This window comes from Pseudomonas sp. NPDC087690 (genome assembly GCF_044743175.1).
In the GTDB taxonomy this organism is placed as follows: domain Bacteria; phylum Pseudomonadota; class Gammaproteobacteria; order Pseudomonadales; family Pseudomonadaceae; genus Aquipseudomonas.
In genome coordinates, this window is the sequence record NZ_JBIUVX010000002.1 from 229,183 (window position 1) to 286,694 (window position 57,512).

Annotated in this window: 47 protein-coding genes (2 of these 47 only partly in view); 23 read left to right on the forward strand and 24 right to left on the reverse strand. The window is 60.2% G+C overall.

Annotation, left to right across the window (positions count from 1 at the left end):
• Positions 1-117, forward strand: partial view of a YebC/PmpR family DNA-binding transcriptional regulator gene (locus ACIPIZ_RS05135; protein ID WP_064389246.1) — the end only. It extends 588 nt beyond the left edge of the window; the window shows 117 of its 705 coding nt (coding positions 589-705); the start codon falls outside the window, past its left edge; it ends in the stop codon at positions 115-117.
• 126 nt (positions 118-243) lie between these two features.
• On the opposite strand, the gene ACIPIZ_RS05140 is transcribed toward ACIPIZ_RS05135, so the two are convergent.
• Both ACIPIZ_RS05140 and zapE read right to left on the reverse strand, forming a co-directional pair.
• Positions 244-1,557 carry a leucine-rich repeat-containing protein kinase family protein gene (locus ACIPIZ_RS05140; RefSeq protein ID WP_401164390.1) on the reverse strand — a complete coding sequence of 438 codons (1,314 nt, stop codon included), beginning with the start codon at positions 1,555-1,557 and terminating at the stop codon, positions 244-246.
• 215 nt (positions 1,558-1,772) lie between these two features.
• Entirely contained in the window at positions 1,773-2,903 is a 1,131-nt protein-coding gene (zapE, locus tag ACIPIZ_RS05145) for a cell division protein ZapE (RefSeq protein ID WP_401164393.1), read from the reverse strand.
• A 305-nt stretch (positions 2,904-3,208) separates the two neighbouring features.
• Between zapE and ACIPIZ_RS05150 the strand changes: the two genes are divergently transcribed.
• The 8 genes from ACIPIZ_RS05150 to ACIPIZ_RS05185 all read left to right on the forward strand — a co-directional run bounded on the left by ACIPIZ_RS05150 (position 3,209) and on the right by ACIPIZ_RS05185 (position 9,634).
• A complete protein-coding gene (locus ACIPIZ_RS05150) occupies positions 3,209-3,712 on the forward strand; it encodes a spore coat U domain-containing protein (RefSeq protein ID WP_064389249.1) in 504 nt (167 codons plus the stop codon).
• 99 nt (positions 3,713-3,811) lie between these two features.
• Positions 3,812-4,345: a spore coat U domain-containing protein gene (locus ACIPIZ_RS05155; protein WP_253484720.1), complete on the forward strand. Its 534-nt coding sequence runs from the start codon at positions 3,812-3,814 to the stop codon at positions 4,343-4,345.
• A gap of 20 nt (positions 4,346-4,365) precedes the next feature.
• Positions 4,366-4,902: a spore coat U domain-containing protein gene (locus tag ACIPIZ_RS05160; protein ID WP_064389251.1), complete on the forward strand. Its 537-nt coding sequence runs from the start codon at positions 4,366-4,368 to the stop codon at positions 4,900-4,902.
• A gap of 4 nt (positions 4,903-4,906) precedes the next feature.
• On the forward strand, positions 4,907-5,407 hold the full coding sequence (locus ACIPIZ_RS05165; RefSeq protein ID WP_016983916.1) for a spore coat U domain-containing protein: 501 nt from the start codon (positions 4,907-4,909) through the stop codon (positions 5,405-5,407).
• 11 nt (positions 5,408-5,418) lie between these two features.
• Positions 5,419-5,553, forward strand: coding sequence for a hypothetical protein (locus tag ACIPIZ_RS05170; protein ID WP_256585369.1), 135 nt, complete (start codon positions 5,419-5,421; stop codon positions 5,551-5,553).
• Positions 5,498-6,229 carry a molecular chaperone gene (locus ACIPIZ_RS05175; RefSeq protein ID WP_236708301.1) on the forward strand — a complete coding sequence of 244 codons (732 nt, stop codon included), beginning with the start codon at positions 5,498-5,500 and terminating at the stop codon, positions 6,227-6,229. Before ACIPIZ_RS05170 ends, ACIPIZ_RS05175 begins: the two co-directional genes overlap by 56 nt.
• A gap of 79 nt (positions 6,230-6,308) precedes the next feature.
• Entirely contained in the window at positions 6,309-8,666 is a 2,358-nt protein-coding gene (locus tag ACIPIZ_RS05180) for a fimbria/pilus outer membrane usher protein (RefSeq protein WP_122854295.1), read from the forward strand.
• Positions 8,663-9,634, forward strand: coding sequence for a spore coat U domain-containing protein (locus tag ACIPIZ_RS05185; protein ID WP_122662070.1), 972 nt, complete (start codon positions 8,663-8,665; stop codon positions 9,632-9,634). The genes ACIPIZ_RS05180 and ACIPIZ_RS05185 overlap by 4 nt, the downstream gene beginning before the upstream one ends.
• Before the next feature lie 136 nt (positions 9,635-9,770).
• On the opposite strand, the gene ACIPIZ_RS05190 is transcribed toward ACIPIZ_RS05185, so the two are convergent.
• Both ACIPIZ_RS05190 and ACIPIZ_RS05195 read right to left on the reverse strand, forming a co-directional pair.
• A complete protein-coding gene (locus tag ACIPIZ_RS05190) occupies positions 9,771-10,526 on the reverse strand; it encodes an anti-sigma factor family protein (protein ID WP_401164400.1) in 756 nt (251 codons plus the stop codon).
• Entirely contained in the window at positions 10,523-11,029 is a 507-nt protein-coding gene (locus tag ACIPIZ_RS05195; protein WP_105704865.1) for a sigma-70 family RNA polymerase sigma factor, read from the reverse strand. The genes ACIPIZ_RS05190 and ACIPIZ_RS05195 overlap by 4 nt, the downstream gene beginning before the upstream one ends.
• A 282-nt stretch (positions 11,030-11,311) precedes the next feature.
• Here ACIPIZ_RS05195 and ACIPIZ_RS05200 point away from each other — a divergent pair, with 282 nt between their 5' ends.
• The 5 genes from ACIPIZ_RS05200 (at position 11,312) to ACIPIZ_RS05220 (ending at position 16,821) form a co-directional block, all read left to right on the forward strand.
• Entirely contained in the window at positions 11,312-12,904 is a 1,593-nt protein-coding gene (locus ACIPIZ_RS05200) for an amino acid adenylation domain-containing protein (RefSeq protein WP_105704866.1), read from the forward strand.
• Positions 12,901-14,235, forward strand: a complete 1,335-nt coding sequence (locus ACIPIZ_RS05205) for a hypothetical protein (RefSeq protein WP_401164403.1) — start codon at positions 12,901-12,903, stop codon at positions 14,233-14,235. The genes ACIPIZ_RS05200 and ACIPIZ_RS05205 overlap by 4 nt, the downstream gene beginning before the upstream one ends.
• Positions 14,236-14,287: 52 nt before the next feature.
• Positions 14,288-15,052, forward strand: a complete 765-nt coding sequence (locus tag ACIPIZ_RS05210; RefSeq protein ID WP_105704868.1) for an enoyl-CoA hydratase-related protein — start codon at positions 14,288-14,290, stop codon at positions 15,050-15,052.
• A 120-nt stretch (positions 15,053-15,172) separates the two neighbouring features.
• Positions 15,173-16,279 (forward strand): catalase family peroxidase, encoded by a 1,107-nt coding sequence (locus ACIPIZ_RS05215; RefSeq protein WP_105704869.1) that lies wholly within the window; start codon positions 15,173-15,175, stop codon positions 16,277-16,279.
• Entirely contained in the window at positions 16,276-16,821 is a 546-nt protein-coding gene (locus tag ACIPIZ_RS05220; protein WP_064389261.1) for a cytochrome b, read from the forward strand. The genes ACIPIZ_RS05215 and ACIPIZ_RS05220 overlap by 4 nt, the downstream gene beginning before the upstream one ends.
• Here the strand turns inward: ACIPIZ_RS05220 and ACIPIZ_RS05225 are convergent.
• Positions 16,818-18,017 (reverse strand): MFS transporter, encoded by a 1,200-nt coding sequence (locus tag ACIPIZ_RS05225; protein WP_105704870.1) that lies wholly within the window; start codon positions 18,015-18,017, stop codon positions 16,818-16,820. The two genes, ACIPIZ_RS05220 and ACIPIZ_RS05225, sit on opposite strands and share 4 nt — an antisense overlap.
• Before the next feature lie 150 nt (positions 18,018-18,167).
• Positions 18,168-19,319 (reverse strand): M14-type cytosolic carboxypeptidase, encoded by a 1,152-nt coding sequence (locus ACIPIZ_RS05230; RefSeq protein WP_064389263.1) that lies wholly within the window; start codon positions 19,317-19,319, stop codon positions 18,168-18,170.
• 98 nt (positions 19,320-19,417) lie between these two features.
• Here ACIPIZ_RS05230 and ACIPIZ_RS05235 point away from each other — a divergent pair, with 98 nt between their 5' ends.
• Positions 19,418-19,636, forward strand: a complete 219-nt coding sequence (locus ACIPIZ_RS05235) for a hypothetical protein (protein WP_162531852.1) — start codon at positions 19,418-19,420, stop codon at positions 19,634-19,636.
• Between the two features lie 161 nt (positions 19,637-19,797).
• On the opposite strand, the gene ACIPIZ_RS05240 is transcribed toward ACIPIZ_RS05235, so the two are convergent.
• Positions 19,798-20,136: a DUF6124 family protein gene (locus ACIPIZ_RS05240; RefSeq protein WP_105704871.1), complete on the reverse strand. Its 339-nt coding sequence runs from the start codon at positions 20,134-20,136 to the stop codon at positions 19,798-19,800.
• A gap of 130 nt (positions 20,137-20,266) precedes the next feature.
• On the opposite strand from ACIPIZ_RS05240, the gene ACIPIZ_RS05245 reads away from it, so the two are divergent.
• Positions 20,267-20,926, forward strand: coding sequence for a LexA family transcriptional regulator (locus tag ACIPIZ_RS05245; RefSeq protein WP_105704872.1), 660 nt, complete (start codon positions 20,267-20,269; stop codon positions 20,924-20,926).
• A 39-nt stretch (positions 20,927-20,965) separates the two neighbouring features.
• Here the strand turns inward: ACIPIZ_RS05245 and ACIPIZ_RS05250 are convergent, their stop codons facing one another.
• From ACIPIZ_RS05250 to ACIPIZ_RS05265, 4 genes are all read right to left on the reverse strand, one after another.
• Positions 20,966-22,915: an acetyl/propionyl/methylcrotonyl-CoA carboxylase subunit alpha gene (locus tag ACIPIZ_RS05250; protein WP_105704873.1), complete on the reverse strand. Its 1,950-nt coding sequence runs from the start codon at positions 22,913-22,915 to the stop codon at positions 20,966-20,968.
• Positions 22,915-23,730: a gamma-carboxygeranoyl-CoA hydratase gene (locus ACIPIZ_RS05255; RefSeq protein ID WP_401164408.1), complete on the reverse strand. Its 816-nt coding sequence runs from the start codon at positions 23,728-23,730 to the stop codon at positions 22,915-22,917. The genes ACIPIZ_RS05250 and ACIPIZ_RS05255 overlap by 1 nt, the downstream gene beginning before the upstream one ends.
• Positions 23,731-23,847: 117 nt before the next feature.
• Complete coding sequence (locus ACIPIZ_RS05260) at positions 23,848-25,455, reverse strand: carboxyl transferase domain-containing protein (RefSeq protein ID WP_401164410.1); 1,608 nt, start codon at positions 25,453-25,455, stop codon at positions 23,848-23,850.
• 12 nt (positions 25,456-25,467) lie between these two features.
• The gene (locus ACIPIZ_RS05265) at positions 25,468-26,631 is read right to left on the reverse strand and encodes an isovaleryl-CoA dehydrogenase (protein ID WP_401164412.1); all 1,164 of its coding nucleotides are present in this window, start codon (positions 26,629-26,631) and stop codon (positions 25,468-25,470) included.
• 293 nt (positions 26,632-26,924) lie between these two features.
• On the opposite strand from ACIPIZ_RS05265, the gene ACIPIZ_RS05270 reads away from it, so the two are divergent.
• Complete coding sequence (locus ACIPIZ_RS05270; RefSeq protein ID WP_401164413.1) at positions 26,925-28,622, forward strand: AMP-binding protein; 1,698 nt, start codon at positions 26,925-26,927, stop codon at positions 28,620-28,622.
• A gap of 671 nt (positions 28,623-29,293) precedes the next feature.
• On the opposite strand, the gene ACIPIZ_RS05275 is transcribed toward ACIPIZ_RS05270, so the two are convergent.
• The 3 genes from ACIPIZ_RS05275 to ACIPIZ_RS05285 all read right to left on the reverse strand — a co-directional run bounded on the left by ACIPIZ_RS05275 (position 29,294) and on the right by ACIPIZ_RS05285 (position 31,844).
• Entirely contained in the window at positions 29,294-30,193 is a 900-nt protein-coding gene (locus tag ACIPIZ_RS05275; RefSeq protein WP_122854285.1) for a hydroxymethylglutaryl-CoA lyase, read from the reverse strand.
• 145 nt (positions 30,194-30,338) lie between these two features.
• Positions 30,339-30,737, reverse strand: coding sequence for a MerR family DNA-binding transcriptional regulator (locus ACIPIZ_RS05280; RefSeq protein ID WP_042559912.1), 399 nt, complete (start codon positions 30,735-30,737; stop codon positions 30,339-30,341).
• 177 nt (positions 30,738-30,914) lie between these two features.
• The gene (locus ACIPIZ_RS05285; RefSeq protein ID WP_016986544.1) at positions 30,915-31,844 is read right to left on the reverse strand and encodes a LysR family transcriptional regulator; all 930 of its coding nucleotides are present in this window, start codon (positions 31,842-31,844) and stop codon (positions 30,915-30,917) included.
• A gap of 185 nt (positions 31,845-32,029) precedes the next feature.
• On the opposite strand from ACIPIZ_RS05285, the gene ACIPIZ_RS05290 reads away from it, so the two are divergent.
• A complete protein-coding gene (locus tag ACIPIZ_RS05290; RefSeq protein WP_064389271.1) occupies positions 32,030-33,259 on the forward strand; it encodes an acyl-CoA dehydrogenase in 1,230 nt (409 codons plus the stop codon).
• A 119-nt stretch (positions 33,260-33,378) separates the two neighbouring features.
• Here ACIPIZ_RS05290 and ACIPIZ_RS05295 read toward each other — a convergent pair whose 3' ends face one another.
• Entirely contained in the window at positions 33,379-34,713 is a 1,335-nt protein-coding gene (locus ACIPIZ_RS05295) for a substrate-binding domain-containing protein (protein ID WP_105704879.1), read from the reverse strand.
• Between the two features lie 188 nt (positions 34,714-34,901).
• Entirely contained in the window at positions 34,902-35,714 is an 813-nt protein-coding gene (xthA, locus tag ACIPIZ_RS05300; RefSeq protein WP_064389273.1) for an exodeoxyribonuclease III, read from the reverse strand.
• Positions 35,715-36,010: 296 nt separating this feature from the next.
• On the opposite strand from xthA, the gene ACIPIZ_RS05305 reads away from it, so the two are divergent.
• The 3 genes from ACIPIZ_RS05305 (at position 36,011) to ACIPIZ_RS05315 (ending at position 42,126) form a co-directional block, all read left to right on the forward strand.
• Positions 36,011-36,661 (forward strand): N-acetyltransferase, encoded by a 651-nt coding sequence (locus ACIPIZ_RS05305; RefSeq protein ID WP_064389274.1) that lies wholly within the window; start codon positions 36,011-36,013, stop codon positions 36,659-36,661.
• Positions 36,662-36,727: 66 nt separating this feature from the next.
• Positions 36,728-38,455, forward strand: a complete 1,728-nt coding sequence (locus ACIPIZ_RS05310; protein ID WP_401164419.1) for an autotransporter assembly complex family protein — start codon at positions 36,728-36,730, stop codon at positions 38,453-38,455.
• Positions 38,452-42,126, forward strand: coding sequence for a translocation/assembly module TamB domain-containing protein (locus ACIPIZ_RS05315; protein WP_401164420.1), 3,675 nt, complete (start codon positions 38,452-38,454; stop codon positions 42,124-42,126). Before ACIPIZ_RS05310 ends, ACIPIZ_RS05315 begins: the two co-directional genes overlap by 4 nt.
• A gap of 193 nt (positions 42,127-42,319) precedes the next feature.
• On the opposite strand, the gene ACIPIZ_RS05320 is transcribed toward ACIPIZ_RS05315, so the two are convergent.
• The 8 genes from ACIPIZ_RS05320 to ACIPIZ_RS05355 all read right to left on the reverse strand — a co-directional run bounded on the left by ACIPIZ_RS05320 (position 42,320) and on the right by ACIPIZ_RS05355 (position 55,329).
• Complete coding sequence (locus ACIPIZ_RS05320; RefSeq protein ID WP_401164423.1) at positions 42,320-44,797, reverse strand: fimbria/pilus outer membrane usher protein; 2,478 nt, start codon at positions 44,795-44,797, stop codon at positions 42,320-42,322.
• An 84-nt stretch (positions 44,798-44,881) separates the two neighbouring features.
• Positions 44,882-45,631, reverse strand: coding sequence for a molecular chaperone (locus ACIPIZ_RS05325; protein ID WP_401164425.1), 750 nt, complete (start codon positions 45,629-45,631; stop codon positions 44,882-44,884).
• A gap of 72 nt (positions 45,632-45,703) precedes the next feature.
• Complete coding sequence (locus ACIPIZ_RS05330; protein ID WP_064389279.1) at positions 45,704-46,297, reverse strand: fimbrial protein; 594 nt, start codon at positions 46,295-46,297, stop codon at positions 45,704-45,706.
• A gap of 109 nt (positions 46,298-46,406) precedes the next feature.
• On the reverse strand, positions 46,407-47,054 hold the full coding sequence (locus ACIPIZ_RS05335) for a response regulator (protein WP_064389280.1): 648 nt from the start codon (positions 47,052-47,054) through the stop codon (positions 46,407-46,409).
• Positions 47,055-47,076: 22 nt separating this feature from the next.
• Positions 47,077-50,244, reverse strand: a complete 3,168-nt coding sequence (locus ACIPIZ_RS05340) for an ATP-binding protein (RefSeq protein ID WP_401164428.1) — start codon at positions 50,242-50,244, stop codon at positions 47,077-47,079.
• Between the two features lie 86 nt (positions 50,245-50,330).
• The gene (locus ACIPIZ_RS05345) at positions 50,331-51,518 is read right to left on the reverse strand and encodes an EAL domain-containing response regulator (RefSeq protein WP_122661505.1); all 1,188 of its coding nucleotides are present in this window, start codon (positions 51,516-51,518) and stop codon (positions 50,331-50,333) included.
• Entirely contained in the window at positions 51,505-54,306 is a 2,802-nt protein-coding gene (locus tag ACIPIZ_RS05350) for an ATP-binding protein (RefSeq protein ID WP_401164431.1), read from the reverse strand. The genes ACIPIZ_RS05345 and ACIPIZ_RS05350 overlap by 14 nt, the downstream gene beginning before the upstream one ends.
• 54 nt (positions 54,307-54,360) lie before the next feature.
• Complete coding sequence (locus tag ACIPIZ_RS05355; protein WP_122661503.1) at positions 54,361-55,329, reverse strand: fimbrial protein; 969 nt, start codon at positions 55,327-55,329, stop codon at positions 54,361-54,363.
• Positions 55,330-55,508: 179 nt separating this feature from the next.
• Here ACIPIZ_RS05355 and ACIPIZ_RS05360 point away from each other — a divergent pair, with 179 nt between their 5' ends.
• Entirely contained in the window at positions 55,509-56,828 is a 1,320-nt protein-coding gene (locus ACIPIZ_RS05360) for a hypothetical protein (protein ID WP_401164433.1), read from the forward strand.
• Positions 56,829-57,057: 229 nt separating this feature from the next.
• Positions 57,058-57,512, forward strand: partial view of a MarR family winged helix-turn-helix transcriptional regulator gene (locus ACIPIZ_RS05365; protein WP_064389286.1) — the 5' portion only. The gene runs 28 nt beyond the window's last position; only the first 455 of its 483 coding nucleotides appear in the window; its start codon is at positions 57,058-57,060; its stop codon lies beyond the right edge, outside the window.

The following is a 57,512-nucleotide window of genomic DNA, read 5'->3' on the forward strand; positions in this document are numbered from 1 at the left end:
CCGAAGAACCCGGTCAGCGGCCTGAGCGACGAGCAGATGGCTGAGGTTGAAGCGTTCCTCGAAGGCCTCGACAACCATGATGACGTGCAGGACATGTTTGTTGGCCTGGCGGGCTGATCGACTGCGTCAGTGATGGCCACATCGCGAGCAGGCGAAGGCCTACAGGCCAGAGGTGAACACATCATTCGTGATCACCACCGTCCACTGTAGGCGTGAGCCTGCTCGCGATTGACCGCGCAGCGGTCACAGATTCTCAAGCTGCCGTATGACCTCAGCAAACCCCGGCCGCGCCAGCACATCCGCCTGACAGCAACGTCGCTCCAGCTCTTCAAGCACCGTACGCAGTTGATCACTCAACCCCGAGTCGATGCGCGCCAGCAACTCACCCAACAGAATCCCGAACGCACGTACTTCGATACGTTGCAGCGCGCGCGTTTGCGCCGTGTCGGCAATGGCATGGAACGACGCCCCGCCAAAATCCCCGAGCAGGCAATCGCCGCGCTCGTTCAACAAAATGTTGTGCCCGTAGAGATCGCCGTGGGTGATGCCTTGCTGATGCAGATGCTCCGCTGCCGAGGCGATGCCTCTGGCAATGTTCAGCGCCACCTCGACACTGAACCGGCAATCCTCGGCGTAAACATCCCGCGAGCAGGATGCCAGGCTTGGCAGGTCGGCGAGGTTACGGAAGGACGGATCGATCAGTTGCATCACCAATCCCTGCTGGCCGTCGGGATGGCAACTGATGCGCCCCTCGATGCGGATCAGATTGGGATGCAGGCCGGCGGTGATACAGGCGTTCATTTCGTGCAGCGGCGAACCGTCGCTGGTCATTTCACCTTTGTACAATTTCACCGCCACCGACGTCACTGAGCCGTCGTCGCGTTGCCAGCTCGCCCGGGAAATCACTCCCGAGGCACCTTCACCCAACCGTTGCTCCAGACGCAGCGCCGACCAGGTAATCTGCGGCGTCGCTTCCAGCGCGGCGGCGTCTGCCTCGGTTTCCAGCGGGTTACCGGCGTACGCTAGCCAGGTCAGGCTCGGCAGCGCGAGCAGCCACTGCGGCAGTTCGGTCAGGTGGTTGGCGGAGATGCGCAGCAACTCAAGCCGATGGCAGTTGCTCAACGAAGGCGGCAGCGCTTGCAGGCGGTTGCCGGACAGCATGAGCTTTTGCAGGGCCGGGCGCTCACCGAGTTCCCTCGGCAGGCTTTCGATGCAGTTGTCGGTCAGGATCAGCCAGCGCAAGTGCGGCGGCAGAGCTTCGCCGGGTACGTTGACGATGCGATTGGCTCTGAAGCCGACCATCGTCAGCGCCGCGCATTGGCCGAGACAGGCCGGCAGTTCGGTGAACGGGTTGTCGGAACAGAACAGCACCCGCAGTCGCGTCAGACGATGCAGGTCATCCGGCAGACTGCTCAGTGCGTTGCCGCTGAGGTTGAGGATTTCCAGAGTGTCGGCCAGTTCGAAAATCTCGACCGGGAACTCGGTCAGTCCGCAGGACAGGTCCAGCCGCGTGATGCCCGACAACTCGCCGGCGCGTAATTGAGCAAGGGTGTGCATGTGGGGTGTTCGCTAATGATCAGTGGAGCAACGCGGGGGCGCTGAGGATGGGCGACATGATAACGGCAAAGCGGGTTCCGGGCTTGAGCGCAATGCTGCAAGCGTCATGGAACCATGTGGGAGCGAGCTTGCTCGCGAAGGCGGAGTGTCAGCCCCTTATATGTGACTGACAGGGCGCTTTCGCGAGCAAGCTCGCTCCCACAGGGTCGGTGTGGTCAGTCGTCGTTGTGCATCTCTTGCAACTGCCCCAACCGGCTGCGCGTGCGCGCCAGGTCAATGGCGTGGCCGTCGAGGCTTTCGTGCAAGGGCAGGCGACCCAGCAACGTCAGATGCTTGTCCTGGTCGTACAACACGTCGATCAGGTTGATGAAGCGTTGTTGCGCGGCGATCGGGCATTCTCCCAGCTCCGGTAGATCATCAATGATCCAGCGGTCGAAACGTCGACACAGCTCCAGATAATCCATGACCGCCGTCGGTTGTTCACACAGATCGTTGAAGGTAAAACCGACACTTCGCTCTTTACACCAGCGAGCCCGAATCTGCCGGGTGCCGACGGTTAGCGCAACGCCCGGCGCATCCGCAGGCGGCAGCTCCAGAGCGGCGCGTTGCGCTGGCGTGGCTGGCCACACGTAATGCCCCTGAGTGAATATCTGCTGCGCAGAGTGGCGCGTGTGACTGCGGTAATCGTGCGGCCCGCCGACTTCCATCACCTGCATGTGCGTATTGATCAGCTCGATCACCGGTTTGAAGCGGGCGTGATAGAGCGGATTGGGCAGCAGGCCGTCAGGCGCATAGTTGGAGGTCACCAGCAGCAGAATCCGCCGCTTGAACAATGCCTTGAACAGCCGGGTGATGAGCATGGCGTCGCCGATGTCATGCACATGAAACTCGTCAAAACACAGCACCCGACAATCCTCCAGCAATTCGTCGAGGGTCACTTCGAGGGCATTGTCCTGCTCGCGATGGCTGAACATGCCCTGATGCAATTGCGCGAAAAACTGATGGAAATGCAGACGCCGTTTCTGGGTGATCGGCAAGGCCTGAAAGAAACCATCGAGCAACCAGCTCTTGCCGCGTCCGACGGCGCCGAACAGATAAAGACTTGGTGCGGTTCGGCCGCTTGCGCCAAACAACAGGCTGGCTTGCTGCGCCATGCACTCGATGACGCGCTGCTGGCTATGACTGAGGGTGTAACCCTGACCGCTGGCCTTGTGCCGGAAGTAGTCGCGGATCGACTGGGCACTGGCGTCATGCCCGGCACTGGCCGGCAAACCCTTGCCCAACCAACGGCGCAATGCCGGCCAGCGCTGGATCAGTCGCGATCGTTTCGGCAGGTGGGCAGGCACTGGGGGCGTCTCCGTGTTCGTCAAGACCGGCTTCCGGGAGCGTGGCGACGTAGTGTAACCAGACGCCGACCTGGCCAGCCACCGCGACGATTCCAGAGTGGGCGGTTATTGGACAGAATCCTACGGCACGTACAGCTATTTTTAGCGACTTGGCCTGACCGATTGCCAACCTTTCGAAACATATCCCGGATGATCACTGGATCCAATCGACTGGCGGAATCGTCGACCGTTGCTAACCTCAATCACAGAAACGACGTCGCAAGCGATCACTGACAAGGAACGGCGCAGTGAATGTACATGTGGTCATGGGGCTGCTGGGGGCACTCGTTGCACCTGTTCATGCGGCAGATCTTCAGGTCGAAGTGCGCGTCGATGTGCAGCGCGGCTGCCAGTTGATCGGCCAACAGCGTGGCGCCGGCATTGAGCAACTGGGTGTGCTCGACTTCGGCAGCACCGCACGCCTCGATGACCCCGCCGGGCCGTTGGCTGCCGCGTTGACCAATCAGCGCCTGCCACGGCTGGAGTGCAACCCCGACACGCCTTACCAGATGCGCGTCGATGGCGGCTTGCATGGCGGTGTCGGTGAGGTCCGCTACATGGCCGGTTCGACCGGCAGCAAACCTATTCCGTATCGCTTGTATCAGGACGCGGCGCGCCGGGTACCGCTGGTGGTGGATGTGCCAGTCAGCGGGCGGGTGCCGGATAGTGGCACGGTAGAACTGCCGCTGTATGCGCGCATCGAGCGCTTGGCTGAGGTGCCGCGAGTCAGCCGTTATTCGGATCTGGTCAAGGTGACGGTCACCTGGTGATCACGGTTTCAAGGCACCCGGCGGACGCGGGTGTGCAAGGAAGGCGTTCCATGATGAACGCGGTGAATGAGTCAGCGTAAAGGAGCAGGGACGGGCGCAATGACAGGCAAACACTGGATGGTGGTAGCGGCAGGTATGCTGGCTATGCTCGCAGGCAACGCGCAAGCGGCAGTCAGCGGGCAGATCAATGCGCGGCTGATCCTGATTGCCGGCTGTGAAGTCACCAACACCAGCACACCCGCCAGCCCGGTCAGCGATTTCGGCACGCTCGATTTCGGCCTTCAGGGCCCGACCTGGAACGCACCGATCAAGGCCAGTCTCGGCAGTGACAGCAGCGGCAAACTCAACGTCGCCTGCAATCCTTCGGTCACTGGTTTCACCGTCACCATTGACGGCGGCGCCCACGGTGACGGCAACACCCGGCGCCTGAGCAACGGCCGCCAGACTCTTCCCTATCAGCTGTTCGTCGATCCCTCCGGCGCCCGGAGCTACAGCATCGGCCAGCAACACAATTTCGCTGTCACCAGCGCTGCGCAGATACCCATTCCGGTATTCGGCTCGGTGGTGGCGAATACCCGCGCGGTATCGGCAGGTGTCTATACCGACACGCTGACGGTGACGCTCGACTGGTAACCCCGTAGAGGACGGACACCATGCGTATGTTTGCATCAAGGATAGGTTTGTCGTTGCTTGGCCTGGCGCTGGTTTCCAGTGCCAACGCCGCCACCACGGTCACCGGCCAGATCACCTCCAGCCTGATTCTGATCAGCAGTTGTCAGGTCAACGGTGCTGGCGGTTCCACCGGGCTGAACTTCGGTGCGTTGAACTTCGGCACCGCCAACAGCCTGTTCACCACGGCCACCGGGCAAGTGTTGGGTGGCGGTGGCGGGGCACTGTCGATTCTCTGTTCCAGCGGCACCACGCCGACGGTCAAGGTGCGCGCCGGTTCCCATGACGGCATGTCACCGGGCGGCACACGAGCGTTGTACGACGGGGTGGCCAATTACGTGCCGTACGACTTGTACACCGATGCCGGGCACTCGCAACTGCTGGCGATCGACGGGACGATCAATCTCGCCGCCAGCACCGGTGTTGCGCAGACGGTGAACATCTACGGTCAGGCGGTGGGCAAGGCCGGTTTGCCGGCGGGGACTTACACCGACACTGTCGCTGTTGAACTGACGTTCTGATGCCATGCGCCGCCATGGCTGTGCCGCGCTGCTCCTGCTCTGTGCCGGCAGTGCGCCGCTGCCGCTGACCGCAGCGACGAGCCAGAGCTTTCAGGTCAGTGCCACGGTTACTGCCGGGTGTCTGGTGGTGGGCGGGGTGTCGAACTATGGCGGGCTGAATTTCGGTTCGCGTTCGGCACTGGCTACCGGCACCGTGCAGGTCGCGCTGACCGGCGGGGTGCAATTGCAATGCACGCCGGGCGTAACGCTGAACATGAGCGTTGATGGCGGCCAGTACAACAGCAGCGGACGGCACATGCAGGTCAACAGCGGCAGCGCGCGGGTGGCGTATGCACTGTTTCGCGATGCGGCGTACAGCCAGAGCCTGGGCATTGGCCAGAGTGTGGCGGTGGCTTACAGCGATGCGAACAACATCAGCCTGCCGATTTACGGTCAGGTGCAATTGCCGGGCAATCAGCCTGGGGGGACGTACAGCGACGTGTTGCAGGTGCAACTGTCGTGGTAAGGCGAAGTTGAATGGCCGACAAGGAGCAGGTTTATGGGGTCAGTTACGTCACGGCATTCGCTCGTGTGTTGCGCGATGTGCGCGGTGGTCATGTTCGGGGCAAGCACCGCACACGCTGCCAGTTCGGTGCTGATCTGGCCGATTGATCCGGTGCTGGAGGCTGATCAACAGGCCAGTGCGCTGTGGCTGGAAAACCGCGGCAGCGAAACCGCCAATCTGCAGATCCGCGTATTCGGCTGGAGCCAGAGTGGTTTCGCCGAGCAATACCAGAACCAGCGCGACGTGATCGGCAGCCCACCGGTGGCGAAAATCGAACCGGGGCAGAAACAACTGGTGCGCCTGACCCGCACCAAGGAAGTGCCGCCGGGGCAGGAACTGGCCTACCGGATCATCATCGACGAAATTCCTTCCGCACAACCCGCGACCGCTGACGGAGGCAAAACCGCCGCAGCGATCCGCTTCCAGATGCGTTATTCGGTGCCGCTGTTTGCCTATGGCGCCGGGTTGTGGAGCAAAGAGGACAGCACCCGTGCGCGTGATCCCAAAGGGGTCGGCCTGCCGCAGTTGAGCTGGCGCACGGTAGCCGTGGACGGCAAGCCTTATGTGGAAGTGCGCAATCAGGGCGCGGTGCATGCGCGGTTGACCGACGTGGCTATAAAGCAGGCCGGGCAGAGCAAACCGTTGGCCGAAGGGCTGCTCGGTTACGTGCTGCCGGGTGCGGTGATGCGCTGGCCGGCACCGACACCGCTGACCAATGATTCGGCGTTGCAGGTACGAGTAAATGGCGCGGCACAGGTGCAGAGCATCACGCCCGCCAAGTGAGTGAGTCGTAGCGCGGGCATCTGGCGTCGACGAAAGCGGTATCAGGAGGATTCAGTCCATTGACGGACGTAAAACGCGTATGAACCCAGGACGGGTTCGCCGTATTCAGCGTCCGTTGTGGCTCATCACCGGCGCGTGTTGCCTGATGTTCATTCAACCATCCGGGGCCGGCGATCTGCCGCCGCCACCGAGCGGCATGGAGGCCGTGAGTGATGCTCAGTTGTTTCTGGAACTGGTGGTCAACCAGATGAATACCGGACGCGTGGTAGCGGTGCAGCAGCGCGACGGGCGCTTGTTTTTGCCGGCGACGGCGTTACGCGAAACCGGCATGAAGTTGCCCGACAGCCTCGGCGCCGAGGTCGATCTCGACAGTCTGGCGGGGCTGCACAGTGACTACGACAGCGTCGGTCAGCGCCTGCTCCTGGACGTGCCGCCGGACTGGCTGCCAGAACAGTTCATCGGCAATCGGCAGAGCTATCCGCGGACGCCGGCGCTGAGCAGTTTCGGCGCGCTGTTCAACTATGACCTGTACCTCAATGACACCGACGATGCCGGCACTTATCTGGCAGCGTGGAACGAAGTGCGGCTGTTCGACAGCTGGGGCACGCTGTCCAACACCGGGCAATACCGGCGAACCTTGTCCGGTGATTCGCTCAACACGCTGGACAACGGCTATCTGCGCTACGACACCACTTGGCGATACTCCGATGACGAGCGAATGCTCACCTACGAGGCGGGTGACGTGATCAGCGGTGCATTGCCGTGGAGCAGTTCGGTGCGGTTGGGTGGCGTGCAGTTTTCTCGGGACTTTGCGGTACGCCCGGATCTGGTGACCTATCCGTTGCCGCAATTTGCCGGTGAAGCGGCGGTGCCATCCTCGGTGGATCTGTTCATCAATGGCTACAAGTCCAGCAGCGCAGATTTGCAGCCAGGACCTTACACGCTGACCAATATTCCGTTCATCAACGGTGCGGGCGAAGCTGTCGTAGTGACCACTGATGCGCTCGGTCGACAGGTCTCGACCACGGTGCCGTTCTATGTCACCAGCACCTTGCTGCAAAAAGGTTTGAGCGATTTTTCCGTGGCTGCCGGTACGTTGCGTCGCGACTATGGTTTGAAGGATTTCAATTACGGCCCGGGTGTCACCTCCGGCAGCCTGCGCTATGGCGTCAGCGACAGTTTCACCCTGGAAAGCCATGCCGAAGCGGCCGATTCGCTGACACTGGGCGGCCTCGGCGGCAATTGGCAGCTCGGTAACTTCGGTGTGCTCAACAGTGCACTGAGCCAAAGTCGTTTCGACGGCGAGGGCGGCCACCAGGTCAGCCTGGGCTATCAGTACAGCAACCAGCGTTTCAGCTTTTCCTATCAGCGGTTGCAACGCCATGATCAATACGCCGATCTGAGCGTGGTCGACAGCCCGTACATCAGTCTTAGCCGGCGCAGCGAACAGGCGACCCTGAGCCTCAATCTCGAGCGCTGGGGCAGCCTCGGCGCGGGTTATTTCGATGTGCGCGCGGCGGACGATTCGCGCACGCGGCTGCTCAACCTCAGCTGGAGCAAACCGTTGTGGCGCAACAGCAGTTTCTACCTGTCGGCCAACCGTGAAATCGGCGACAGCAACTGGGCCGTGCAGGCGCAACTGGTGATTCCGTTCGACTTGCGCGGCAGTCTGGCGATCAGCACCGAACGCAGTAAAACCGGGCAGAGCCAGCAGCGGGTCAACTACAGTCGCGCGGTGCCGACCGAGGGCGGCGTAGGTTTCAATCTGGGTTATGCCAAGGGTGACGGCGCCGACTATCGTCAGGCTGACGTCACCTGGCGCCTGCAATCGGTGCAATTGCAGGCCGGTGTCTACGGTACTTCCGACGCCGAAACCCGTTGGGCCGACGCCAGTGGTTCACTGGTGTGGATGGACCGTCAGGTGTTCGCCGCCAACCGTATCGACGACGCTTTTGTGGTGGTCAGTACTGAGGGTTTTGCCGACATTCCGGTGCGCTACGAAAACCAGCAGGTCGGCCAGACCGACAAGAACGGTCATCTGCTGGTGCCGTGGAGCAGCGCTTATTACCGGGGCAAGTATGAAATCGATCCACTGAATCTGCCGGCCAACGTACGCAGTCCCAACGTCGAACAGCGCATCGCGGTGAGGCGTGGCAGCGGTTATCTGCTGGAATTTCCGCTGACCCGAGTGATTGCCGCGAGCATCGTTCTGGTTGACGCGCAGCAGCGCGAGCTGCCGCTGGGCGCGGGTGTTTTGCACGAGCAGAGCGGCACGCGGACGGTGGTCGGCTGGGATGGGTTGGTCTATCTGGAAAACCTGCAGGCGCAGAACTCGCTGCAAGTAACACTGGCCGACGGCAAGACCTGTCAGGCGCAGTTCAGTGTCGATCTGAATCAGGATCAGGTGCCGTTGATTGGCCCGTTGGTGTGTCAATGATGTTCCGGCGATGGCTGTTATGTCTGGCACTGCTTATACCCGGGGCGGTGCAGGCCGCGTGTTCGGTGGTCAGCACCACGCCGGCGGCGTTCGGCATGCTCAGTTCGATCGCCGTACGCACGACTTCGCAGCCCAGTTCCACACTGAATGCCGGTTTGAGTTGCACCGGCTCTCTGTTGTCCCTGCTGACCAGCAACGACCACTTCTGGGGCACCGTTTCTTCGACTAAAAGTGGTCTGGTCGGGCCGACCGGCGATGTCATCAATTACACGATCTACGCCAACAACAGCACCAGCTACCCGCTGACGCGCGGCACCGCCTACGACTTCGCGCGCAACGGCATCATCGATGCCTTGGGCCTGCTCAACGGTACGACGCCGAAAACCGTGCCGCTCTATCTCGGCACAACCATTGGCAGCAACGTCGCCGCCGGGGTGTACACCGAAACCCTGAGCATTTTCTGGAACTGGAATTACTGTTCCGGGATCGGCATCGGTGCCATTTGCATTGGGCGCGATATCGCCAACGGCACGACTTCTTTGACGGTGAACCTGACGGTGTCCAACGACTGCACGATTACCGCGCCGAACATTGCCTTCGGCAGCGCGCCGGTGGTTAGCGCGTTCACCCCGGTGACCGGACAGACGATCAATCTGGCCTGCACCAAAGGCAGTGCTTACACCGTGGGCTTGAGCGACGGGCAGAACGCGGTGAGTGTCGGCGGGCGGCGGCGGATGATTTCCGGGAGCAATTTTCTCGCCTATGACATTTTCAAAAGCGCCGGTACCACGCGCTGGGGCAGTGTCGGCGCGGCGCGGCGCGCCAGTACCGATGCCGAGGTGAATCCGGGTAACGGGTTGGGCACCGGTAGCCAGATCTTCAACTACAACGCGAAGATCTACACCGACCAGACCACACCACCGGCGGGCACTTATCTGGACAATGTGGTGCTCGACGTCGGTTTCTGACCTGACTCGCCCCCTTGCTGACCCGACTCAATCCCTGTAGGAGCTGTCGAGTGCAACGAGGCTGCGATCTTTTGACCCTGTTTTTTAAGATCAAGATCAAAGGATCGCAGCGTGCCGCAGCTCCTACAGGAGCGATTCAGAATTGCAGCGATTGCCTGAGCTGTTGCGCCGCCGGGGAGTCAGTCGGGCTGACCATGGCGTAGTTGTACCCGCCACCCGACCAGTACTCGGCCTGCAAGTCGCCATCACTGCGGCTGCCACGCGGCAAAAAGGTGTTCTTCGGTCCCGGTGGGCGAACGTAAAAGCTCACCTTGTGCCCGCTGCCATCCTCATACATGACCATCGCCGCCGGGCCTTCGTCAGTGCTGAGCAGGCGTCCGCTGACCGGTTCAAACCCGGCCGCTTTCAGATCGGGCAAGCGACCGGCTTTGGTGAAGTAGCGGTCGAGCCAGCGTTGCATGTCACCGTCGCTGTCGACCTTGTAATCGGCCGGCAACATCCCTTGCTGGGCGATCAGCCGATACGCCTGCAACGCGTCGGTCATCGGTAACAGGGAAGGGCGCACCAGGGTCATCTCACGGGCCTGCCAGCCGCTGAAGCCGCCGACGCTCACCGCGATCAACAGCACCGCCGCACTGGCCAGATGGCGACGTGCCTGGCGCTGACGACGCTGGCGGAGCATCAGCGGGTCAAGCGCCGGATTGGCCGGTAGCTGCAAGGCACCGCCAAGCGCCGCGCGCAATTGCTGGGCATCCTGCTGCCAGGCGCGTACTTGCGCAGCGTGTTCCGGATGACTGGCCAACCAGGTTTCCAGCACACGCCGGTCGGCGTCGCTGAGCTGGTGGTCGACGTAAGCGTGCAAATCACGCTCGCTGGGAGGCAGGCTGATCATTTGAGTATCCGCAAAGAAGGGCTGCTGATTTCGCCGTCGCTGAGTTGGCGCAAGGCCTGGCGGGCGCGGGACAGGCGCGACATCACGGTGCCGATCGGGGCGCCGAGAATCTCGGCGACCTCTTTATAAGTCAGGCCTTCCACCGAAACCATCAACAGCAGGGCGCGTTGTTCGGTCGGCAATCGGTCGAAGGCCTGCAGGGTCGACTGGGCAATCACGGTGCGTTCCACCGAAGGCTCGGCATCCTCGCGTCCGGTGAAAAACTCGAGCATCCGCGCATAGCGCCGCGAGCGCCGGTGGGCGTCGAGAAACTGCCGGTAGAGGATTGCGAACAGCCAGGCACGCAAGTCGCCGTCGGCGCGCTTGGCGCCCCAACTCGACAAGGCACGCTCCAGGCAGGCCTGCACCAGATCGTCGGCGCTGCTGCTGTTGCGCGTCAACGACACGGCAAAGCGGCGCAATCGCGGGATCAATTCACGTAGCTGTTGGTCTAGCTCGTTCATGGTGAGGTATTCATGCCGTAGTGCTGATGAAATGGAACATGCCTTGAGGCCCGAAACGCGGTGTTGGCTTGGAAGACGTCCCGGCGCGCCGATTATTCCATCCGCAGCAGTGAAAGTTTTTGTACCTCGCTTTGTAGGATAGTTCGCCGCGCTTTGTAGTCACTGTAATGGCGGCTGATTTCCCTTCTCAACCCTTTTGACTGACACGTCTGGCAGGCGGTGTAACCCCAAGCCACTGCGCCAGGCGTGACTGAACCATTGTCGGGATAGAAGGGAAGTCCAATGCAAACATTCGCGAGGAATAACCGTTGTGCATCAAGCACGTTGACGGCTTCGGTTGAATCAAAGTCATGGCCGCGTTTTGGATGCGGTCCGCTGCGCCAGCCTCAAGCGACTTTGATCCACCGCGCCATCGAAGCGCAGGCGATAGCCCGGCCTCAGGCTATCGCAGCGGAGTATCAGGGCCGCTCCATCACTTACCGCGAATTGAATCGCCAAGCCAATCGTCTCGCCGCAACCCTGCTGGAGCAAGGTGTGGTGGCGGACGATCATGTCGCGCTGTTTGTCGAACGCTCGATCCCGATGCTGGTGGGCATGCTGGCGGTGCTGAAAATCGGTGCCGCCTATATTCCGCAGCATGTGGGCGTTACCCCGGCGGCGCAGATGCGGCATATCCTTACGGTGGCCAACGTGCGCGTGGTACTGACGCTGGCGAAACTGGCATCGGCGCTGCCGCTGACGGCGGCACAACAGTGCATCCACCTTGACGCGTTCATCAGCGTCGACAGTGTCGCTGCAGATGACCGGAACATCGGCAGCGCAGCGTCATCGCCTGATTCGTTGTGTTTTGTGCTGTTCACGTCCGGCACCACTGGCCAACCCAATGGTGTTCGCGTGACGCAACGCAACGTCTGCAACATTCTCCTGACCGCGCCCGGCAACCTCGGCATTCGTCCCGGGTTGAGGGTCGGACAGATCCTCAATATCGCCTTTGATATGTCGGCCTGGGAAGTGTTGGGGTGTCTGGCCCATGGGGCGACACTGTTGATCCGGGGCAAGGACATTGCCCAGACTGCCGAGCGCTGCGACGTGTTGATTGCGACGCCATCGATTCTCGCCACCCTTGATCCGGCGCGCTGCACTCAACTGAAAGTGGTCGCGCTGGCGGGTGAGCCATGTCCGCAACCGTTGGCGGATCGCTGGTCGGCGTTTTGCACGTTCTATAACGCCTGCGGGCCGACCGAAACCACCATCGTCAATACCATGCAGCACTATCGGGGCGTCGGACCATTGACGATTGGCAAACCGACTCCCAACAACACGGTTTATGTATTGGATGAGGCGGGCCAGCTCTGCGCGCCGGGTGAGCCGGGCGAAATGTGGGCCGGCGGCAATTGCGTCACGGCCGGGTACTTGGGCAATCCCGAGTTGACCGCCGAGCGTTATCAACCCGATCCGTTTCTCGGACAGGGGCGCATGATGTTTCGCACCCGTGATCTTGCACGCTGGACAGTCGACGGTGAGCTTGAACACTTGGGCCGCATCGATGATCAGGTCAAGGTCAGAGGCTTTCGGGTCGAGCTCGACTCGGTCTCTGCAGCGTTGGAGTCAGCGCCCAATTGTGAGCGTGCGGTGACGCTCAAGCTCGACAGTCGCCATCTGGTGGCATTCGTCTATCCACCCACCACGGATATCGATGTCGCGCGCAGCCTGTGCGCAGAGCGGCTTGCCTATTACTGCGTGCCGTCCCTGATTCTTGCCGTCGAGGCCATTCCGTTGACGTCGCGTGGCAAGGTCGACAAGCGTTTGTTGCTTGAGTGGGCAGTGGCGCATCAGGCGCAAGATGCTCGCACCGAACAGGCGGTGACGGCATGAGCGGGCTGGCTTCGAACCTGCAGATGCCGCCCAAGCGAGCACTTTGGCGGCGCCTGGGAGCGCTGCCGATATGCTCGCATTACAACCGTCTGGTGGTGTTGGTATTCACCGCCAACCTTGCCGCGCTGATGTACGGTTTGAACGTCGGTGAGTGGTGGACAAGCGCGGGCGTGAACTTGCCGACCCTGTCGGGGCTGGTGGTGGCGAACCTGTCGATGGCGATCCTGATTCGCCAGCAATACCTGATCAATCTGCTGTTCTGGCTGGCCACCCGGGCGCCCACCACCTGGCCGCTGGCGATTCGCCGGACGTTGGCCAAGGTCTACCATTTCGGCGGGCTGCACAGCGGTGGCGCGATGGCGGCGATTGCCTGGTTTGCGACATTGCTCGGATCAATGATCTGGCAGCGTTTTGCCGGGCCGGGAGGGGTTTCGCTGGCGCTGATCGGAGTGAGCTGCGGATTGTTCGGTTTGCTGCTGCTGGTTGCGATCATGGCGTTGCCGGGCATACGCGGGCGCTTTCACAACGCTTTCGAACGGACTCATCGTTTCGCCGGTTGGGCGGCGCTGTTGATGTTCTGGGCAATGACGCTGATGTTTGCCCAAGAGCAGAATCCTGCCTTGGCGCTGACAGACGTTCTGCTGCAATCGGTGTCGTTCTGGATGCTGCTGTTGCTGACGTTGAGCATCGCCTCGCCATGGCTGCGTTTGCGCAAAGTCCCGATCAGTGTGGTCAGGCCCTCCGCGCATGCGGTGGTCGCGCGTTTTTCCCATCACACACCGTTTGCCGGCTCCGCCACAGCGATCAGTCGTAATCCGCTGTGGGAATGGCACTCCTTTGCCAATATTCCTGCACCCGCAGAGAACGGTTTCCGACTGATCATTTCAAGAGCGGGAGACTGGACGGGAGCATTCATCGAGCAGGCGCCGACCCACGTCTGGGTCAAGGGCATCAGCACGGCGGGCGTGGCGCGCATTGAAACGCTGTTCAAATCGGTGGTCTACGTCGCCACCGGCAGCGGAATCGGTCCGGTGTTGCCGCACCTGTTGGCCAAACAAGTGCCGATTCGCCTGATCTGGTCGACCCGCAGTCCGCGAACCACCTATGGCGATGCGCTAGTGGATGAAATTCTCGCGGCGCAACCGGACGCGCTGATCTGGGACACCGCGGTGTCGGGCAAACCCGATCTGGTCAAGTTGGCGTATGACGCCGTGCAGTCGTTCGGCGCAGAGGCAGTCATCTGCATTTCCAACCAGAGGCTGACGCAGCAGGTGGTTGAGGAAATGGAAGCTCGCGGTATTCCGGCCTACGGCGCCATCTGGGATTCCTGACACCACTGCGACGTTTTTCCCACAGATTTTTTATTCAAGGAGCGAGACCAACATGAACATTTTGATCGAACGACTGGGGCGCGTGGCGCTGATCCGGCTTAACCGTCCACAGGCGCGCAATGCGCTGAATACGCAAATGATGACGGAGTTACTGGAGACCCTGCGTGGGCTGGATAACGACCCGGGTGTAGGCTGTTTCCTGATCACCGGTACACACGAATACTTTGCTGCGGGAGCCGATATCAAAGAGATGTACGCCATGTCCTGCCTGGAGATGATCGAGCAAGATTACTTCGCCGGATGGGACGAGTTTGCCGCGTTCAGGACACCGAAAGTGGCTGCAGTGGCGGGGTTTGCCTATGGCGGCGGTTGCGAGTTGGCGATGATGTGCGACGTGATTATCGCTGCCGAATCGGCGCGATTCGCCTTGCCGGAAATCACCCTCGGGGTGATGCCCGGGATGGGCGGCACCCAGCGCCTGACCCGATTGATCGGGCGCGCCAAGGCCATGGACATGATTTTGACCGGGCGCTCGATCTGCGCTCGGGAAGCCGAACAGGCCGGATTGGTTTCACGGGTGACCGCCACCGACGATTTGCTTGCGCAGGCGTTGGCGGTAGCGCAGCGTATCGGCGGATTTCCCCGCACGGCGACCCGCGCAGCCCGCGAGGCGGTGGATCGTGCGCTGGAGCCGGGGTTGCGCGAAGGCCTCCTGTTCGAACGTCGGGTGTTTCATGGCTTGTTCGCAACGCCCGGGCAAAAGGAGGGAATGCAGGCTTTTTTGCAAAAGCGTGAGCCGCGATTTCAGCCGATTTAATCTGCTCGACGCAGCGCCATACGCATCGTCCTGAAAGAAACTACAGTTCAAAGGGAATAATCCTACGAGGCGTGCGTCTCATAGCACCTTTCCCTACGGCCGATGGTCCTGGAGTCTTTCATGGTTGATCGCAGCTCACCGCCCACTTCACCGCCAGGCGGGCCACAGCGCCCGCCTTTGAGCGCCGCGAGCCTGATCTTGCGTCTGAGCGGCATTGCCGTGGTCGTCGCTGCCGTCGCCGGGGCGTTTGCCTACGTGCACGGTAACTTCGACCCACAACGTCTGACGCCGAAAGCGCTGGTCGATGTGCTGGAGAAAAACAACGGCGTACATCCCGGATTTCGTCGTAACCATGCCAAAGGTGTGTGCGTGATCGGCCATTTCGAGAGCAGTGGCGAGGCGCGGGTGTTTTCTTCCGCGCAAGTATTCAACGATCCGCGCACCCCGGTGGTCGGGCGTTTCGCGCTGCCGGCGGGCAACCCTTATGCGCCTGACAGTAGTGTGCCGATTCGCAGTCTGGCGTTGCGTTTCACTCAGGCCAACGGTCAGCAATGGCGCACCGGGATGAACAGCATGCCGGTGTTTCCGGTAGGCACGCCCGAGGCGTTCTACCAGTTGCAGCAGGCGCAGTCACCCGACCCGGCCACCGGCAAACCTGATCCATCGAAAGTCCCGGCGTTTTTCGCTTCACATCCCGAAGCTGTGCCGTTTCTGACCTGGGTGAAGACCGCCAAGCCGTCGGCCAGTTATGCCACTGAAACCTACAACAGCATCAACGCGTTTTATCTGGTGGACGCCAGCGGCAAAAAGCAGGCAGTGCGTTGGAGCATGACGCCCATGGCTGCAGATGCTGCGGGTGCCACCGCACCTGAAGGCGGCGATTTTCTCGAAAAGGATCTGGTGCAAAAGCTCGCCGCCGCACCGCTGCGCTTTCAGTTGAATATCACCCTGGCCAATCCCGACGACCCGGTCAACGATGCCAGTAAAACCTGGCCGGCCGGGCGCAAAGTGCTGAATGCCGGCACGCTGGTACTGGAGAAAACCCAGCCGCAACTCAGTGGTGAGTGCCGCGACATCAACTACGACCCATTGGTACTGCCCTCGGGGATTGAAGGTACTGACGATCCATTGCTTGCCGCGCGCTCTGCCGGTTACGCCGATTCCTACCTGCGTCGCACCAGCGAAGTCAGCCAGTTGCCCGCCGCCAAACAGGAGGCTCGTCCATGAGAACCCAACCGACTCATTTCGCCCTGTTGGCGCGCCTGCTGCATTGGCTGATGGCGGTGATGATTATCGCCATGCTGTTTATTGGCGCGGGTATGGTCACCTCGGTGTCGTCGCGGCATGAATGGTTGATTCATCTGCACAAACCGTTGGGCATTGCGATTCTGGCGCTGGTGATCGTGCGCCTGCTGGTGCGTTTGACCACCCGCCAGCCACCGCTGCCGGCGGATTTGCCGGGCTGGCAGGTGATGGCGGCCAAGGCTTCGCATCTGTTGTTGTATGCGTTGATGCTGGTGTTGCCGCTGCTTGGCTGGGCGATGATCAGTGCTTCGGGCGAGCCGGTCATGCTCAGCACCTCTGTGCAGCTACCGTCGATTGTGCCAGCGGATGCGCAACTGTTTGCGTTACTGCGCAAGGCCCATGGGTATTTGGCGTATCTGCTATTTCTGACGGTGTTGCTGCATCTGGCGGCGGCGTTGTTCCATGGCTGGGTGCGCCGTGACGAGGTGCTCGACAGCATGTTGCGCGGCCGCGATCGCCGTTAACCCGACTGGCTGGCGCATCGCGCAGGTGCGCCACTTTTCAGGGTCAGCCACCAATACCCCAATGCGACGGCGTTGATGCCTGCACCCAGCAGGCACACGCCAGCCCAGCCCGCCCAGGCGTACATGGCGGTTGAGGCAATCGAACCGCCAGCGCTACCAATCGAATAAAACAGCATGTAACCGGCGGTGAGGCGACTTTGCGCTTCGGGGCGCACGCTGTAGATCATGCTCTGACTGGTGACATGTACGGCTTGCAAGCCCAGATCCAGAGTGATCACGCCGAGCAGTAAGGCCCACAGCGAGGACCCGGTCAGAGCGATGGGCAGCCAGGACGCGAGCATCAGCAGCAGCGAAAGCCCGCTGACCCATTGACCGAGACCGCGATCGGCCAAGTGCCCGGCACGCGCGGCGGCCAGCGCACCGGCGGCACCCGCGAGGCCGAACAGACCGATTTCGCTGTGCGAAAGCGACAACGGCGGGGCGGACAGCGGCAACACCATTGGCGTCCACAGCACCATGGCGCTGGCGAATGTCAGCAGCGCGAGTATCGCGCGTTGGCGCAGCACCGCCTCCTGCCTGAACAGGCTGAATACCGAGGCAATCAACGCCACATATGTGGTGTCGGGCTGCGGCGGTTCATCCTTGGGCAATACACCGAACAGCAACAATGTCATCAGCAACGTCAGCCCGGCCGAGAGCAAATAGATCGCCTGCCAGCCGGCCAGATCAGCCATTGCACCGGCGGCCGTGCGCGCCAGCAAGATGCCGACGACGATCCCGCTGGTCACCACGCCGACTACGCGGCCCCGTTGCGCCGGGTCAGCCAGCGTTGCAGCGTAAGCCACCAGCACTTGCGTCACGACGGCGAGCAAGCCGGTCAGTGTCATGCCCAGTAACAGCCAGGCGCTGTTCGGCGCCCACGCGATCATCAGCAAAGCGACTACCGAGAGCAGGTTTTGCGTAACGATCAGCCACCGCCGGTTGAGCAGATCACCCAGTGGCACCAGCAGTACCAATCCAATGCCGTAACCCGTCTGCGTCAGGGTAATGACGATGCCGATGCTGGCCGGCGACATTGCAAAAGCTTCGGCCATGGCATCCAGCAGAGGCTGTGCGTAATAGACATTACCCACTGCCAGGCCACAAGCCACGGCGAAAAGCAGCACAACGCTGCTGTTTAACGATTTAAGTTGCATGCCCGACGTCCTGTATAGGTTTCAAAATAAAACCAGAGTTACGGTACGGGCTGAGGTTTTGATTTGCAACCGGATTGCGCGAGTCTTTGAATTGCACAAAGCAAAAGATCGCAGACTGGCTGCGATCTTTTGGTGTAGCGGGAGGAGGGATCAGCGCAGGGTATCGACCATGTCGGCGATGGTGGTCAGCACGTCCTTGCCCAGTTGTTTTGAACGTTTGCCAGACCAGCCGGTTTGTTTATCGGGATGGTCGTCGTGATCTTTGAATGGCATTTCCAGAGTCAGCGACAGACAGTCGTACTTTTGACCGACGCTGTTGCAGGCCAGAGTCATGTTGGCCTGGCCCGGTTCGTCGCGGGTGTAGCCGTGTTGGGTCTGGAAGTCTTTGGTGGTGTGTTTCAGGTGGCTGCGGAAATGCTCTTCGAGTTTCTCCAGACGTGGCGTGTAGCCTGGATTGCCTTCGCAACCGGCGGTGAATACGTGGGGGATTTCTTCGTCGCCGTGTATGTCGAGGAACAGATCGACGCCGTATTTTTCCATTTGCTGTTGTACGAAAAATACTTCGGGGCTGACCTCTTGACTGGCGTTCTGCCAGGCGCGGTTCAAATCCTGGCCCATCGCATTGGTGCGCAGGTGACCGTGGAAAGCGCCGTCGGGGTTCATGTTCGGCACCAGATACAGATCGGCACTGGCCAGGAGTTTGTCGAGCAACGGGTCGTCATGTTTTTCCAGACGTTCGATTACGCCTTCCATGAACCATTCGGCCATGTGCTCGCCCGGATGCTGTTGGGCGATGATCCATACTTTGCGCTGGCCCTCGGCACCGGTGCCTTTGCGCAGCAATTGTATATCGCGGCCCTCGATACTTTTACCGGTGGCCAGCAGTTCGGTGCCAGCCTTGCTCAGCGCCTGCTCGATCAGCCAGTCGTGACGGCCACGGCTGTAGGGTTCGAAATAGGCAAACCAGGCGTGGGTCTGGCTTGCTTCGAGACCAAAACGCAGGCAGTCACCTTCGAAAATCGTCGGTACGCGGAACCAGTTGACGTGATCGTAGGAGGCCACGGCTTGATAGCCGGTCCAGGCTTTGTTGTAGGAAGACTGACTGGCGTTGTTGAGGCGAAACCAGTGTTCCTGGCCTACATGCAGACCGCTGGCTTTGAAGTGAAACCATTGGAAATGGGCGCTGCGGGTGTCGGGGCGAATGGCCAGAACCGGGTTGAGCGGGTTGCTGATATCGATGACTTGAATATTGCCGCTGTCGAAATTGGCGCTGATGTCGAACGAAGATTTGGCCACGGTCATAGTCGGTTCCTGAATATGATTTTTATGGCCGTTACTTTACACGCAGGAAGGGCTGAAACCGAGGGGAATTGCGGGGTGTGCTGGGGGGGGCGTCCTCCATGACGCGAATGCAGCTTAGTGAGTGTGCGATTGATTCTCAAGTGCTATTTGTCATTAGTTTGCCCCAATGTGGCCGGGCTCGGCTTGCCAATCGATATTCTTTTGATATTATCCGCGCCATCGAATTCGCAGCACCTAAAGACTTCATTAGCCTGAAGCCACAAGCCCAAAAAAAGGGCAAAAAAAGACCCGGCAAAAAGCCGGGTCAAAAACCGTGATTAGCCTGATGAGGAGATAGTCCAGAAGACCGACCTAAGGTCTCTGGTCCATCGACTGATCTCGCGACCAGCTGCTTGCAATAATAATCATTATCATTTGCAAGTCAAATGTTTTTATCTGTGCGATGGGAGAATTCTTTCTCGTCCGTCCTGATCCGTCCTCAGATTTCATCGCCGTCGATCGAATGGTCGACCATCGCCCGCGCCATATCCACCATATGCACCACCGAAAAAGCCAGATCGCGACTTGCGCCCTGCAGGTTTTCTGCGGCCTTGCACGCGGTGGCGGCTGCACAGCGCAATAAATCCGACGCGTGCACCAAGGCTTCTTCGCCGCTGACATGACGATTGACGTCGAAGAAACGCTCATCGACCTCAGGTTCTGAAACAGCTGGTTTCAAGTAATAGTCCAGCGCTCGCTGCGCCGCGGCATTGCCTTGGGGCGAGGTGAACGTGGTGTCCATTTGCAGGTCGGGCAAGTCTTTGCTGCTGATATCCATGATGAGAGGTCACTCCTTGTCACATTGAAAATCCGTGTTCGCAGCATAGTACGATACGTAGTTGTGACCAGAATTTAAATACTACAATATGTGTTTTGTCGGCCGAAGGCGGCCGAGTAAGGTGCCGCACATGGATAAATGGATTGAGCTGGTCAAGGCCAAGATGAGTGAGCTCAAAATCACTCAAACAGAGCTCGGAGAGCGCGTCGGCATGTCCCAGGGCGGGATCGGCCATTGGCTGAACAAACGTCGCGAACCCGGCATAACGGAAATGAACCGCGTATTGCATGCGCTGGGCATGGACTTCCTTGAAGTGGTGCTGGTGATTCGCGAGCCGCCACTGACGCCGGACGACGAGATGCCGCTGGCGCAGAAGTACAACCCGTACTTCCGCTACCCGGTCAGCGATTGGCACACGCCGTGCGAGGTACGCGAGAGCGGGCAGTCAGCCTACACTCCGGCAGCGGATAAACAGCGTTTTCAACTGACGGATTACCACTCCCGAGGCGCAGCGTTCTGGCTGACGGTCACGGGTAACTCGATGACCGCGCCGAGTGGCCAAAGCATTGCCGAAGGCATGCTGATTCTGGTCGATCCGGAGGTGGAGGCGGTGCCCGGCAAGCTGGTGATCGCCCAGTGGCAGGGCAGCGAGGAAGCGATATTCCGCAAGCTAGACGAAGAGGGCGGCCAGCGTTATCTGGTGCCGCTCAATCCAACCTGGCCGAAAGCCCTGTTCACCGATGAGTGTCGAATCATCGGTGTTGTGGTTCAGGCAACGGCGCGTTACTAGTCAGATCGATCCGCGCCCGGCGTAGGATCGATCCTCACTTCACACAGCTTCCAATTCAACCAAAGCGCTGCCTTCGCCGACCATTTCGCCTTCCTGGCAATACAGCGCTTTGATCACTCCAGCGTGGGGCGCACGGATGCTGTGTTCCATCTTCATCGCTTCCAGCACCACCAGTTGCGCACCGGCCTCGACCGATTGGCCAGCCTCGACCAGCACCCGGACGATGCTGCCGTTCATCGGTGCAGTCAGGCCGCCTTGATGACTGTGACTGGCTTCGACGGCACTGATCGGGTCGTGCATGGTAATCCGGCGCAACTCGCCTTCCCATTGCAGGTACAACGCATCGCCTTGGCGGATAGCGCGCAACGTGCGACGTACCCCGTCGTGTTCAACGATGAGTTGCTCGTCGATCAGTTTGCCGTGGCCCGCGGCACTCAGCGTCAGCGCTCGATCCTGCCCCTCACAACTCAAATGCAGCGTAACTTCCGGAGGCAGACCCGCGCGCAACCCGCTGTTCAGCGACCACGGCGAAGCAGGGTCATCCAGGCGCGCAAGTTGAGGCAGACTCTGTGCCACCGCTTGAGCCGCGGCTTCCCAGAACGCTTCGCTCAACGTGCCCGCTACCGGCAGCAACTGTTCCTGATAACGCGGAATAAACCCGGTATCCAGCTCCGCCGCGGCGAAAGCCGGGTGCGCGATGATCCGCCGCAAGAAGTTGATGTTGGTCTTCAAACCACCAATCGCGAATTCATCCAGCATGCTCAGCAAACGCAGGCGTGCCTGCTCACGATCCTCACCCCAGGCAATCAGCTTGCCGAGCATCGGGTCATAGAACGGTGAAATCTCATCGCCTTCTTCAACCCCGCTATCGACTCGACGCCCGGGTCCCGCAGCGGACTCGCGATACAAGTCCAGACGTCCGGTGGCCGGCAGGAAGTCATTCGATGGATCTTCGGCATACAAGCGCACTTCAATCGCATGGCCATTGAGCGGCACTTGCGTCTGAGTGATCGGCAGCGCTTCACCACGGGCCACGCGGATTTGCCAGGCCACCAGATCCAGACCAGTGATCGCCTCGGTCACAGGGTGCTCAACCTGTAGCCGCGTGTTCATCTCCATAAAGAAAAACTCGCCGCGCGCATCCAGCAAAAACTCCACTGTACCGGCGCCGACATAACCGATCGCCTGCGCCGAACGCACGGCGGCTTCGCCCATCGCGCGACGCAGCTCCCCGGACAAACCCGGTGCCGGAGCTTCTTCGACGACTTTCTGATGGCGTCGCTGAATCGAGCAATCACGCTCATTGAGGTACAGGCAGTTGCCATGCTGATCGGCGAATACCTGGATTTCCACGTGACGTGGTTTGAGCAGATACTTCTCCACCAGCATTCGTGAGTCGCCGAACGACGACAGCGCTTCCCGTTGCGCAGAGGCGAGGGCTTCGGCCAGTTGGCTGACCTCCTCGACCACTTTCATGCCTTTGCCACCGCCGCCGGCAGTTGCCTTGAGCAACACTGGATACCCGATGCGTTCGCAAGCAGCGCGGAAGGTATCCAGATCCTGCGCTTCGCCGTGATAACCCGGTACCAGCGGCACGCCGGCGGTTTCCATCAAAGCTTTGGCGGCGGACTTGCTGCCCATGGCATCGATGGCCGAAGCGGGTGGACCAAGGAAGATCAGCCCCGCCGCTTCGATGGCGCGAGCAAATCCGGCGTTCTCCGACAGAAAACCATAACCTGGATGAATCGCCTGCGCGCCGCTGGCCTTGGCCGCGGCGATCAATTTGTCGATTTGCAGATAACTCTCGGCGGCTTTGCTGCCGCCCAGGTCAACACGGATATCCGCTTCACGGCTGTGCCGCGCTTCGCGGTCAGTGGCACTGTGTACGGCGACGGTCGTCAGGCCCAGCGCTTTGGCGGTGCGCATCACGCGGCAAGCGATTTCGCCACGGTTGGCCACCAGCAGGGTGGTGAGAACAGGTGCGCTCATCAACGCGGCTCCTTGGTGGTGGTTGCGGCTTGCCAGTTCGGCGAACGTTTTTGCAGAAAGGCGCGCAAGCCTTCCTGGCCCTCAGGGCTGACGCGAATGCGGGCGATGGCATTTTCGGTGTAGCGACGCAGCGCCGGGGTCAGTGCGCCGTTGCCGACTTCACGCAACAAGTCTTTGCTGGCGCGCATGGCGGCAGGGCTGTTGAGCAGCAAATTGTTGATCCATTGTTCGACTTGCTCATCCAGTTCGGCAGCCGGATAGCTGTCGGACAACAACCCAATTTCCCGCGCCCGCTGACCGCCAAAACGTTCAGCGGTCAGCGTATAACGCCGCGCTGCACGCTCGCCAATGGCTTGCACCACGAACGGGCTGATCACCGCGGGCGCCAGACCGATACGCACTTCCGATAGGCAGAACTGCGCATCATCGGCGCCAATCGCCATGTCGCAGCAACTGATCAGCCCGAGCGCGCCACCAAACGCCGCGCCTTGCACCACGGCCAGGGTCGGGATTTTCAGCTTGGCGAGGTTGTACATCAGCTCGGCCAGCTCGCGGGCGTCGTCGAGATTGGTGTGGTAATCGAGTTCGGCTGATTGCTGCATCCACGCCAGATCAGCGCCGGCGCTGAAATGCTTGCCACGGCCGCGCACCAGCAGGAAACGCAGGCTGGCGTCACTGGCAACCTTGTCGAGGGCGAGGATCAGTTCACGGATCATCTCGGCGTTGAAGGCGTTGTTCTTTTCCGCACGGTTGAGCCACAGCGTCGCGAAACCGCGTGGATCGCTTTGCAGTTCGAGGGTGTTGAAATCGCTCATATTCATCCGTCTCCACGGTTCCTGTGGGAGCGAGCCTGCTCGCGAAAGCGATGTATCAGTCGACGTATCCGCTATCTGACAAACCGTATTCGCGAGCAGGCTCGCTCCCACAAAAAATCACATCCGGAACACGCCGAAGCGGCTCGGTTCGATTGGCGCGTTCAACGACGCGGACAAGGCCAGGGCCAGCACATCGCGGGTCTGCGCCGGGTCGATGACGCCGTCGTCCCACAGCCGTGCGCTGGAATAGTAGGGGTGACCCTGCTCTTCGTATTGGTCGAGGATCGGCTGCTTGATCTCGGTTTCCTGCGCGGCACTAAAGGTCTGGCCGCTACGCTCAGCCTGTTCGCGCTTGACCTGCACCAACACACCAGCGGCCTGCTCGGCGCCCATCACGCCGATCCGCGCGTTCGGCCACATCCACAGGAATCGTGGATCGTAAGCGCGACCGCACATGCCGTAGTTACCCGCGCCAAAGCTGCCGCCGATGATCACGGTGAATTTCGGCACCTTGGCGCAAGCCACCGCCGTTACGAGTTTCGCGCCGTGCTTGGCGATGCCTCCGGCTTCGTATTTCTGCCCGACCATGAAGCCGGTAATGTTCTGCAGAAACAGCAGCGGAATGCCGCGTTGGCAAGCCAGCTCGATGAAGTGCGCGCCTTTCTGCGCGGCTTCGGCGAAGAGGATGCCGTTGTTCGCCAGAATCGCGATCGGGTAACCGTGAAGATGCGCAAAGCCACAGACCAGCGTAGTGCCGAACAGCGCTTTGAATTCATCGAACACCGAACCGTCGACCAGCCGCGCAATCACTTCGCGCACGTCGAACGGCTGCTTGGCATCGGCGGAAACCACGCCGTACAACTCGTCGCTGCTGTACAGCGGCGCAATCGGCGCGCGCTGCTGCACTTCGCCGAGCTTGCGCCAGTTGAGGTTGGCAACGCTGCGGCGGGCGAGGGCGAGGGCGTGTTCGTCGCTCTCGGCGTAATGGTCGGCGACCCCGGAAATCTTGCAGTGCACATCGGCACCGCCCAACTCTTCGGCGCTGACCACTTCACCGGTCGCGGCTTTCACCAGTGGCGGGCCGGCGAGGAAAATCGTTGCCTGATTGCGCACCATGATCGCTTCATCCGCCATGGCTGGCACATAAGCGCCACCAGCGGTGCAGGAGCCCATGACCACAGCGATCTGCGGAATACCCATTGCGCTCATGTTGGCCTGATTGAAGAAGATCCGCCCGAAGTGCTCGCGATCCGGAAACACTTCGTCCTGACGCGGCAGGTTGGCGCCACCGGAGTCCACCAGATAAATGCACGGCAGACGATTCTGCTGCGCGATGGTTTGTGCGCGCAGGTGTTTCTTCACGGTCAGCGGATAGTACGAGCCGCCCTTAACCGTCGCGTCGTTGGCGACGATCATGCATTCGACGCCTTCGACCCGGCCGATCCCGGCAATCACGCCAGCGGCGGGTACGTCTTCACCGTAAACGGCGTGAGCGGCCAGTTGGCTGATTTCCAGAAACGGTGAGCCTGGATCGAGCAAGCGGTTGATGCGTTCGCGCGGCAGCAGTTTGCCGCGCGAGGTATGGCGTTCCTGGGCTTTAGCGCCGCCACCCTGCGCCACTTGGGCGAGCAGAGTGTGCAGGGCGTCGACCTGTTTGAGCATCGCCGCGCTGTTGGCGACGAATTCCGCTGAACGAGGATTGAGCTGAGTGTGCAGGGTAGCCATGGTCAGCTCCGTTTAGCGGGTTTCGTTGAACAGTTCGCGACCGATCAGCATGCGACGGATCTCACTGGTGCCGGCACCGATTTCGTACAGCTTGGCGTCACGCAGCAGACGGCCCGCCGGGAATTCGTTGATGTAACCGTTACCGCCGAGAATCTGGATCGCGTCGAGGGCCATTTGCGTGGCGCGTTCGGCGGTGTAGAGGATTACCCCGGCGGCATCTTTACGGGTGGTTTCGCCACGCTCGCAAGCCTGGGCAACCGCATAGAGATAGGCGCGGCTGGCGTTGAGTTGGGTGTACATGTCGGCGACTTTGCCCTGGATCAGCTGGAATTCACCGATGCTCTGGCCGAACTGTTTGCGATCGTGGATGTACGGCACGATCAGGTCCATGCACGACTGCATGATCCCGGTCGGGCCACCAGAAAGAACCACTCGCTCGTAATCGAGGCCGCTCATCAGTACTTTGACGCCGCCGTTGAGCACGCCGAGGATGTTTTCTTCCGGCACTTCGACGTCATCGAAAAACAGCTCGCAGGTGTTGGAACCGCGCATGCCGAGCTTGTCGAACTTGTTGCTGCGGCTGAAGCCTTTCCAGTCGCGCTCGACGATGAAGGCGGTGATGCCGTGCGGGCCTTTTTCCAGATCGGTCTTGGCGTAGATCACGTAAGTGTTGGCGTCAGGGCCGTTGGTGATCCAGGTTTTGCTGCCGTTGAGGACGAAACGGTCGCCGCGCTTGTCGGCGCGCAGCTTCATCGACACCACGTCGGAACCGGCATTGGGTTCGCTCATCGCCAATGCGCCGACGTGCTCGCCGCTGATCAGCTTGGGCAGGTATTTGGTTTTTTGTTCGTGGTTGCCGTTGCGGTTGATCTGGTTGACGCAGAGGTTGGAGTGCGCGCCGTAGGACAAAGCCACCGAGGCCGAGCCACGGCTGATTTCTTCCATCGCCACCACGTGCGCCAGGTAACCCAGACCCGCGCCGCCGTACTCTTCCGACACGGTGATGCCGAGCAGGCCCATGTCACCGAATTTGCGCCACATGTCGGCGGGGAACAGGTTGTCGCTGTCGATCTGCGCAGCGCGCGGAGCGATCTCCTTGGCAACAAAGGACTGAACCTGATCGCGCAGCATGTCGATGGTTTCACCGAGGGCGAAGTTCAGGGATGGGTAGGTCATGGGTCACCTTTTGGCTTTTTTGTAGGGTGGGGAGAGCGGTCACTAGCTCTCACCTTTACGTTAACGTAAGCCTGTGACGGATGGCTGTCAATCGCCCTTTACGTTAACGTCAACTTGAGCGAGAGTAGGGGCAGTTCAAGATTGAAAGCTGATTAGTTTTTGTAGGAGTGAGCCTGCTCGCGATCGCGTTGTGTCAGTCGACGTAAATGTTGACTGATGGATCGAGGTCGCGAGCAGGCTCACTCCTGCAAGTGACCGTCGGCAACCCATAAATAAAGACAATAGGGGTCGTCATGGATCAACCCAGTGCAAACCCGCAGCGCAGCTATACCCGTGGCTCTCAGGACAAAGCCTTGCTGGCGATGACCATCGGGCAGAAGTTCGATCAGACCGTTGCGCGATACCCCAACGGTGAAGCGCTCGTCGTGCGCCATCAGCAACTGCGCTATTCCTGGCGACAACTGGCCGACGCGGTGGACCTGCATGCCAAAGCGCTGCTCGCCCTGGGTTTGCAGGCCGGCGATCGCCTTGGTATCTGGGCTCCAAACTGTGCACAGTGGTGCATCACCCAATTCGCCACAGCGAAAATCGGCGTGATCCTGGTCAACGTCAACCCGGCCTACCGCAGCTCAGAACTGGAATACGTGCTGAAACAATCCGGCTGCCAATGGCTGGTCTGCGCCGGGGCGTTCATATCCTCCAACTACCACGGGATGTTGCAGGGCCTGGTGCCGGAACTGACCGAACAATCCATCGGCCAACTGCGCAGCGAGCGTCTACCGGACTTGCGCGGGGTGATCAGCCTCGACGCACAACCCCCTTCAGGCTTTCTGCCGTGGTCGCAACTCGCGGATATGGCCGCGAGCATCTCCTCACAACAACTCAGCGAACGCAGCGACAGCCTGCACTTCGATCAACCGGTAAACATCCAGTACACCTCCGGCACCACCGGCTTCCCCAAGGGCGCGACCCTCAGCCACTACAACATCCTCAACAACGGTTACATGGTTGGCGAAAGCATTGGCCTGACCCCACGCGATCGTCTGGTGATCCCGGTGCCGCTGTACCACTGCTTCGGCATGGTCATGGGCAACCTGGGTTGCATCACCCACGGCAGCACGATGATTTACCCCAACGACGCGTTCGACCCGTTGTTGACCCTGCAAACCGTCGCCGAAGAAAAAGCCACCGGCCTCTACGGCGTGCCGACCATGTTCATCGCCATGCTCGACCAGCCGCAACGCGCCGAATTCGATCTGTCGAGCCTGCGCACCGGAATCATGGCCGGCGCCACGTGCCCGATCGAAGTCATGCGTCGAGTCATCAGCGAAATGCACATGAGCGAAGTGCAGATCGCCTACGGCATGACTGAAACCAGCCCGGTGTCGCTGCAAACCGGGCCGAACGATGAGCTGGAGTTACGCGTGACCACTGTCGGCCGCACCCAGCCGCAACTGGAAAGCAAGATCATCGACGAGGCCGGCAACCTCGTGCCGCGCGGCACCATCGGCGAACTGTGCACCCGTGGTTACAGCGTGATGCTCGGTTACTGGAACAATCCGCAAGCCACGGCCGAAGCCATCGATGAGGCAGGCTGGATGCATACCGGCGACTTGGCGAGCATGAACGAGGAGGGTTACGTCAATATCGCCGGGCGTAACAAGGACATGATCATTCGCGGCGGCGAAAACATTTACCCGCGTGAGCTGGAAGAGTTTTTCTTCACCCATCCGGCGGTGGCGGACGTGCAGGTGATCGGCATTCCATGCTCGCGTTACGGTGAGGAGATTGTTGCCTGGATCAAATTCCATCCCGGCCACAACGCTTCCGAACTGGAACTGCAAACCTGGTGCAAGGAGCGCATCGCGCACTTCAAGACGCCACGGCACTTCAAGTTCGTTGAAGAGTTTCCGATGACGGTGACGGGCAAGATTCAGAAATTCAGGATGCGCGAGATCAGTATCGAAGAGCTACGCGAAAAGCAGGCCTGACACGAACCCCCTGTAGGAGTGAGCCTGCTCGCGATAGCGGTTTACCAGTCAATATTTTCATCGACTGACACGACGCTATCGCGAGCAGGCTCACTCCTACAAGGGATACGCAGTGAAAACACAAATTGCAGAAAGCACAAAGGGGAGCCGAGGCTCCCCTTTAATTTTGTCGTTGCGTGCTCTTTTTTTATTATTGAGGGTCGGTCTGTTGTTGTTTTTGGCAACCGTGGCCCTTTACCGCTGTTTTTGGCGACCCCCATCCGGGGTCAAGAGCAAACGTATTTTTTTGAGCGCTGATCTGCTTTCTCGTTAAACGATCCAACCGATTCGGGGGCTACCTGACGGTAGTTTTATTGTTCTCTGCCCGGTTGCGGGTCACTCCTGAGAGCACCCTGAAAAGCACACCTTCTCCAAAAAAATCTGTTAGCTGCGTCTCTGCCGTGTTGTTTTTGTTATGTCAGAGTCGTTACGTCTTATTTTTATTGGTTTGCTGCTTTTTATTCTTGTTATGCCATAGAGATAGCAGAAGCCGTGCCAACTTTTAAAAAAACCTTATAAAACAAAGGCTTGAGAATTTCAGCGAATTTTCACTCCAGCGAAACCAGACAATTTGTTTCCGTGTTACTCGCTTGAACCCCACATTCCCGACACAGCGGTAACACCTTCCCCCCTCACTGTGCGCTTCGAGCCTTGGCCACGCGCGAACCGCTCGGGCGGCCGAGCACTGCGCTGATCTGCTGACCCGCGGCAATCAAGGCGTCCAGGTCGATTCCGGTTTCGATACCGAGGCCATTGAGCAGGTACACAACGTCTTCGGTGGCAACGTTACCGCTCGCGCCTTTGGCGTACGGACAGCCGCCGAGGCCCGCGATAGAGCTGTCGAACACCGAAATGCCTTCGAGCAGGCTGGCGTAGATGTTGGCCATGGCCTGGCCGTAAGTGTCGTGGAAATGCCCGGCGAGTTTCTCCCGTGGAACTTGCGCTGATACCACTTCAAACAAGCGGCGAGTCGCGCCAGCCGTGCCGGTGCCGATGGTGTCGCCCAGCGATACTTCGTAGCAGCCCATCGCGTATAGCTCTCGCGCGACCATCGCCACTTGCTCCGGCGCCACCGTGCCTTCGTACGGGCAACCGAGCACACAGGACACGTAACCGCGCACGGTAACGCCGTGTTGTTTCGCCGCGTCCATGATCGGCGCAAAGCGCGCCAGGCTTTCGCTGATCGAGCAGTTGATGTTGCGCTGCGAGAACGCTTCGGACGCAGCGGCGAACACCGCGACTTCCTTGACCCCGGCGGCGATGGCGTCTTCGAACCCGCGCAGGTTCGGTGCCAGTGCGCCGTAGGTCACGCCGGGTTTGCGCTGGATCTGCGCGAACACCTCGGCGGAACCGGCCATCTGCGGCACCCATTTGGGCGAAACGAAACTGCCGACCTCGATATAGCCAAGGCCGGCGGCGCTGAGGGCATCGACCAGTTGCACCTTGTCGGCAACGCTGATCGGCTGGGCTTCGTTCTGCAGGCCATCGCGCGGGCCGACTTCGATCAGACGTACTTGGGAGGGGAGGGACATGGCGGTGGACCTGCTCTTTTGAATTCGTGGAGAACCCTTGTAGGAGTGAGCCTGCTCGCGATAGCGGTGTGTCAGATAATATTTGTTCGACTGATACACCGCTATCGCGAGCAGGCTCACTCCTACAGGGGATTTGTGTTGTTTGTCAGATCGCCTGCTGGCTTTTGAGGGTTTGCTCCAGCGCCTGCACGCAGCGCTCTTCAGCCGTATCGAGTTCCAGCTTCATCTGTTCGATATCGAGCAACTGCTGCTCAAGCTGTTCGCGGCGTTCGCTGATTTTCGCCAGCATGCTGTTGAGTTGTTTGGTGTTACCGCTGGACGGATCGTAGAGCTCGATCAGTTCGCGGCATTCGGCCAGGGAGAAACCGATGCGTTTGCCGCGCAGGATCAGCTTCAGGCTGACCTTGTCGCGCGGCGAATAGATGCGTTCCTGGCCGCGGCGCTCAGGGCTGAGCAGGCCTTGCTCTTCATAAAAGCGGATCGCCCGGGTGGTGATGTCCAGCTCGCGGGCGAGGTCGGAAATGCTGTAGGTCTGACTGCTCATGGAAGCGCTCGGAAAAAGGACTTGGCGCTAAGCTAATGGCAGGTTGACGTTTACGTCAAGCAGGATGATCTGTGGTGTTCATGCTGGCCTCATCGCGAGCAGGCTCGCTCCTACAGGGAACGCATTCCACATGCAGGAGTGAGCCTGCTCGCGATAGCAGCGCCGCGGTTCAAAGCCCTACACCTTATCGAGCTTCTTCTCCTGCGCCGTCACCTGCTGGCACAACTCGATCATCTGCTCGCGCATCCAGCGATTCGCCGGGTCCTGGTCAGTGCTTTCATGCCAATACAGGTGCGTCTCCACCGGCGGCACATCATTGACTGGCAGATTGAACGCCTGCAGTTCATGCCGACGGGCAAAGCGCTCCGGCACGGTCATGACCATGTCGGTCTGCTGCATCACCTGCGACGCCATCAAGTAATGCTGCGAACGCAGGGCAATCTTGCGCTGAATGCCCATTTTACCCAGCGCCAGATCGACATAGCCCAGACCACTGCGGCGGCTTGAAATATGGATATGCGTCAGCGACAGATAATCATCCAGCGACAGTTTTTCCTTGCCCGCCATCGGATGACCCTTGCGCATTGCGCAGACGTAACGGTCTTCCATCAGCTTGACGTGACGCACCTGCGGGTCGGTGTTGAGCGGCGCATCCACGGCGAAATCCAGACGCCCGGCGGCCAGCTCTTTGGTGGTCTCGCGGCGCTTGGACAGAAAACTTTCAATGATGACGGTCGGCGCCAGGCGGCGCAGGCGCTGAAACAGCGGCGGCAGAATCACCGCTTCGGTGAGGTCAGTCATGCTGATGCGGTAAGTCTTGACCGCTTGCGCCGGGTTGAATATGCGACTTTCCTGAACCGACACGCGCAGCAACGACAGAGCGTTGCGCACCGGGCCGATGATGTTCTGCGCCATCGGCGTCGGCACCATGCCCTGCGCGGTGCGCACGAACAGCGGATCGTTAAAGGTCTCGCGCAACCGTGCCAATGCGTTGGATACCGCTGGCTGAGTGATGCCGACAATCTGCCCGGCGCGGGTCAGGTTGGCTTCGGTATAGATCGCGTCGAAGACGATGAAAAGGTTGAGGTCGACCTTACTCAGATTCATAACGCGGCTTCTCTTGTTATTTAGGGCGGTGTTTTAGGGGCTGGCAATCAGCCGATCATATATCGGTGATGAATGTTTATACACGCCGAGAATAGGCTAGGTAAATTATCAACGCTGTTCTAGCATCGATTGCATGACTGAAACAACCTCTGCCAAAGAACTGCCTTAACCATCGGGAGCTGCTCATGGATTTCGCTTATTCGCCCAAGGTGCAAGAACTGCGTGAGCGCGTGACAGCGTTCATGGACACATACGTTTACCCGGCCGAAGCCGTGTTCGAGCGCCAGGTCTCCGAAGGCGATCGCTGGCAGCCGACGGCGATCATGGAAGAGCTCAAAGCCCGTGCCAAAGCCGAAGGCCTGTGGAATCTGTTCCTGCCGGAATCGGAACTCGGTGCCGGTCTGAGCAACCTCGAATACGCGCCACTGGCGGAAATCATGGGCCGCTCCTTGCTCGGGCCTGAGCCGTTCAACTGCTCGGCACCGGACACCGGCAACATGGAAGTGCTGGTGCGCTACGCCAACGAAGAACAGAAACAGCGCTGGCTCGAACCGCTGCTGCGCGGCGAAATCCGCTCGGCATTCGCCATGACCGAACCGGACGTCGCCTCGTCCGACGCCACCAACATGGCCGCCCGCGCCGTGCGTGATGGCGACGAGTGGGTGATCAACGGTAAAAAATGGTGGACCTCCGGCGCCTGCGACCCGCGCTGCAAGATCCTCATCTTCATGGGCCTGAGCAATCCCGATGCACCGCGTCATGCGCAGCACTCGATGATCCTTGTGCCAGTCGACACCCCCGGCGTGAAGATTGTCCGTCCGTTGCCGGTGTTCGGTTACGACGATGCACCACACGGCCACGCCGAAGTGCTGTTCGACAACGTGCGCGTGCCGTACGAAAACGTCCTGCTCGGTGAAGGACGCGGTTTCGAAATCGCCCAGGGTCGTCTTGGCCCAGGCCGAATTCACCACTGCATGCGTTCGATCGGCATGGCCGAACGTGCCCTGGAATTGATGTGCAAGCGCTCGGTGAGCCGCACTGCTTTTGGCAAACCGCTGGCGCGTCTGGGCGGTAACGTCGACAAGATCGCCGACTCGCGGATGGAAATCGACATGGCGCGCCTGCTGACATTGAAAGCGGCGTACATGATGGACACCGTCGGTAACAAAGTGGCGAAAAGCGAAATCGCGCAGATCAAGGTTGTGGCGCCGAACGTCGCGCTGCGCGTGATCGACCGGGCGATCCAGATGCATGGCGGGGCAGGGGTGTCGAACGATTTCCCGCTGGCTTATATGTATGCGATGCAACGGACATTGCGTCTGGCCGATGGCCCGGACGAAGTACACCGCGCGGCGATCGGCAAGTTCGAGATCGGCAAGTATGTGCCGAAGGAAATGCTGCGTAGCGAGCGCTGATCCACCTGATCGTTCCCACGCTCTGCGTGGGAATGCATCCCGTGACGCTCTGCGTCACATTGGACGCGGAGCGTCCATGGCGGCGTTACCACGCGGAGCGTGGGAACGATCTGGTGATATCAATACACCCAAACCTCAACCCGGCGATTCTTGATCCGCCCCTCATCCGCATTGTTCGCCGCCACCGGCATCAACGCGCCAAACCCGCGAACCTCGCGCAACACCACGCCGTTCTTCACCAACTCCCGCCGCACCGCCATCGCCCGCAGCTTCGACAGCAGATCCGCCCGCGCGGGGTCATCCTTGGCATCACCAAACCCGACCAGTGTCACCGCACGCTCGCTCTTGTCATGCCTCTTTATATAGTCGATCACCCGCGACAGATCCTGACGCGCCTTGTTGTCGAGGTTCGCGCTGCCTTCTTCAAAACGGAAATTCACTGTCAGACGCTGGGCGTGACGGCTGAGGGATTGATAACCCTCGGGCATCAGCGCATTCGGCGCGACGCTCATGGCGTGCACGGTCTGGCTGATAAAACCGTTGGCGGCGACGATCGCCTGACCCTGACGACTTTGCGCAAACGTCACCAAGGCCTGTGTCCAGGGATTTTTGCTGTTGGGTGGCAGATAGAAGAACAAGCGCCGCGACAGTGGATAGTCTTCTGTGGCGATCAGGCTGTTCTGCGGCAACATTGATTGCGACGCGCCATCGGCGATGGCCACGGCTTTGGCCTGACGCACGTAAGGCAAACCGATGAAACCGATGCCCTGCGGATCCGTGCTGACGGCGTCGGACAATTGCTCGCTGGACTCAAACCTTTTCGCGTTGCTGCTCAGACTTTTCCCGCGACGACTGAGGACCAGTTCTTTAAACGTGTCGTAGGTGCCGGATTGATCATCGCGCGCATATAAATGAATCGAACCGCCGCGCCCACCGAGGTCTTCCCAGCTTTTCACTTCGCCGGCAAAGATCCGCGCCAGTTGCTCAGTGTCCAGTTGCTGCAGCGGATTATCGGGATGCAGGATGATCGCCAGGCCATCGATGGCGATGACTTGTTCGGCGGCAGGGCTTTTCAGATCGCCGAGCGATTGCAAAGTCTGCAACTCGCTGTCTTTGATCTCGCGGGAAGACGCAGCCAGATCGGCGCTGGCGTTTTTCAATGCGGCGAAACCGGTGCTGGAGCCATGGGCGGCGACTTCGATGACCACGCGTTTACCTTGCGCAGTCTGGCCGACAATGCGCTGTTCGTTGGCGTTGTCCGGGGTTTCGCGGTGGATTTTCAGCAGGCCTTGTTCCTGCAGCAAACCTTCAACCAGCGCCGGGCCGAGTTCGGCGCCGATGGTGTTGGAGCCTTGAATGCGCAACGCCGGGCCGTCGTCCGGCACCGGCAAAACGGCGGCAGACACCGTCAGCCATGCGCTCAGCAGAAAAACGAACAGAACACGCAGGGTCATGCCGGCACCGAATCAAGCCAAGGGGATTGCCGGGGAGATTAAGTCAGGCGCGTGACCGAAAGATGACAACTAACCAATGTAGGAGTGAGCCTGCTCGCGATAGCGGTGTACCGGTCAACATTTATGTCGACTGATCCACCGCTATCGCGAGCAGGCTCACTCCTACAGGGATTGCGTAAGGCTTGGGATCAGCTTAGTTCAAGCCAGATCGGCGCATGATCGGACGGTTTTTCCATCCCGCGCAGTTCGTAGTCCACGCCCGCTGCCTTCACCCGTGGCAACAAACCATGGGACGCCAGAATCACATCAATGCGCAGGCCACGCTTCGGCTCATCTTCAAAGCCTCGGCTGCGGTAGTCGAACCAGCTGAACATGTCGGTCACGTCCGGATTCAGGTGACGATAACTGTCGGTCAAACCCCAGTTCTTCAGGCGCGCCATCCACTCGCGTTCTTCCGGCAGGAAGCTGCATTTGCCGGTTTTCAGCCAGCGCTTCATGTTGTCCGGGCCGATGCCGATGTCGCAGTCTTCCGGGGAAATGTTCACATCGCCCATCACCACCAGCGGCTGTTCGTTGTGGAACTGGCTTTCCAGCAGCGCTTGCAGATCGCTGTAGAAACGCTGCTTGGCCGGGAATTTGGTCGGATGGTCGCGGCTTTCACCCTGGGGGAAATAGCCGTTCATGATGGTCACCGGCACGCCATTGGCGTCGGCGAAGGTGCCCCAGATAAAGCGGCGCTGGGCGTCTTCTTCGTCGGTGGCGAAACCTTTATGGATGGCGATCGGCTCCTTGCGCGAGAGCATCGCCACGCCGTAATGGCCTTTCTGGCCATGGAAATAAACGTGGTAGCCGAGGGCGCGGACTTCTTCGAGCGGGAACTGGTCGTCGTGGACCTTGGTTTCCTGCAGGCCGATCACGTCCGGCTGATGTTTTTCGATCAGCGCTGCCAGCTGATGCGGACGGGCGCGCAGTCCGTTGATGTTGAAGGAAACGATCTTCATGGTCGGCAGTCCTGGCAAAAGGGCGATGCTAGCTGACAGGGGGGAAATGGGCCAGTGTAGGAGAAATCATTTTGGCCTGTGGGATTGGTGGTGTCTGCAATGGCGCCATCGCGAGCAGGCTCACTCCTACAGGGGAACGCATTCCAAATGTAGGAGTGAGCCTGCTCGCGATAGCGCCCGCCCAGTCGATGAAGATGCCGACTTGGTCTATACCTGTGGGGAACCACGCCACCCGTAAAAGGTTCGTACCAACAAGAGCGCCGCCATTTGAACGCGCCCCGGGGAGAATCACCGTCATGCCTGAAACCCAGACCGCCATCGCCGACATTCATATGCTCGACCGCGGTTATTCCCGCGAAGCCCGCTCGCTGCTTTATCAGGCCTATCGCCACGAACCGACCTTCGGCTACCTGTTCGAAGCCGAGCGCCCCGGCTACGAACAGCGCGTGCGGGCGACGGTGCGTGAACTGGTCAAACAACACTTCCTTCAGGATCTGCCCGCCATCGGCTTGCTGGTCAATGACCGCTTGATCGGCATCGCCCTGATCGCGCCGCCGCAACGTCGCCTGGGCATCACCGAGAGTTGGGCGTGGCGCCTGCGCATGGTGCTCAGCACCGGTTTCCGCTGTACCCGCCGCTATCTGGAATACCACGATGCCGTGGCTGCCTGCGTACCCAGCGATTCGGTGCACATGCTGCCATTGCTGGGGATTCACCCACAATTTCAGGGCAAGCACTTTGGCGAGCAACTGCTGACTGCCGTACACAACTGGTGCGCGGTGGACGAAACCTCGCAAGGCGTGGTGCTCGACACCGGCAACCCGCGCTATCTGGAATTCTATAAAAGGCAGGGTTACCAAGAGATCGGCGAAGTTGCTGTCGGGCCGGTGCGCGAACACGTGTTTTTCCACGCCAATCCGCAGGTGTTACAAACTGCAACAGCATGACAATCGAACTTCTTGGGAAATTTCCTGTTCTATCACGCTCCCAAGCCCGTGATAGCATCCGCGCCTATGAAGTTTCCAGGAAGATTTACCAGTGGCGTGCTCATGCTGTTAACCAGCTGCGCGGCGCTGGCGCAAAGTGAATTGGATGTGCGGATCAAACCGTCCAACGATGAACTCAAGGCCAATATAGAAGGCTATATCGGCAGCCTCGGCGATCGTGACGAAGAAGCCCTGCAGCGCTTCAGTCGCGGTGCCGAAGAGCAGGCGCGCAAAGCGGCTCAGGCGTTGGGCTACTACCAGCCGCAGATCGAAAGTGACGTCAAGGGCGGCAAAAAACCGCGTCTGGTGCTGAACATCGATCCCGGCGAGCCGATCCGCCTGCACAACGTTACCATCCGTGTTGACGGTCCGGCTGCCTCCCTCAAATCCTTTCGTGTCCCGAAAAGCGACGTGCTCAAGTCCGGCGCGGTGCTCAACCATGGCCGTTACGAAGACGCCAAACGACTGATTCAGAATCAGGCCTCGCGCTTCGGTTTCTTCAGTGGCCATTTCACCAGTCAGAAACTCCTGGTCGACCCGCGCGCCGGTGTCGCCGACGTCGAACTGATCTACGAAAGCGGCCCGCGTTATGCGCTGGGCAAAGTCAAATTCGAAGGCGACACGCCGTTCGACGAAGACCTGCTGCAACGCATGGTGCCGTTCAAGGAAGGCGAACCGTACGACTCCGAGCTGATCGCCGAACTCAACCGTGATCTGCAATCGAGCGGTTACTTCGAAGGCGTACGCGTCGACGCGGCGCCGACTGCCGCGAAAAACGACGTAATCCCGGTGGACGTCAAACTCGACACGCGCAAGCCGCGCACCATGGGCCTGGGTCTCGGTTATTCGACCGACGTCGGCCCGCGCATCAAAGCCAACTGGACACGCCACTGGGTCAACCCACAAGGCGACAGCTATGGCTGGGAAGCCGAACTGTCGGCGCCACGACAAAACGTCGGGCTGTTCTATGACATCCCGCTCGACCCGCCGCTGACCGACAAACTGCGTTGGGCCGGCGGTTATCAATTCGAAGACATCGACGGCTCCGACACACTGAGCAAACTGCTGACCTTCGGCCCGGAATGGCACAGCAAATTACCGAGCGGCTGGCAGCGGGTGATTTCGCTGAAGTGGCAGCGCGAGGAATATGAACTCGGCGACGACTCGGGCCTGAGTACCTTGCTGATGCCCGGCATCAGTTATTCGTACCTGAAAAGCGACAACCGCATCGACCCGCACAACGGCTATCGCCTGAGCTTCGAAAGCAAAGTGGCGAAAGAAGGCCTCGGCTCGGACAACAACCTTTTATATGGCACCGCGCTGGTCAAGGGGCTGACCACGGTGTTCGACAAACACCGCTTGCTCGGTCGTGTTCAAGTCGGCGGCAGCGCCACCAATGGCTACAACTCGATTCCGCCGTCGCTGCGCTTCTTCGCCGGTGGCGATCAGAGCGTGCGCGGTTACGACTACCAGAGCCTGTCGCCGAAAAACTCCGACGGTGATCGCATCGGTGGCCGCTACATGGTCGCCGGTAGCGTCGAGTATCAATACTCGATCGCCGAGAAATGGCGCGTCGCGACCTTCGTCGACCAGGGCAACTCTTTCAACAAACTCGAACTGCCGAACCTCAAGACCGGAGTCGGTATTGGTGTGCGCTGGGTCTCGCCGGTGGGGCCGATCCGCCTCGACCTGGCCCACGCACTCGATGACGACGGCGGCATCCGGCTGCACTTTTCCATGGGGCCTGAGCTGTGAAGCGTGGTTTGAAAATAACGGCACTGGCGCTGTTGGCGCTGGTGTTGTTGATTGTATTGAGTATCAGCGTCGTACTCGGCACGGCGGCTGGCAGCCGTTGGGTGCTCGGCCTCGTGCCGGGGCTGACGGTGGAGAATTTCCAGGGTCGCCTCGGTGGGCAATGGAGCGCCGATCATCTGCTGTGGCAGCAAGACAGCAGCCGCGTCGAACTGAACAAGGCGATCTTCGCCTGGTCGCCGCTGTGCCTGACGCGCATGACCTTGTGCATCGAACAGCTCAAGGCTGATCAGGTGATTCTGCAATTCCCGCCGAGTGAAGAAACCACCGAGAGTGGCCCGATCAAACTGCCGGATCTGCAATTGCCGGTGGCCATCGAATTGGGCGATGTGCAGGTCGGCAGCCTGTTGTTCAACGGCAGCGAGCAGCTCAAGGGCTTGCAACTGGCGGCGCACTGGACCGCCCAAGGCATGCAGATCGACAGCGTGAAATTGCAGCGCGACGACCTCAGTCTGAACCTGTCCGGCACCCTCGCGCCAACCGGCAACTGGCCGCTGAACATGGCCGGTGACCTGACGTTGCCATCGCCGGGCACCAATCCGTGGACGCTGGCGTTAAAGGTTGACGGCGATCTGCTGAAAACCCTCAACCTGCACGCCGACAGTCGGGGCTACCTCGACGGCCAGTTGAGTGGCCAACTGCAACCGCTGGCGGAAAACCTGCCGGCAAAAGTACGCATCACTTCCGAGGCGTTCAAACCGAGCGCTGACCTGCCGGACACCCTGCAACTCAATCAACTGCTGCTGACCGGCGAAGGCGACCTGAAAAACGGTTATCAGCTCAACGGCAACGCCACACTGCCCGCTGATAAAGGCCCGGTGGCGCTGCTGCTCAAAGGCAAGGTCGACGCCAGCGGCGCGCAGATTGCCGGTCTCGACCTGACCGCCAACGACAAACAAAGCCTGAAACTCTCCGGCAGCGTCGACTGGAGCAAAGGCCTCAGCGCGCAAGCCAACATCAACTGGCAGGATTTTCCGTGGCATCGGCTCTATAACGAAATCGACGAGCCACAGGTCGCTTTGCGCACCTTCACTGGCGAGGTTTCCTACACCGACGGTCAATACCTCGGCAATTTCGCCGCCGCGCTGGATGGCCCGGCGGGGGCGTTTACCCTGAGCAGTCCGTTCAGCGGCAGCCTTAAACAGATCGCTTTGCCGCAGTTGAAAATGGAGGCCGGGCAGGGCAAAGCGGAAGGGCACGTCAACGTCCAGTTCGCCGACGGCATCGCCTGGGACACGGCGCTGGAGCTGTCGGCGCTCAACCCAGCGTACTGGGTCGCCGAGTTGCCGGGCACTTTGGCCGGGCCGCTGAAAAGCCAAGGCGAAATGAAGAATGAACGCCTGAGCCTCACCGCTGACCTCGACTTGAAAGGCAAACTGCGCGGGCAACCGGCGATCCTCCAGGCCAAGGCCGACGGCGCTGGTGAACAATGGAACCTGAATGCCCTGCAAATCCGCCTTGGCGACAACAGCATCAGCGGCAAGGGCAGCCTGCAACAGAAACTCACCGGGCAGATCGACATCAAGTTGTCGCGACTGGCTCAGCTCTGGCCGCAACTGCGCGGGCAGGTCAACGGCCAGGTCAATGTCGCCGGCACGTTGAAAGCGCCACAGGGCAAGCTCGGTCTGCAGGGTTCGCAATTGGCCTTCCAGGACAATCGCCTGCAAAGCCTCAACCTCGACGCCACGCTCGACAGTGCGCAACGGGCGAAAATCGATCTGAAGGGCAGCGGCATTCAGGCCGGCGATACCAACCTGGGCGTGTTGACCGCCAGCGCTCAAGGCGACATCAAGAACCAGAAACTCAACCTCGACCTGATCGGGCCGCAGCTGAAACTGGCCCTTGGCCTGGACGGCAATCTGGACAAGGGCAACTGGCGCGGGCGCCTGGCCAGCGGCGATATTCAGGCCGGCGGCCAGGACTGGAAACTGCAGAATCCGGCCAAACTCGAACGTCTCGCCGACGGCAAAATCAACTTCGGCGCGCATTGCTGGGTGTCCGGCGATGCCAGCCTGTGTGGTGAAGATCAGCGCCTGATGCCGGAGCCGAAACTGCGCTACCACCTCAAGCAATTTCCGATCGAAAGCCTGGCGCAATGGCTGCCAAAAGACTTCGCCTGGAAAGGCAGGCTCAACGCCGATCTGCAACTGGATCTGCCGGCCAGCGGCCCGAACGGCGTGGTCAGTGTCGACGCCAGCGGCGGCACTTTGCGCATGAAGGACAAGGATCAGTGGCTGGACTTCCCGTACCAGACCCTGAAACTCACTAGCAAACTGACGCCGAAACGCGTCGACACCGAACTCAATTTCGTCGGCGGCAAACTCGGCGAACTGATGGTGCAGGCGCAGCTCAATCCGTTGCCGAAAAACAAACCACTGAGCGGCTCGTTCCGTCTTTCCGGGCTGGACTTGTCGGTGGCGCGGCCGTTTGTGCCGATGGTCGAGAAACTCACCGGACGCCTCAACGGCAGCGGCACCATCTCTGGTGGATTGCTGGCGCCGCTGGTCAACGGCACCGTGCAACTGAGCGACGGCGAAGTGTCCGGCGCCGAGTTGCCGATGGAGCTGCAGAACCTGCAACTCACCGCCCTGATTGCCGGCGAATCGGTACGCCTCGACGGCGGCTGGCAAAGCGGCAAGAGCGGGCAGGGCAGCCTCAACGGTAACGTTGCCTGGGGCCAGGCGCTGGTGGTTGATCTGGCATTGAAAGGCACGCAATTACCGGTCACCGTCGAGCCGTACGCCAAGCTTGAAGTGGCGCCGGACCTGAAGATTTCCATGGCTGGCGACGAACTGAAAATCGCCGGCAAAGTGCAGGTGCCTAAAGGCGAAATCACCGTGCGGGAGCTGCCGCCGTCAACGGTGAAAGTCTCCGACGACACGATCATCGTCGGCGCGCAGACCGAAGAGGGAAAACCGCCGATGGCCATGAAAATGGACATCGACGTGGTGGTCGGTGAGGACAAACTGGCTTTTGCCGGCTTTGGTCTGACCGCCAACGTGCAAGGGCATGTGCACATTGGCGACAACATGGACACCCGTGGTGAACTGTGGCTCAACGATGGCCGCTACAGCGCCTACGGCCAGCGTCTGCAAGTGCGGCGTGCGCGTCTGTTGTTCGCAGGTCCCCTCGATCAGCCGTATCTGGACATCGAAGCGATTCGCCAGACCGACGACGTGATCGCCGGTATCCGCCTCAGTGGCAGTGCTGAGCAACCGACCACGCAGATCTTCTCCGAACCGGCGATGAGTCAGGAGCAGGCCTTGTCCTATCTGGTGCTGGGCCGTCCGCTGAGTACCAGCGGCGAAGACAACAACATGCTCGCGCAAGCGGCGTTGGGTCTGGGCTTGATGGGCAGTTCCGGGGTCACCAGCGGCCTGGCCAAGGATCTGGGCATTCAGGACTTCCAGCTCGACACCGCAGGCAGCGGCGATGCCACCAGCGTGGTGGCCAGCGGCAATATTACCGAGAAGCTCAGTTTGCGTTATGGCGTCGGCGTGTTTGAACCGGCCAGCACCATCGCGTTGCGTTACAAGCTGAGCAAGAAGGTGTATGTCGAGGCGGCCAGTGGTGTGGCCAGTTCGCTGGATATTTTCTACAAGCGCGATTTCTAGATCGTAACTGGTTATTTGAACCGAGGCGCGGCCTTCGCGAGCAGGCTCGCTCTTACATTGGGAATGCGTTCCCTTTGTAGGAGTGAGCCTGCTCGCGATGGCGTTGTTTCGGTCAACATCAATGGTGCGTCTGATGGCCTGATCGCGAGCAGGCTCACTCCTACATTGATCTGTGGCGGGCTAGAATTTTGTGTTACCGGCACACCAGCGACACCCGCTCATAGTTCAGCGCCTTATTGCGTTCCGGCAGTGTGTAAGGCGCCTCGCAGCGCTGGCCTTGCCAGACGATGACGAGGCTGCCGGTGTCGCTTTCCACCAGCGCCAGTGCTTTGCCGCTCGGGTCGGAGATCGCCAGTTGTTTGCCGGCGCTGTCTTCCAGCGAAGCACCGAACGGGATCGGCTGGCGCTGCGCATCGAACAAGGCAAATTGCACGCGCCGTCCAGTCTTGCTGGCATAGCGCGCCAGCACCACTGCTCCACGGCGCGGCACCACTTGCCGGGTCGCATTGTCAATTTCGATATCGGCGCCCAGATCGCGGGTGTCGAGGTTGATCCAGTTGACCCGATAGGGTTGCGCATTGGGCACCACGGCATAGCCGTTACGCCCGGTTTTCGCCCCGGAGAAGCTGCCGATTTTCACCCCGGAAACGCCTTCGACCTGCGCCAGTGCAAACGTCTCACCGACGGTTTGGCCCAGGTTGATACCGCCGCCGTGACCGACGATCGAGCCGGCCAGATTAAGGTTCTGCGAGTTGTAGCCGCGCCCCTGGCTGTATCCGGCGCTGATGTCCATCACCGAGGTGCGGGTGCTGAGGTTGGCTGAACCGCTGCTGCCACCGGTGCTGCTGGTGCCGCCCTGCACCGAGTAATAAGTGTCGCTGCCTTGCGTCAGGTAGCCGTTGATCCCGACCTGAGTGCTGTCGGTGGCTTTCTGTGTACTGGCGGAAACAAAGGCGCGGGGTGCACGAGGTTTCGAACCCAGCGGAAAAGACAGTGACAGGTTGACCAGGGTGTCGTTGTTCGCCGGCCCATAGTTGCCGATATCCTTGGTGTAGGTGGCGCCGAGGTTGTAACTGACTTCGCCCCAATAGTTGCTGTAACCCGCCGACAGGCTTTGCGAGCCACCGCGGCCCCAATAGCGCTGGTCACTGGCGTTGAGGTAGACGCTGCCAAATTGCTGGTTACGCCCCAGGCTCTGGTTGACGGTCAGGTCGGTGCGGGTTTTCGAGTTGCCCGTGCGCTTCTCGCCTTCGTTGCTCAGTTCCTCGACGTGCTCGGTGAGGGTGCGATAGCCCTCGGTCGAATAGCGATAGGCAGCGAGGGTGAAGCTGGTGTCGGTACCGGTAAAGGTCTTGGCGTACAGCGCCCGCAAGCTGTTGCCTTTGACCACTTGGCCAAAGGTGCGACTGGCGGAATGCGTCACGTCGAGCGACACGGCGCCGATGGGTGTATTGCGCCCTGCGCCCACGGACAACGCCTGGAAGTCCTCGGTCGCTTGTACGCCGACAATGCCGGACAAGTTACTGCTGACACCATAGGCCAGCGTGCTGCTGAGAAACTGCGGCGACTGCTGATCGTCGCTGTTGCTGTTGTAGCGGCCGACCGAGACGCTGTATTTCAACTGCCCTTGGCGCACCATGATCGGCAGGCTGGAAAACGCCTGCACCGTCACCCGGCGCTGACCGTCGGCCTCGATAATCGTCACTTCCAGATCACCGTTGGAGCCACTGGGATAAATATCGCTGATCTCGAATGGACCCGGCGGCACGTTGGTGGTGTAGAGGATGTAGTTGTTCTGGCGAATTTCCACGGTGGCGCTGGACTGTGCAATCCCGCGAATGATCGGTGCATAGCCGCGTTCGCTGTCGGCGCGCATGCCGTCGTCGGAAGCCAGTTTCAGGCCGCGATAACGCACGCTGTCGAACAGGTCGGCATCGGAAAAAATATCCCCGGCGCTAAACTGGCCCTTCAGCGCGGTCAGGTCATGTTGCAGATAGCTGCGGTTGCTCTTGAACGTACTCGGCTGGCCGGTGCTGCTGTTGAAGTTGGACTCGTTGCGCAGGCGCCAGCCACCGAGGTTGATGCCGTTGCGCAGGCCGACGTTGTTGGAAATCGTGTCGGCGGTCTGCGTGCTATTGCGGTTGCTGCTCACTTGATAGTTGATAAATGCCGCCGGCACGCCTTCGTCCCACAGGGCCGGGTCGACGTAGCCACGTCGACCGCGCTCCATGGCGCTTTGCGGCACGCTGACCAGCAAACGCAAGCGCGGCACGTCATAGCGCACGGTGGCATGCTCGATCAATGCGGGGAGGTCGAGGCAGGCGTTTGGATCGTCAGCGTCGAGTTTGCCGCTGGCCTGCAACCGGGCAATGTCGACGCCCAACTGCTGGACCGTCTCCAGGGTCAGGCAGGCCTGAATTTTGCCGCTGCCGGGGTGGCGTCGGAAATCGATGTCGCGACGACCGACCAGCGTGTCGTTGCTGTAGAGGTCAACCCGGTAGTTGCCGGGGAGTACGCTGTTGCTGGCGAGCAGCGATTGCACATCGACGGTGGACGCGGCGCCTTGCAGAAACGACGTATTGAACTGTTCATCGCCATCAGCCTGGCATGCCGTGCTGATGGCGGAGGCGATCAACAACGACGCCAGACTGTCGCGTTTGAGTAAAAACATGCAGGAACCCTATATCACCTCCGATACGAACTAACGGAGCGAAGAGAAATACAGTGAAAGTGCGCTATCAAAGCGACTCGCGACTTATGGAGATTCGTTCTTTGGGCGAGCGCGGGTTTCGGCGCTGTTGGAAAGTTGCGCGGTAAAACGATCTTGGGCGCCATAGTCATTAATGCTGCTGAACAACAAAGTTGGCGTGTTCGTCGAGTGAAGTTGTTTTAGGGCGAACTCTTTGCGTTCGCCGGGGGCGATCATCAGCGAGTCAAACGGATGCTCGCTGAGTGCGCCGGATTGCAGGGTGATATCGGCAATCGACACGTGATAAAGACCGGGGTTGTTCACCACCAGCACGCTTTTGCCGGCGCGCTCGGCCAGGCACCAGGTCAACTCACCCGGTGCCAGATACGCGTTGTTTTTCATGCCTGCGGGGCGGAAGAACACCTTGATGCGCTGGCGTACGGCGAGCTGCAAGGTGTTTTCGGTCTTCGCGGTCTGGGGGATTTCCTGCACGTTGAGCCAGACCACCGATTCGCGGTCGGTCGGCATGCCGGTGCCTTCGTAGATGACCCGCAGTATTTGCTGTTCTTCGCCGCTGACGCGCACCAGCGGCGGCGTCACCGCAAACGGCACGGAAGCGGTTTCGCTGGCATCGGTGTCGATCCATGACTGGATCAACACGTCTTCACCGCTGTTGCGCACGGTGATGCCGGCTTCCTTATGCTGGCCGTCGAAGACCAGGCGGGTGCTGCTCAAGGAAATCCCGGCCGTGGCCTGATTAACTATCAACAGACCCAGCAGGCCCGCACAAAACGACAATGAATGACGATAAAACATGATGGCTACCGCGCAGATAATTGAAAGCACGGGGCCGCGAGGCCCCGCACCGGGTTCGAAAGTTCGCGCGGGTTATTCGTATTGCAGGGTGAACGGCAGGGTGGCGTCGCCGCGACCGGCAACAGCCAGTTTCGGGTCAACCGTGGTGACGTAGGCGGCCGAAAATTTCAGTGTGGTATTGCTGTCCTGCAGGGTGTTTTCGATCTTCGCGGTGGCTGGCGAACTCAAGTCGATCACGGCGCCATTGGCGTCGAGCAAGGCGATACCGATGCCTTTTGCAGCCCCCAGGCCGCTGATCAGTCGCAGCACTTTAGTGCCAGGTTCGATGCCCGAGCCGGCGCCCTTGGTCGGTTCAAAGATCATCGCAACCTTGGTGCCGGCGTTGCAGTTGATCTTCATGTCGAAGTTCTCGACGCTCAACGTACCGTTGCCTTTCGGCGCGGTGGCGGTGCCCATGTCCTTGATCGACACTTCCCCCATGGCGACGGAGATGGTTTTGTCCTTGCCGGCGCTTTCAACCGAACAGGCGTCGTTGTTGATGGTGCCGGTGAAGTTGATGGTGCCGCTGCCGGCTTTGGTCGGGGTCACTGGCGGGTCGGCTGCCAGGACATTGCCGGCCGCAGCAAACATCGAAAGGGCGAGAAGCGTTCGGGACAACTTTTTCATGTTGCTTTTTCCATTGGTGGGGATAAGGCAACACAATAAAATGCGGTTTACCGGTGGAACATCAGACGATCCTTAGAAGTTCGGAAACTGCCGGAAAGTGTCTTTTTCATTAGTTAAACAAGTTACGTTCTATGCAGTAAGTCAATAACTCTTGGTCGCTGCTGACGTCCAGTTTGCGCATTGCCGAGATTTTCTGCGTGCTGATGGTCTTGGCACTTCTGTTCAAGTGGCGGGCAATGTCGTTGACGCCTTGGCCCTGAACGAACAAACGCAGGATTTCATGTTCCTTCGGCGACAGCCTTGAAAAGCGTTCGTCCAGATCAGCGCCGTCGTTCACTACGGATGTCGGCGCGGGTGCCTGCCAGCGCACCGGGTTGCCTTTGGCGATGGCTCTGAGTGCTGTCTCGATTTCGTCGTGCAACTGGTTTTTCTGAATGACCGCCAGCACACCCAGTTCCTGCAGGCGCGTGAGGATCAACGGATTGGAAATCATCGTCAGTACCAGTACCCGAACCTTGGGAAAGTGCCTTATCAAGTACTCCACCAGTTTCAGGCCGTCACCGTAAGGCGAAGCGGCGGGCATGTTGAAGTCGGTGATCAACAGATCTACAGGCTTGGTCTCCAGCAGCTTGATCAGCTCATCGGAGCCAACGGCTTCGCCCACCACGCGAAAGCGTTGGTCACGCTCGACCAGTTCCCGCACCCCCAGCAGCACGATGGGGTGATCATCGGCAATGACAACGTTGAAGGTTTCCATGAGTGATTTATCCAGAGTGAAGTTATTCGAGGGAGTCGAGCAGATCTTGCAGCCGCGTCAGATTCTGTCGCACCGCCACGGCCAGAGCGGGCGTCACGGCCATGCCGGTCAAACGACATTCCAGCTCGACAAACGCGCTGGCCAGCGCATTGATCTGCACCGCCCCCAGCGCCCCTGCCATGCTGTGCAGTTGCTGCGCCACGCTGTTGGCGTCTGCCGCATCCAGTGCCGCCAGGGTGGTCTGAATATCTTGGCGCAGGGTGGTGACAAACAACTCGCGCATTTTTGCAGATAGCGGCGGCGGGGCATCGATAACGGGGGGCACAGCGATTTTGCAATGTTGCTCAAGTTGCGTACGCAGGGTGGCAAGGTTAAGCGGCTTGACCATCCACGCGTTCATGCCGACGGCGGCGCAGCGCTCGCCTTCTTCGCGCAGGGCGTTGGCGGTGACGCCGATGATCGGCAGTGTCGAGTCCTGCTGGCGTACTGCTTCAGCTAACCGGTAGCCGTTCATGACCGGCATGTTGACGTCGGTCAGCAGCAGATCGAAGCGGCCGGGCGCCCACTGCGCCAGGGCCTGTTCGCCATTCGCAGCGACGATCACCGAGCAGCCGAGGGCTTCCAGTTGTTCCTTGATGATCGCCGCGTTGATCACGTTGTCTTCGGCCACCAGCACCTGCAGATTCAGTGGGCGAGTCTTTGCCTGCAACGCGGCGGGGCGCTGCGCATTGGCGCCGTGTTGTGCCAGATAAATCGCCCAGGCAATCGCGCGTACATCGTCGGCGTCGACCGCCCAGTCTGCATCGCTTGGCTGCGCCGGATTGGGGCCGCCCGCAATGGCAACGATCCTTGGCCCGCTCCAGTGCGGGGCGTTGTCGAGCGGGGTGAGGTCCACCAGCAGCGCCGAGGATGGCGGCATCTCGGTCGTCACCAAGCGGCAATCCAGACCAAAACGCTTGAGCCAGGCCATCAGGTACAGCGCCAGTTCGCTGATCGGTGCACGTACATAAACGGCGGGGCTGCTGGCCACGAAAGCGGGGCAGTCGGCCAAACTGCCCGGCCTGTTCTCCAGCGTGAGTTGCAGGGTAAAACTGCTGCCCAGTCCCGGTTCGCTGACCACGCTCAACTGGCCGTGCATCAACTCGCACAGCCATTTGCAAATGGCCAGGCCCAGACCCGCACCGGCCTGACTGTCGGCGTCGTTGACCTGATAGAACGGGTCGAACAATTGCTGTTGCTGCGCTTGGGAAATCCCCACCCCCGAATCGCTGACCTGCCACTGTACTTCGGCGTTATCGGCGGCGTTTTGCAACACGCGTACGCGCAGCACCACGCGACCGTTGTCGGTAAACTTGATCGCGTTGCTCAGCAGGTTGTTGAGGATCTGGCGGATGCGCAACGGGTCACCGCGCAGTCGATCCGGCAACGTCGAATCGATGCACGCATACAGTTGCAGGCCTTTGGCGCGGGCAAAGGCGCTGTAAGTGCGCACTACGTCTTCAGTCAGCTCTAGCGGACAGAAGTCCTGAAGCTCAAGGGTCATTTGCCCGGCTTCGATCTTCGACACGTCCAGCACATCGCTGATCAGCTTGAACAGGCTGGCGGAGGAGCGCTGGATGGTGTCCAGATAATCCTGCTGGCGCGGCGCGAGCGGCGTCAGGCCGAGCAATTCGAGGGTGCCCAGCACGCCATAGAGAGGGGTGCGAATCTCATGGCTCATGGTGGCGAGGAAGCGGCTCTTGGCCTGGTTGGCCGAGTCGGCGGCCTGACGGGCTTCTTCAAGAGCGGCGGCGTCTTCGATATGCCGAGTCACGTCATGCAACGCACACAACCAGGCATCCTGGCCTTGATAGCGCGTCGAGACGAAGGCCAGATGCAGATGACGCCCGTCGATCTCGAGATCGGCATGCCCGGACTCGCTGTGCGCCTTGAGCAGGCTCATCAAACGGCTGCTGTCGTGCCATTGCTGGGCGCGCTGGTTTTCCAGGAGCACTTGGTGATCGCTGCGGCGGATCACACAGAGGCCGGTCGGCGCGGTGTCGATCACCGCACGGCTGAACGCCTCGCTTTCGGCAATGCTCGCGTGCGCACTTTGCGCGGGGATGATCACGCGCGCGGTGTACCAGCGATTGATGACGCGACCGCAACCAAGCAACGCCAGCACCACCGCCACGAGGCACAGCAATGGCCACAGCGCGTAACTGAGAAAACTGCGCAGGCTGATGACGTAGATTGCGGTCCAGTGCTGTGCGCCGGGGCTGCTCAGTTTGAACACCAGGCCGTCACGGTCGAAATTTATCCCCTCATCCAGTACCTGGTCGGATCTCTGTGCGCCGGTCAGGACCACGCCGGCCGGGGTGATCAAGGTGAAGTCATCGTAAATCGACCACTCCATCAATCGCTCGATGTTGTTGACCTGAGACAGTTTCAGCAGCGTCCCGACCACCACCCAGGAATCGGCGCCCTCGATGGTCAGCGTTGGCTGCAGCAGATTGATCCTGACGTAGGCCAGCAACGTCGGTGTTGCCTCGTGGTCCTGAGTGGGCGGGTAGGGTGCCCAATGCACTTGATGATCGGCCGCTGATGAAGGCTGTTCGCGTGTGTGCTGGTTCACCTGGCTCATGACTTGGGCAAACGCGCCGATCTGCATCGGGCCAGCACCGCGCAAGCGCCCGGCGGAGGGCACGGCCACGTCGAAATTGTCGGGGCCATTGAGCAGGATCACTTGCGGCGACTGATAGTGCGATGCCGCCCAGAACGCGCTGTAGTAGGCGGCCAGATAACTGCCCAGCGCGAAAACCTTGGGGTATTGGTCGGCGGCGATTCTGTGCGGATCGATCTTGACACTGAACGGCAGTGAAAACGGCAAGCCGCGACCTTCATAGATATTCGGACCTTCATCGGGCAGCAGCTTTTGCGAATAGGTGGGCAACACCACCAAAGGGAAATATCGACCCTTGGCACTGGCCTGGGAGATATCGCGCAGAAACACTTCCTGCTCGTGGATGTTCTCCATCAATCGGGCGAAGTGAAACTGCAGGGTGTCGCGCTGCTCTTCGAGCATGCGCAGCACCCCCACATAGCTGATGCCCAACAGCAGCAACACCAGTGCGCCGAGCAGCAGCAGCGTTTTGTTCAAACGCAGCGAACTGCTGGCCAGTTTGTCCAGAAATGCATTGGTATGCGGCATTACAGCGCCTGACCAGCGGTGATGGGGCAGTCTTGGGACACAGTGACCTCGGTAGCAAGCGACGTTCAACAATAGCCACGTGCCGCTCACCAGGCGTTCGCTGGCCCGTCGTGGGTCAGCAACTGCTGGAACTGATCTGCAGAGACGGCGTGGGAGATCAGGAAACCCTGAACCTGAGTGCAGTCGATTTTACGCAACAGAGCAAGTTCTTGTGCGGTTTCTACACCTTCGGCCACCACCGTCAGGCCCAATTGCCGACCGAGGCTGACAATACTGGTCAACGCCTGCGCGAGTTCGGCGTTGGCATGGCAACCCTGGACCAGTGCGCGGTCGATTTTCAGTTCGGTGAACGGCGCCGACACCAGGTTCATATACGAGCTGTAGCCCTTGCCAAAATCATCCTGCGACAGGCCGAAACCTTTGATCCGCAAGCGGCAGGCGCCGGCGTAGAAATTGCTGATGTCATCGGGCACCGAGCACTCCATCAATTCGAAACAGATCCGCGCGGGCAAGCCTTGATGGGCAAGCACGAAGGCGAGAATGCGATCAGGCAGGTCATGGCTGTTGAGCAGGTGCGTGGGCAGGTTGACCGAGACCGGAATGTCATAACCCTGCTCGCGCCACGTAGCCTGGGCGGCGATCGCCTGTTTCAGCACGCACCAGAGCAACGGCTCTTCGAGACCAAAAGCAATCAACGCCGGCAAAAATACCCCGGGCAACAGCGTGCCATGTTCAGGATGATTCCAGCGTACCAGCGCTTCGGCGGCGACGATCCGGCCATTGTTCAAAGCCTTCTTCGGTTGAAACCAGGCTTGCAGCTCACCGTTGTCGAGGGCATTGCAAATACTCTGGCGATCAATGCCGGGATGCGTCGCCGCCGGGACGCTCTGGCGCAGCGCCTGCAATTGATCGATCAGGCAGCGCAGGGCGGCCGCATTCACCGGTTTCGAAATCAGTCCGATGACTTTCACTTGCAGGTTGCTCGCGACCAGACTGGCGCCCATCAACATGCGTCGCGAGGCGGCGCTCATGATCGCCAGTGCCGGGCGCGAACGCTGCGCGGCGAGGCCCTGAATAAACTGCACGCCGTCCATGCCCGGCATCAGCAAATCGGTGAGCACCAGATCGAAGTCGCGGTGTTTCAGGCAGTCCAATGCTTCTTCGCCGTCCCTGGCGCACGCCAGATCGAAGTCGCCCAACTCGCTGAACAGGTTCTGCAAATACAGGTGCTGGAAGGGGTGGTCTTCGACAATCAGAATGCTACAGGGCTTCATGGGCGACTCGTTCGTAGGGAGCCAGGACAGCGAACAAGGCTCGAAGCGTAAAAGGTTTGACCAGGCAGTGATTCATGCCGGCAGCCAGGCACAGCGCGTCCTCACCGCGCAGGGCGTTGGCGGTCGCGCCGATGATCGGAATGCTGCAACCGAGGCGCCGCAGGGCTTTGGCTAACTCGTAACCGTTGAGACGGGGCATGTTGACGTCGGTCAGAACCAGGTCGAACGCAGCGTCGGGCCACAGCGCCAAGGCCTCTTCACCATCGCTGGCCAGCGCCACCGTGCAGCCGAGTTCTTCGAGCTGATCGCGCAGGATCAGTTGATTGATGACGTTGTCTTCGACCACCAGGATGTGCAGGTGCAACGGGCGCAGCGCATGGGGTTCAGTGTCTGGCGGGCGGTGGATGATCTGGCCGTTCTGGGCCTGGCGAACGGCGCGTTGAATCGCCAGCAGATCATTCAGATTGACCTGCCAGCCGTTGCCGCTGAATTGCGGCTCATGGGCGCCGTCACCGCTGGCCAGTACGCGCGGCCCACGCCATGTCAGGTTCGGGCGCTGTCCGAAGGCCGCGGGATACAGTTCCAGCAACACTGCCGTTGTATCAGGCTCGATGTCGTCCGGTGCGCCGATATGCGCGCGGGCGCCCCAACGACGCAACCAGCCACTGACGCTGTCGGCCAGTTCGCGCACGGGCGAAACGACATAGACAATGTCCGCTGCCAAGGGCGGCAAAGCGGCGGTTGGTGCGTCGCAGGAACGTTGCTCCAGCGGCACGCTGAGGGAAAAACTGCTGCCCAGGCCCGGCTCGCTGACCATGCGCAGGGTGCCATTCATCAAGTGGGTCAGACGCTGGCAGATCGGCAACCCCAGGCCGGTGCCGGCAACCACATTGGTGTTGCCGGCGGTCTGGTAGAACGGTTCGAAAATAAACGCCTGATCGTCATGGGCGATGCCTTTGCCGGTGTCCGAAACCTGCCATTGCAGACACACGCGTTCGCCTTCGCGAGCGAGCAGTCTGACCCGCAACACCACGCGCCCGGAATCGGTGAACTTGACCGCGTTGCTCAGCAGGTTGTTGAGGATCTGTCGTACCCGGCTGACATCGCCGATCAAGCGCTCAGGCAGTTGCGGGTCCAGGCAGGCATAGAGTTGCAGGCCTTTGCTTTGCGCGGCAGCGGCGTAACCCTGCACCACCTCGTGCACCAGGTCCGGGACGGAAAATTCGCTCAGCTCCAGCGCCAGTTGCCCGGCCTCGATCTTCGATACATCGAGCACGTCGCAAATCAACTGCAGCAACGTCGCCGATGATCCCTCGATCGCCCGCAGGTAACTTTTTTGCTGAGTGTCCAGATGCGTGCGCGCCAGCAATTCCAGGGTGCCCAATACACCATAGAGCGGGGTGCGGATTTCGTGGCTCATGGTCGCCAGAAACAAGGTCTTCGCTTCGTTGGCGGCATCCGCCGATTGGCGTGCCTGTTCCAGTGCTGCTTCGATTTGCCGCCGTGCGCTGATATCGCTAAATGCACAGAGCAACACGTCTTCACCCTTGTAGCGGGTGGGCGCACAGCTCAGGTACAGGTGACGGCCGTCGGCGGTCTCGAAGTAATCGGTCAGGCATGGTGTGGTTTCGTCAAACGCATCAAGGATCCAGCCCGCGCCCAGTTGCTCGCTGCACTGGCCCAGCCATTGCCGGGCGAGGGTGTTATCCAGCACCACTTGGCCGTCACTGCGGCGCAGCACGCACAGCGCCACCGGCGCGGTCTGAATCACGTCGCGGCTGAACAGTTCGCTTTCCACCAGCGCCTGTATGCGCTGGATCGCCGGGGTAATGACGCGATGCTCCAGACGACGAACCAACAGGCAAACCAGGCTGATACTCAACACGCAGAACAGCAGCGCACCGAGCATTTGTGGCCACAACGCACGCAGCACTGACAGCAAATCAATGGAGTAAGTCAGCTGCCAATCCGACGATTTCAGCTGTTTGCGCAACACCAACTGCTCGGGCAGCCAGCCATCGCCGACGAAGCCGAAGAAATCCTGTTGCCTTAGGAGCGGCAGGTTCTGTTCCGGCGGAGGTCTATGGCTGTTGCTGAACAGCGGTTTGCCTTGTGAGTTGAACATGGTGAACTCGCCGGCACTGTGGTCGTTCAAGGCTCTGGACACTTCACGGTCGTCCATTTCCAGACCAAGCCAGCCGGAGTGGACATCACGTTCATCCAAGCGAATGAAGATGTACAACTGCGAGTGCCCGTCTGCGGCATGGGTCAGCCACAGTTCCGACAAAGTCGCCGTGAGCTTGAGCGCTTCCAACTGATCCAGCGTGGCCTGTGGCAAACCGACGACCAGCGGTGTCGCGTTGTATAGCCGCAATACATGACCGCCGTTGCTGACATATAGCAGGTTGAGCTGCTTGGCTTTCAGGTAATCGCGCATGCGCTGGGTCAACCAGATGCTCCACTGTTTGCCCGGCGTTTGCCCCAGCAGCAGACGGATTTCTTCTTCGGACACCGGCACGTTTATTTTCGCCTTGCGTGTGGCCGACAAGCTCAGGCTCTCCAGCAGCGCTTCACGGGTGGTGAAAAAGGTGTGCGCTTCGGCGATGGCGCTGCTCATGTAGCTGCGCCGTTGGGAAATCTCATTATTGAAGGTAAACAGCAGGAAGCTGTAGACGCCGCCAAGGATGCCCACCAGCAGCACCAGGGCAAAAATGCGCAGCAGGCGCCGCGCCGCATCGGGCGAGGACAGCAGCGGGCTGATCTGATGGAGGTAGTTCTTCAATCTCATCGCGGCACTCTATGGAGGGCCGGCAGCGAGGAAAATCAGACGATCCTTAGAGTGCTACAAGTAATTGACGATGAAGGTGACTTCGGTGTTGGCGCTGCCGGCCTTGAGTTCGCCCGTGGGCAGACGGTAGTACGCGGCGGTTAACGGGATCTTGAAATCGGTGCCGGTGGTGGTGAAGGCGTTGAACGGGTAGGTGGTGTCGAATACGATCGGTTGCCCGACATCGTTCATCAATTGCAGGCCGATGCCGCTGGCGGTGGAGGTGCTATTGAGTGCAACGATGCCCTTGGTCGCGTCGATGACGGGCGTGGTGGCCTTGAGCGAATAGGTGACTTTCTTGATGCCGGTCTGGCACTGATTCAAGGCGATGTCGAAGCGCACGGTGCGGGGTTTGGCGCCCGCTTCGCTAAACTCCTGGAGTTGATAGTCATCGCCCATGGCGACCGGCACGGCAGGGGTCTGGCAGGAGGCTGCATTCAACACCAGCGCATTGGCCAGATTGAAGTTATTCAGAATCAGCTCGCCGGCTTTCAGGCTGCCGAGGTTGCCGGCCGGTATCGTGATCTGCGCCGCCAACGGGCCTGACTTGACGATTTCCAGGCGGATCGAGCCTGGCATCACGCCGTAGCCTTTTGGGGCGACCGAAAAGAGCGAGGGCTCATAGCGATCCAGCATACCCATCCAGATACGGAACGACAGCCCGGTCTTGCCCAGGGGGAAGGTCGTTACGGTACTGGTCGGGGTGCCAAATGCGGGATTGACCGCTATTCCGTAGAACGAGCTCGCATTGCACGACCAACTGTGCGAGCTCGATTGCTGCGCGGTTTCCTGATAAACCACCGTGCCATCCGGTGTGTCGGCGGGGATGGTCAGGCCGCCATTGGCCAGGCTGGCGCCGTAACTGAGCGTTTGCGTGGAAGGGGAACTGTTGAAGCTACACGTCGCCATTGCGTCCGTTGCGCATGCCAGCAACGTCGCTGCGGCAAGAGTGAGCAGGGGGCGCTGCAGAGTTATTCGCTTCATGAAAAGGGCTATACGTGTCGGCCAAAGAGCGCCGTACGTTAAACACGCCATCTGCCAATGGACATCAGGCGATTCTTAGAACACGTTCCCGCGAATGCGCAAACGCGGCGATGTATTAGACTCAGCAAAGCCTGCAAACCGTGCAGGTTGTACGGCCCCCGGTTCATCAGAGAGGTCATATGGTCCGCTTGAGTATGGTCTTGCTCGGTCACGAATTCGTCCGCAAGCGTTGGTCTGCGCTGGCGCTGACGGGCATCGTCTGGGGTGCGGCCGGTGTGGGCATCTTCATCGATGCGCTGGACGGCGTGCTGTATTTCCCGCTGCATTTCTTTGGCTATCTGTTGCTGCTCGAAGCGCTGATCCTGCTGCTGGTGCCGGCACCGCAAGCCGGCACCGCTGCGGCCCTGCGCAGAGCGCGAGGTCTGGCGTTTCTCTTGTTGGGACTGCTGATCGTCGACCGGCAACACGCCGCCGGGCTGATTCTGGCGGTGCTGTTTGGTGGGGCTTTTCTGCTTGATGGCGGCTTTCGGTTGGCGGCGGCGCTGGTGGTGCGCTTTGCCGGTTGGCAAGTGTCGCTGCTGGCGGGGTTATTCGAAATCGGTTTTGGCGTATTTATCCTCGAACCGTACCCGACGCTGTATAAGGGCACGGTGCCGTTCTGCATTGGCATGAGCCTGTTTCTCTCGGGCTGCGCGTTGTTGCGGCAAGCGGTGCGCTTTAAAAACCAGCCGCCGCTGACAAGCCCTTTGTCGGTCAGTGTGCCGGCCAGCAGCAACGCGTTGGTGATTCACGTCTGGACCCCCAGCGGCACCGTGGATGACACTTTGGTGCGCAATCGGCTGCTCAACCGCTACATCGCGGCGGTCGACATCAATGGCGTTATCTCCGCCGGTCACGCGGCACTGGAATGCGGCTCGGACATTTACATCAGTCATTACCCGCAGGATGACATTGATCGTTCGGCCGGGGATTTCGTGCGCTTGCTGCGGGCGACGCCGAACAATGATGTTGCCGGCCGATTTCTGCCTGACTATGCCGGCGAGGTGGCGGACTGGTGCCCGTCTTCGGTGCAGGTCAGTTTTGCCCGCTATGACGCCCGGCGCCTGCATGCGTTCTGGACGGAGTATCGGCAGAACAGCACGTACAACCTGACCAGTCGCAATTGTTCCAGCGCCGTCGCCCATAGCCTCGAAGCGGCCCTGGAAGGGGCGATGAACCGCGGCCATTCGAGCATGCTCGATTTCGCCCGAATCATGTTCAGCCCCGAGTTCTGGGTCGCCGCGCAAGTGCGCAAGCGCGCCGAAGTGATGGCCTGGACGCCCGGGCTGGTGCTCGACTATGCGCGGGCGCTGCATGCGGCCATCGAGCCGGCACCGCCGGGCTGGCACAGCATTTATGCGGTGAGCAAGCGTGCGTTTGGGTATGTGGCGACTGCGTTGCGCGGGCGTGAGGTGCATCCTGTGCAACCGCCATCTGTGCATCCTTCTGACGAATCCTGACCGGCTTCACACCGAGTCGCTCCAATCGCGAGCAGGCTCACTCCTACATTTGAAATGCGTTCCCTTGTAGGAGTGAGCCTGCTCGCGATGGCGTCCGCGTGGGCGCCGCAAAAACCAACTCCACTGGTCAACTAATTACCAAGCCTGCTAACTATTCCATTGACATTCGCTGCCTAGGCAGTAACATCTCGACATACATTCACTGCCTAGGCAGTTATTAGGTGAGCAAATGAAGCATTTCACCCCGGACGAATTCAAACACTGCCATCTTGGCCTGTTGCTTGGCCGTGCTGCGCTGCTCAAGGACCGGATCATCGACACCCACATGGAACCCCACGGCATCACCGCCGCGCAGTTCAAGGTGTTGATCATCATGGCCCAGTTCGGCGTCGATACCCCGGCCGAGCTGTGCCGGCACCTGTCGCTCGACAGCGGTTCGATGACGCGCATGCTCGATCGTCTGGAACAGAAAGGCTTTCTGGCTCGCCACCGCAGCGAAGGCGATCGCCGTCAGGTGCAACTGAAACTGACCGAGCAAGGCCAGCAACTGGCCGATCGCCTGCCGCATATCGGCGCCGACGCAATGAATGAACTGGCCGGTGCCGTCACTTCGGACGAGTTAAAGACCCTGGAATACATCCTCAAGAAAATCCTGCTGGCAGCCGGTGACCCGATCACCATCCA

Excerpts from the sequence above, each read along its gene's own strand:
- ACIPIZ_RS05140 (WP_401164390.1), bottom strand. The coding sequence starts at position 1,557 with ATGCACACCCTTGCTCAATTACGCGCCGGCGAGTTGTCGGGCATCACG.
- ACIPIZ_RS05150 (WP_064389249.1), top strand. The coding sequence starts at position 3,209 with ATGGGGCTGCTGGGGGCACTCGTTGCACCTGTTCATGCGGCAGATCTT.
- ACIPIZ_RS05155 (WP_253484720.1), top strand. The coding sequence starts at position 3,812 with ATGACAGGCAAACACTGGATGGTGGTAGCGGCAGGTATGCTGGCTATG.
- ACIPIZ_RS05160 (WP_064389251.1), top strand. The coding sequence starts at position 4,366 with ATGCGTATGTTTGCATCAAGGATAGGTTTGTCGTTGCTTGGCCTGGCG.
- ACIPIZ_RS05165 (WP_016983916.1), top strand. The coding sequence starts at position 4,907 with ATGCGCCGCCATGGCTGTGCCGCGCTGCTCCTGCTCTGTGCCGGCAGT.
- ACIPIZ_RS05170 (WP_256585369.1), top strand. The coding sequence starts at position 5,419 with ATGGCCGACAAGGAGCAGGTTTATGGGGTCAGTTACGTCACGGCATTC.
- ACIPIZ_RS05175 (WP_236708301.1), top strand. The coding sequence starts at position 5,498 with ATGTTCGGGGCAAGCACCGCACACGCTGCCAGTTCGGTGCTGATCTGG.
- ACIPIZ_RS05180 (WP_122854295.1), top strand. The coding sequence starts at position 6,309 with ATGAACCCAGGACGGGTTCGCCGTATTCAGCGTCCGTTGTGGCTCATC.
- ACIPIZ_RS05185 (WP_122662070.1), top strand. The coding sequence starts at position 8,663 with ATGATGTTCCGGCGATGGCTGTTATGTCTGGCACTGCTTATACCCGGG.
- ACIPIZ_RS05190 (WP_401164400.1), bottom strand. The coding sequence starts at position 10,526 with ATGATCAGCCTGCCTCCCAGCGAGCGTGATTTGCACGCTTACGTCGAC.
- ACIPIZ_RS05195 (WP_105704865.1), bottom strand. The coding sequence starts at position 11,029 with ATGAACGAGCTAGACCAACAGCTACGTGAATTGATCCCGCGATTGCGC.
- ACIPIZ_RS05200 (WP_105704866.1), top strand. The coding sequence starts at position 11,312 with ATGCAAACATTCGCGAGGAATAACCGTTGTGCATCAAGCACGTTGACG.
- ACIPIZ_RS05205 (WP_401164403.1), top strand. The coding sequence starts at position 12,901 with ATGAGCGGGCTGGCTTCGAACCTGCAGATGCCGCCCAAGCGAGCACTT.
- ACIPIZ_RS05210 (WP_105704868.1), top strand. The coding sequence starts at position 14,288 with ATGAACATTTTGATCGAACGACTGGGGCGCGTGGCGCTGATCCGGCTT.
- ACIPIZ_RS05215 (WP_105704869.1), top strand. The coding sequence starts at position 15,173 with ATGGTTGATCGCAGCTCACCGCCCACTTCACCGCCAGGCGGGCCACAG.
- ACIPIZ_RS05220 (WP_064389261.1), top strand. The coding sequence starts at position 16,276 with ATGAGAACCCAACCGACTCATTTCGCCCTGTTGGCGCGCCTGCTGCAT.
- ACIPIZ_RS05225 (WP_105704870.1), bottom strand. The coding sequence starts at position 18,017 with ATGCAACTTAAATCGTTAAACAGCAGCGTTGTGCTGCTTTTCGCCGTG.
- ACIPIZ_RS05230 (WP_064389263.1), bottom strand. The coding sequence starts at position 19,319 with ATGACCGTGGCCAAATCTTCGTTCGACATCAGCGCCAATTTCGACAGC.
- ACIPIZ_RS05235 (WP_162531852.1), top strand. The coding sequence starts at position 19,418 with ATGACGCGAATGCAGCTTAGTGAGTGTGCGATTGATTCTCAAGTGCTA.
- ACIPIZ_RS05240 (WP_105704871.1), bottom strand. The coding sequence starts at position 20,136 with ATGGATATCAGCAGCAAAGACTTGCCCGACCTGCAAATGGACACCACG.
- ACIPIZ_RS05245 (WP_105704872.1), top strand. The coding sequence starts at position 20,267 with ATGGATAAATGGATTGAGCTGGTCAAGGCCAAGATGAGTGAGCTCAAA.
- ACIPIZ_RS05250 (WP_105704873.1), bottom strand. The coding sequence starts at position 22,915 with ATGAGCGCACCTGTTCTCACCACCCTGCTGGTGGCCAACCGTGGCGAA.
- ACIPIZ_RS05255 (WP_401164408.1), bottom strand. The coding sequence starts at position 23,730 with ATGAGCGATTTCAACACCCTCGAACTGCAAAGCGATCCACGCGGTTTC.
- ACIPIZ_RS05260 (WP_401164410.1), bottom strand. The coding sequence starts at position 25,455 with ATGGCTACCCTGCACACTCAGCTCAATCCTCGTTCAGCGGAATTCGTC.
- ACIPIZ_RS05265 (WP_401164412.1), bottom strand. The coding sequence starts at position 26,631 with ATGACCTACCCATCCCTGAACTTCGCCCTCGGTGAAACCATCGACATG.
- ACIPIZ_RS05270 (WP_401164413.1), top strand. The coding sequence starts at position 26,925 with ATGGATCAACCCAGTGCAAACCCGCAGCGCAGCTATACCCGTGGCTCT.
- ACIPIZ_RS05275 (WP_122854285.1), bottom strand. The coding sequence starts at position 30,193 with ATGTCCCTCCCCTCCCAAGTACGTCTGATCGAAGTCGGCCCGCGCGAT.
- ACIPIZ_RS05280 (WP_042559912.1), bottom strand. The coding sequence starts at position 30,737 with ATGAGCAGTCAGACCTACAGCATTTCCGACCTCGCCCGCGAGCTGGAC.
- ACIPIZ_RS05285 (WP_016986544.1), bottom strand. The coding sequence starts at position 31,844 with ATGAATCTGAGTAAGGTCGACCTCAACCTTTTCATCGTCTTCGACGCG.
- ACIPIZ_RS05290 (WP_064389271.1), top strand. The coding sequence starts at position 32,030 with ATGGATTTCGCTTATTCGCCCAAGGTGCAAGAACTGCGTGAGCGCGTG.
- ACIPIZ_RS05295 (WP_105704879.1), bottom strand. The coding sequence starts at position 34,713 with ATGACCCTGCGTGTTCTGTTCGTTTTTCTGCTGAGCGCATGGCTGACG.
- xthA (WP_064389273.1), bottom strand. The coding sequence starts at position 35,714 with ATGAAGATCGTTTCCTTCAACATCAACGGACTGCGCGCCCGTCCGCAT.
- ACIPIZ_RS05305 (WP_064389274.1), top strand. The coding sequence starts at position 36,011 with ATGCCTGAAACCCAGACCGCCATCGCCGACATTCATATGCTCGACCGC.
- ACIPIZ_RS05310 (WP_401164419.1), top strand. The coding sequence starts at position 36,728 with ATGAAGTTTCCAGGAAGATTTACCAGTGGCGTGCTCATGCTGTTAACC.
- ACIPIZ_RS05320 (WP_401164423.1), bottom strand. The coding sequence starts at position 44,797 with ATGTTTTTACTCAAACGCGACAGTCTGGCGTCGTTGTTGATCGCCTCC.
- ACIPIZ_RS05325 (WP_401164425.1), bottom strand. The coding sequence starts at position 45,631 with ATGTTTTATCGTCATTCATTGTCGTTTTGTGCGGGCCTGCTGGGTCTG.
- ACIPIZ_RS05330 (WP_064389279.1), bottom strand. The coding sequence starts at position 46,297 with ATGAAAAAGTTGTCCCGAACGCTTCTCGCCCTTTCGATGTTTGCTGCG.
- ACIPIZ_RS05335 (WP_064389280.1), bottom strand. The coding sequence starts at position 47,054 with ATGGAAACCTTCAACGTTGTCATTGCCGATGATCACCCCATCGTGCTG.
- ACIPIZ_RS05340 (WP_401164428.1), bottom strand. The coding sequence starts at position 50,244 with ATGCCGCATACCAATGCATTTCTGGACAAACTGGCCAGCAGTTCGCTG.
- ACIPIZ_RS05345 (WP_122661505.1), bottom strand. The coding sequence starts at position 51,518 with ATGAAGCCCTGTAGCATTCTGATTGTCGAAGACCACCCCTTCCAGCAC.
- ACIPIZ_RS05350 (WP_401164431.1), bottom strand. The coding sequence starts at position 54,306 with ATGAGATTGAAGAACTACCTCCATCAGATCAGCCCGCTGCTGTCCTCG.
- ACIPIZ_RS05355 (WP_122661503.1), bottom strand. The coding sequence starts at position 55,329 with ATGAAGCGAATAACTCTGCAGCGCCCCCTGCTCACTCTTGCCGCAGCG.
- ACIPIZ_RS05360 (WP_401164433.1), top strand. The coding sequence starts at position 55,509 with ATGGTCCGCTTGAGTATGGTCTTGCTCGGTCACGAATTCGTCCGCAAG.